Source organism: Pseudomonas sp. DCB_AW (assembly GCF_026240895.1).
GTDB lineage: Bacteria > Pseudomonadota > Gammaproteobacteria > Pseudomonadales > Pseudomonadaceae > Aquipseudomonas > Aquipseudomonas kermanshahensis.
On sequence record NZ_JAPFCE010000031.1, the window covers coordinates 1 to 56,504 of the forward strand.

General features: G+C 63.8%; 44 protein-coding genes and 1 pseudogene. 19 read left to right on the forward strand and 26 right to left on the reverse strand.

Translation table 11 applies throughout. From position 1 onward, the window contains the following. A pseudogene (locus OO306_RS17190) lies at positions 1 to 136 on the reverse strand (LLM class flavin-dependent oxidoreductase); the annotation flags it as partial. Positions 137 to 213: 77 nt separating this feature from the next. Further along, complete coding sequence (locus OO306_RS17195) at positions 214 to 1,155, reverse strand: ABC transporter substrate-binding protein (protein ID WP_265969422.1); 942 nt, start codon at positions 1,153 to 1,155, stop codon at positions 214 to 216. 306 nt (positions 1,156 to 1,461) lie between these two features. Here OO306_RS17195 and OO306_RS17200 point away from each other — a divergent pair, with 306 nt between their 5' ends. Both OO306_RS17200 and OO306_RS17205 read left to right on the forward strand, forming a co-directional pair. Beyond that, positions 1,462 to 2,070: a cysteine dioxygenase gene (locus tag OO306_RS17200; protein WP_265969423.1), complete on the forward strand. Its 609-nt coding sequence runs from the start codon at positions 1,462 to 1,464 to the stop codon at positions 2,068 to 2,070. Continuing rightward, a complete protein-coding gene (locus OO306_RS17205) occupies positions 2,067 to 3,653 on the forward strand; it encodes a rhodanese-related sulfurtransferase (RefSeq protein ID WP_265969424.1) in 1,587 nt (528 codons plus the stop codon). Before OO306_RS17200 ends, OO306_RS17205 begins: the two co-directional genes overlap by 4 nt. 15 nt (positions 3,654 to 3,668) lie before the next feature. Here the strand turns inward: OO306_RS17205 and OO306_RS17210 are convergent, their stop codons facing one another. Next, positions 3,669 to 4,352, reverse strand: a complete 684-nt coding sequence (locus OO306_RS17210; RefSeq protein ID WP_265969425.1) for a type IV pilus biogenesis/stability protein PilW — start codon at positions 4,350 to 4,352, stop codon at positions 3,669 to 3,671. 242 nt (positions 4,353 to 4,594) lie between these two features. Here OO306_RS17210 and OO306_RS17215 point away from each other — a divergent pair, with 242 nt between their 5' ends. Beyond that, on the forward strand, positions 4,595 to 5,839 hold the full coding sequence (locus OO306_RS17215) for a DUF1835 domain-containing protein (protein ID WP_265969426.1): 1,245 nt from the start codon (positions 4,595 to 4,597) through the stop codon (positions 5,837 to 5,839). Between the two features lie 33 nt (positions 5,840 to 5,872). Here the strand turns inward: OO306_RS17215 and OO306_RS17220 are convergent, their stop codons facing one another. Then, positions 5,873 to 7,000, reverse strand: a complete 1,128-nt coding sequence (locus OO306_RS17220) for an MFS transporter (RefSeq protein WP_265969448.1) — start codon at positions 6,998 to 7,000, stop codon at positions 5,873 to 5,875. A gap of 330 nt (positions 7,001 to 7,330) precedes the next feature. Between OO306_RS17220 and mexE the strand changes: the two genes are divergently transcribed. From mexE to OO306_RS17245, 5 genes are all read left to right on the forward strand, one after another. Beyond that, entirely contained in the window at positions 7,331 to 8,572 is a 1,242-nt protein-coding gene (mexE, locus tag OO306_RS17225; RefSeq protein WP_099454285.1) for a multidrug efflux RND transporter periplasmic adaptor subunit MexE, read from the forward strand. Positions 8,573 to 8,584: 12 nt separating this feature from the next. Then, on the forward strand, positions 8,585 to 11,764 hold the full coding sequence (locus OO306_RS17230) for an efflux RND transporter permease subunit (protein ID WP_027593416.1): 3,180 nt from the start codon (positions 8,585 to 8,587) through the stop codon (positions 11,762 to 11,764). Continuing rightward, positions 11,761 to 13,176, forward strand: a complete 1,416-nt coding sequence (locus OO306_RS17235) for an efflux transporter outer membrane subunit (RefSeq protein WP_027593417.1) — start codon at positions 11,761 to 11,763, stop codon at positions 13,174 to 13,176. The genes OO306_RS17230 and OO306_RS17235 overlap by 4 nt, the downstream gene beginning before the upstream one ends. Before the next feature lie 358 nt (positions 13,177 to 13,534). After that, complete coding sequence (locus OO306_RS17240) at positions 13,535 to 14,590, forward strand: tetratricopeptide repeat protein (protein ID WP_265969427.1); 1,056 nt, start codon at positions 13,535 to 13,537, stop codon at positions 14,588 to 14,590. Between the two features lie 111 nt (positions 14,591 to 14,701). After that, positions 14,702 to 16,306, forward strand: coding sequence for a response regulator (locus OO306_RS17245; RefSeq protein ID WP_265969428.1), 1,605 nt, complete (start codon positions 14,702 to 14,704; stop codon positions 16,304 to 16,306). Positions 16,307 to 16,312: 6 nt separating this feature from the next. On the opposite strand, the gene OO306_RS17250 is transcribed toward OO306_RS17245, so the two are convergent. Beyond that, positions 16,313 to 18,385: a PAS domain-containing sensor histidine kinase gene (locus tag OO306_RS17250; protein ID WP_265969429.1), complete on the reverse strand. Its 2,073-nt coding sequence runs from the start codon at positions 18,383 to 18,385 to the stop codon at positions 16,313 to 16,315. Positions 18,386 to 18,536: 151 nt separating this feature from the next. Here OO306_RS17250 and OO306_RS17255 point away from each other — a divergent pair, with 151 nt between their 5' ends. Then, positions 18,537 to 19,226, forward strand: a complete 690-nt coding sequence (locus tag OO306_RS17255) for a type 1 glutamine amidotransferase domain-containing protein (protein WP_265969430.1) — start codon at positions 18,537 to 18,539, stop codon at positions 19,224 to 19,226. Positions 19,227 to 19,358: 132 nt separating this feature from the next. Then, positions 19,359 to 20,165 carry a CSS-motif domain-containing protein gene (locus OO306_RS17260; protein ID WP_265969431.1) on the forward strand — a complete coding sequence of 269 codons (807 nt, stop codon included), beginning with the start codon at positions 19,359 to 19,361 and terminating at the stop codon, positions 20,163 to 20,165. 18 nt (positions 20,166 to 20,183) lie between these two features. Here the strand turns inward: OO306_RS17260 and hppD are convergent, their stop codons facing one another. Beyond that, positions 20,184 to 21,260, reverse strand: a complete 1,077-nt coding sequence (gene hppD / locus OO306_RS17265) for a 4-hydroxyphenylpyruvate dioxygenase (protein ID WP_027593423.1) — start codon at positions 21,258 to 21,260, stop codon at positions 20,184 to 20,186. Between the two features lie 301 nt (positions 21,261 to 21,561). Here hppD and OO306_RS17270 point away from each other — a divergent pair, with 301 nt between their 5' ends. Continuing rightward, the gene (locus OO306_RS17270; RefSeq protein ID WP_265969432.1) at positions 21,562 to 23,148 is read left to right on the forward strand and encodes an EAL domain-containing protein; all 1,587 of its coding nucleotides are present in this window, start codon (positions 21,562 to 21,564) and stop codon (positions 23,146 to 23,148) included. Positions 23,149 to 23,181: 33 nt separating this feature from the next. Beyond that, the gene (gene rarD, locus OO306_RS17275; RefSeq protein WP_027593425.1) at positions 23,182 to 24,069 is read left to right on the forward strand and encodes an EamA family transporter RarD; all 888 of its coding nucleotides are present in this window, start codon (positions 23,182 to 23,184) and stop codon (positions 24,067 to 24,069) included. Here rarD and OO306_RS17280 read toward each other — a convergent pair. Then, positions 24,032 to 25,603, reverse strand: a complete 1,572-nt coding sequence (locus OO306_RS17280) for a TerC family protein (RefSeq protein WP_027593426.1) — start codon at positions 25,601 to 25,603, stop codon at positions 24,032 to 24,034. The two genes, rarD and OO306_RS17280, sit on opposite strands and share 38 nt — an antisense overlap. A 250-nt stretch (positions 25,604 to 25,853) precedes the next feature. Between OO306_RS17280 and OO306_RS17285 the strand changes: the two genes are divergently transcribed. Continuing rightward, positions 25,854 to 26,435 carry a LysE family translocator gene (locus OO306_RS17285; RefSeq protein WP_265969433.1) on the forward strand — a complete coding sequence of 194 codons (582 nt, stop codon included), beginning with the start codon at positions 25,854 to 25,856 and terminating at the stop codon, positions 26,433 to 26,435. Positions 26,436 to 26,586: 151 nt separating this feature from the next. Here the strand turns inward: OO306_RS17285 and OO306_RS17290 are convergent, their stop codons facing one another. The 5 genes from OO306_RS17290 to OO306_RS17310 form a co-directional block, all read right to left on the reverse strand. Then, positions 26,587 to 27,363, reverse strand: coding sequence for an AraC family transcriptional regulator (locus OO306_RS17290; protein ID WP_265969434.1), 777 nt, complete (start codon positions 27,361 to 27,363; stop codon positions 26,587 to 26,589). Between the two features lie 10 nt (positions 27,364 to 27,373). Further along, the gene (locus tag OO306_RS17295) at positions 27,374 to 27,916 is read right to left on the reverse strand and encodes a helix-turn-helix domain-containing protein (RefSeq protein WP_265969435.1); all 543 of its coding nucleotides are present in this window, start codon (positions 27,914 to 27,916) and stop codon (positions 27,374 to 27,376) included. 96 nt (positions 27,917 to 28,012) lie between these two features. Next, a complete protein-coding gene (locus OO306_RS17300; RefSeq protein ID WP_265969436.1) occupies positions 28,013 to 29,464 on the reverse strand; it encodes a short-chain fatty acid transporter in 1,452 nt (483 codons plus the stop codon). Positions 29,465 to 29,604: 140 nt separating this feature from the next. Then, positions 29,605 to 30,261, reverse strand: a complete 657-nt coding sequence (locus OO306_RS17305) for a CoA transferase subunit B (protein WP_265969437.1) — start codon at positions 30,259 to 30,261, stop codon at positions 29,605 to 29,607. Between the two features lie 35 nt (positions 30,262 to 30,296). Beyond that, positions 30,297 to 30,995 carry a CoA transferase subunit A gene (locus OO306_RS17310; protein WP_265969438.1) on the reverse strand — a complete coding sequence of 233 codons (699 nt, stop codon included), beginning with the start codon at positions 30,993 to 30,995 and terminating at the stop codon, positions 30,297 to 30,299. 139 nt (positions 30,996 to 31,134) lie between these two features. Between OO306_RS17310 and OO306_RS17315 the strand changes: the two genes are divergently transcribed. Both OO306_RS17315 and OO306_RS17320 read left to right on the forward strand, forming a co-directional pair. Beyond that, complete coding sequence (locus OO306_RS17315) at positions 31,135 to 32,040, forward strand: LysR family transcriptional regulator (protein WP_027593433.1); 906 nt, start codon at positions 31,135 to 31,137, stop codon at positions 32,038 to 32,040. Beyond that, entirely contained in the window at positions 32,028 to 32,849 is an 822-nt protein-coding gene (locus OO306_RS17320; RefSeq protein ID WP_265969439.1) for an aldo/keto reductase, read from the forward strand. The genes OO306_RS17315 and OO306_RS17320 overlap by 13 nt, the downstream gene beginning before the upstream one ends. A 143-nt stretch (positions 32,850 to 32,992) precedes the next feature. Here the strand turns inward: OO306_RS17320 and OO306_RS17325 are convergent, their stop codons facing one another. Genes OO306_RS17325 through lexA form a run of 4 tightly spaced genes read right to left on the reverse strand, consistent with a single transcriptional unit; the run spans position 32,993 to position 38,732 of the window. After that, the gene (locus tag OO306_RS17325; protein WP_265969440.1) at positions 32,993 to 36,073 is read right to left on the reverse strand and encodes an error-prone DNA polymerase; all 3,081 of its coding nucleotides are present in this window, start codon (positions 36,071 to 36,073) and stop codon (positions 32,993 to 32,995) included. Beyond that, positions 36,070 to 37,488 (reverse strand): DNA polymerase Y family protein, encoded by a 1,419-nt coding sequence (locus OO306_RS17330; protein WP_265969441.1) that lies wholly within the window; start codon positions 37,486 to 37,488, stop codon positions 36,070 to 36,072. The genes OO306_RS17325 and OO306_RS17330 overlap by 4 nt, the downstream gene beginning before the upstream one ends. Positions 37,489 to 37,500: 12 nt before the next feature. Next, positions 37,501 to 38,115, reverse strand: a complete 615-nt coding sequence (gene imuA / locus OO306_RS17335; RefSeq protein WP_265969442.1) for a translesion DNA synthesis-associated protein ImuA — start codon at positions 38,113 to 38,115, stop codon at positions 37,501 to 37,503. Beyond that, positions 38,115 to 38,732 (reverse strand): transcriptional repressor LexA, encoded by a 618-nt coding sequence (lexA, locus tag OO306_RS17340; protein WP_085272942.1) that lies wholly within the window; start codon positions 38,730 to 38,732, stop codon positions 38,115 to 38,117. The genes imuA and lexA overlap by 1 nt, the downstream gene beginning before the upstream one ends. Before the next feature lie 93 nt (positions 38,733 to 38,825). On the opposite strand from lexA, the gene OO306_RS17345 reads away from it, so the two are divergent. Further along, positions 38,826 to 39,482, forward strand: a complete 657-nt coding sequence (locus OO306_RS17345) for an HAD family phosphatase (protein WP_027593439.1) — start codon at positions 38,826 to 38,828, stop codon at positions 39,480 to 39,482. Between the two features lie 293 nt (positions 39,483 to 39,775). Further along, positions 39,776 to 40,687 (forward strand): LysR substrate-binding domain-containing protein, encoded by a 912-nt coding sequence (locus OO306_RS17350; protein WP_027593440.1) that lies wholly within the window; start codon positions 39,776 to 39,778, stop codon positions 40,685 to 40,687. Between the two features lie 35 nt (positions 40,688 to 40,722). Here OO306_RS17350 and OO306_RS17355 read toward each other — a convergent pair whose 3' ends face one another. The 4 genes from OO306_RS17355 to OO306_RS17370 all read right to left on the reverse strand — a co-directional run bounded on the left by OO306_RS17355 (position 40,723) and on the right by OO306_RS17370 (position 45,006). Further along, the gene (locus OO306_RS17355; protein WP_099454304.1) at positions 40,723 to 42,066 is read right to left on the reverse strand and encodes an aromatic acid/H+ symport family MFS transporter; all 1,344 of its coding nucleotides are present in this window, start codon (positions 42,064 to 42,066) and stop codon (positions 40,723 to 40,725) included. A 68-nt stretch (positions 42,067 to 42,134) separates the two neighbouring features. Then, positions 42,135 to 42,464 carry an NIPSNAP family protein gene (locus tag OO306_RS17360; RefSeq protein WP_265969449.1) on the reverse strand — a complete coding sequence of 110 codons (330 nt, stop codon included), beginning with the start codon at positions 42,462 to 42,464 and terminating at the stop codon, positions 42,135 to 42,137. Beyond that, positions 42,464 to 44,182, reverse strand: a complete 1,719-nt coding sequence (locus OO306_RS17365) for an FAD-dependent oxidoreductase (protein ID WP_265969443.1) — start codon at positions 44,180 to 44,182, stop codon at positions 42,464 to 42,466. The genes OO306_RS17360 and OO306_RS17365 overlap by 1 nt, the downstream gene beginning before the upstream one ends. Then, on the reverse strand, positions 44,179 to 45,006 hold the full coding sequence (locus tag OO306_RS17370; RefSeq protein ID WP_238213644.1) for an SDR family NAD(P)-dependent oxidoreductase: 828 nt from the start codon (positions 45,004 to 45,006) through the stop codon (positions 44,179 to 44,181). Before OO306_RS17370 ends, OO306_RS17365 begins: the two co-directional genes overlap by 4 nt. Before the next feature lie 177 nt (positions 45,007 to 45,183). Between OO306_RS17370 and OO306_RS17375 the strand changes: the two genes are divergently transcribed. Continuing rightward, entirely contained in the window at positions 45,184 to 46,098 is a 915-nt protein-coding gene (locus OO306_RS17375; protein ID WP_265969444.1) for a helix-turn-helix domain-containing protein, read from the forward strand. Between the two features lie 61 nt (positions 46,099 to 46,159). On the opposite strand, the gene OO306_RS17380 is transcribed toward OO306_RS17375, so the two are convergent. The 5 genes from OO306_RS17380 to OO306_RS17400 all read right to left on the reverse strand — a co-directional run bounded on the left by OO306_RS17380 (position 46,160) and on the right by OO306_RS17400 (position 52,050). Continuing rightward, entirely contained in the window at positions 46,160 to 46,933 is a 774-nt protein-coding gene (locus OO306_RS17380; RefSeq protein WP_238213640.1) for an IclR family transcriptional regulator, read from the reverse strand. 70 nt (positions 46,934 to 47,003) lie between these two features. After that, positions 47,004 to 48,461: an amidase gene (locus OO306_RS17385; RefSeq protein WP_265969445.1), complete on the reverse strand. Its 1,458-nt coding sequence runs from the start codon at positions 48,459 to 48,461 to the stop codon at positions 47,004 to 47,006. Continuing rightward, positions 48,458 to 49,768, reverse strand: a complete 1,311-nt coding sequence (locus tag OO306_RS17390) for a citrate-proton symporter (protein WP_027593447.1) — start codon at positions 49,766 to 49,768, stop codon at positions 48,458 to 48,460. Before OO306_RS17390 ends, OO306_RS17385 begins: the two co-directional genes overlap by 4 nt. 80 nt (positions 49,769 to 49,848) lie before the next feature. After that, on the reverse strand, positions 49,849 to 51,024 hold the full coding sequence (locus OO306_RS17395; RefSeq protein WP_265969446.1) for a M20 aminoacylase family protein: 1,176 nt from the start codon (positions 51,022 to 51,024) through the stop codon (positions 49,849 to 49,851). A gap of 189 nt (positions 51,025 to 51,213) precedes the next feature. Beyond that, entirely contained in the window at positions 51,214 to 52,050 is an 837-nt protein-coding gene (locus tag OO306_RS17400) for an RHS repeat-associated core domain-containing protein (RefSeq protein ID WP_323055832.1), read from the reverse strand. Positions 52,051 to 52,209: 159 nt separating this feature from the next. Here OO306_RS17400 and uvrA point away from each other — a divergent pair, with 159 nt between their 5' ends. Continuing rightward, positions 52,210 to 54,726: an excinuclease ABC subunit UvrA gene (gene uvrA, locus OO306_RS17405; RefSeq protein ID WP_265969447.1), complete on the forward strand. Its 2,517-nt coding sequence runs from the start codon at positions 52,210 to 52,212 to the stop codon at positions 54,724 to 54,726. A gap of 36 nt (positions 54,727 to 54,762) precedes the next feature. Here the strand turns inward: uvrA and OO306_RS17410 are convergent, their stop codons facing one another. Then, positions 54,763 to 56,424: a fatty acid CoA ligase family protein gene (locus OO306_RS17410; RefSeq protein WP_265969451.1), complete on the reverse strand. Its 1,662-nt coding sequence runs from the start codon at positions 56,422 to 56,424 to the stop codon at positions 54,763 to 54,765. Between the last annotated feature and the right edge of the window lie 80 nt (positions 56,425 to 56,504).

Here is a 56,504-nt window from a genome sequence, read left to right on the forward strand (position 1 = left end):
GGCGGGCGATGTCTTTGTCCCAGTCGATGTTGACACTGGCAGCGGCCGGCAGCTCGGGGTCGAGCCCGAGGTTCTGGCGGCCAGGGCCGCCGCCGCCCATGGTCAGGGCGCCGAGTTTGATTTGGCGGGTGGTCAGGGGGAGCCCTCTGAAATGATGGGGGCTGTCCGGGCCTCTGCGCGGGCAAGCCCGCGAAGAGGCCGGCACAGTCAAACTCAATGGTCGTTGGCCAGCGCCGCTGCAAACGAGGTATCGAACAGACTCGCTGCCGGGTAGGCCTTGATCAGCCCAAGCCCGGCAAAAAAGTCCACCGTCTTCTGCGCATCGACAATCACCTGGGGGTTGAGTGGCGCCACGTCGGTGCGCGCGCGGGCGAACCAGGCCCGGGCAATGTCACGGTCGGCGCGGGTGCGCTTGGCCCAGGCGTCGGCATAGGCCTCGGTGTTGGCTGGATTGCTCAATGTCCAATCACGGGCCTTCTTCAAACGCTGCAGAAAATCAGTGATCTGCGCACGCTTGGCGTCGACGGCCTTGGCGTTGGCCACCACAAAGCTCTGGGCCGGAATCAAGCCTTCGGCTGTGGCCAGCACCCTGGCGCCTTGGCGCTCCTGTTGGGTGACATAAGGCTCCCAGGTCGCGATCACGTCCACCGAACCGCCATCCAGGGCGTGCGAGGCATCCAGCGCGCTGAGGTAGCGCAGCTCCAAGGCATCGCGGGGCACGCCGGCCTTGTCCAGGGCGCTGAACAGCAGTTGCTGGCTCCACGAGCCTTTCCACAGGGCCGCGCGTTTGCCGCGCAGGTCTTCAAGGCTGTGAATGTTCGAATCCTTGCGCGCCAGGATGGCGACCCCGTCGAGGTTCTGCCGGCTCACCGCAATCACCTTGATCGGTGCCCCCAAGGCACCGAGGAACAGCGGCGGCGCATCGCCCAGCAGGCCAATGTCGAGGCTGCCGACATTCAAGGCTTCAGCCACCGGGGAGCCTGCGGTGAACTGCTTCCATTCCAGGGTATAGGGCACGTCATCGAGCACGCCGGCGGCTTCCATCACCGCACGGGCATTGAAGCTTTGGTCGCCGACCACCAGGGTCTGCGCGGCGGCGGCCAGGCTCAGTGAGGTGGCCAGCACACCGGCGGCCAGTTGCTTGAGGTATCGCACGTTCGTCTCCAGGGCCAATAAAGGCGCAACTAGGTAGTCGATCCGCCCGTGCGGTCTCGCTTTGATAAATGACAGTGGTATGCGCTTTGAATCTAACCAGCGCCTTGCTTATAAGTTATCGATGTATAAAGCCTGTGGGAAATTCGTTCTAGGCATAACCTAATGCCTTCGACGGTGGCCTATTTCAAAACAGATAGGCGAGCCTGTAAATGCATATTTTGCATATTAGCTTATGATTAATTTTACTTTGGTGAATATTCAGCGAGTTTGCTAGGGTTAACCGAAACCGTCAGCCGAGCCTGAACCATGAGCCAATCCCTGCGCCTGGAGCGCCTGCGACACTTCATCGGTGCGCTTTCGGAGCTGCTCGACCGAGCCCCCGACGAAGCCACCCTCCTCGACCAAGGCCAAGGCCTGCTGCGCAGCCTGGTCGCCCATGACGACTGGTTACCCGAAGCCCTCGCCCAACCGGACCCAAGCCGCTACCAGCAATACCTGCTGCATTGCGACTCGCGCCAACGCTTCTCTGTCGTCAGCTTCGTCTGGGGGCCAGGGCAGCAGACGCCGATTCACGATCACCGGGTCTGGGGGCTGATCGGCATGCTGCGCGGCGCTGAATATTCGCAAGGTTTCGCCCGCAGCGAGCACGGTGCGTTGCTGCCGGCCGGTGCGCCGGTGCGGATCGACCCTGGCCATGTCGAAGCGGTTTCGCCGCGTATCGGCGACATTCACCAGGTCAGCAACGCCTTCGACGACCAGGTGTCGATCAGCATCCACGTCTACGGCGCCAATATCGGCGCGGTCAGCCGGGCGGTGTACCTGGCCGACGGCACTGAAAAACCCTTCATCTCCGGCTACTCCAATACCCTCCTGCCCAACATCTGGGACCTGTCCAAAGAGAATCCAGCCCCATGAGTACTGTCGCCACCCGTTCCTTCCATGACATTCGCCGGGCCTTGCTGGCCCATGAAGAGCTGGCGTTGATCGATGTTCGCGAGGAAGACCCGTTCGCCCAGGAACACCCGCTGTTTGCCGCCAACATCCCGCTGTCGAAGCTGGAGCTGGACGTCTTCGCCCGGGTACCGCGGCGTGACACCGCCATCACCCTGTATGACGACGGTGAAGGGCTGGCTACGCTGGCTGCCGCGCGCCTGTCGGCGTTGGGCTACAGCGATGTGGCACTGCTCGAGGGTGGCCTGGCTGGCTGGCGCGCGGCTGGCGGCGAGTTGTTCCGTGACGTCAACGTGCCAAGCAAGGCCTTTGGCGAACTGGTCGAAAGCGAGCGGCACACGCCGTCGCTGGCGGCCGAGCAGGTGCAGGCATTGCTCGATGCCAAGGCCGATGTGGTGGTGCTCGACGCCCGTCGTTTCGACGAGTACCAGACCATGAGCATCCCCGGCGGCATCAGTGTGCCGGGGGCCGAACTGGTATTGCGCGTGGCCGAGCTCGCGCCGAACCCCGCCACCCAGGTAATCGTCAACTGCGCGGGGCGTACCCGCAGCATCATCGGCACCCAATCACTGGTCAACGCCGGCATCCCCAACCCGGTGGCGGCACTGCGCAATGGCACCATCGGCTGGACGCTTGCCGGCCAGCAACTGGCTCACGGCCAGCAACGCAGCTTTGCCCCCGTTAGCGACACCACCCGCGCCAGCGCCGCCGACCGTGCCCGCGCCGTGGCCGACCGTGCCGCAGTTGCGCGGCTGACTCGCGAAGGCCTGGCGGCCTGGCAGGCAGAGCCCCACCGCACCACCTACCTGTTCGATGTGCGTACCCCTGAAGAGTTTGCCCAGGGCCACCTGCCGGCCAGCCGCTCGGTCCCCGGCGGGCAACTGGTGCAAGAGACCGACCATGTCGCCAGCGTGCGCGGCGCGCGTATCGTGCTGGTGGATGACGACGGTGTGCGGGCCAACATGAGTGCCTCGTGGCTGGCCCAGATGGGTTGGCAGGTCGCCGTGCTGGACGGCCTGTCGACAGCGGATTTCAGCGAGCCCGGCGATTGGCAGGCGCCATTGCCGGAACAGCCCCAGGTGAACGAGATCGACGTCGACCAGTTGCACACCTGGCTGCAAGCGCCAGGCACGGTGCTGCTGGACTTCACCACCAGCGCCAACTACGTCAAACGCCACATCCCGGGTGCCCATTGGGCGATCCGAGCGCAGTTGCCGCAGGTGCTGGAGCAACTGCCGGTTGCCGAACGCTACGTGCTCACCTGCGGCAGCAGCTTGCTGGCGCGCTTCGCGGCGGTCGACTTGCAGGCCCTGACACACACACCGGTGTATGTGCTGGAGGGCGGCACTGCGCGCTGGATTGCTGCGGGCTTACCGCTGGAAAGTGGCGAAACGCACCTGGCAGTGGCGCGCAGCGACCGCTACCGCCGGCCCTATGAAGGCACCGACAACCCGCGTGAAGCCATGCAAGGGTATCTGGACTGGGAGTTCGGCCTGATCGCCCAACTGGAACGCGACGGTACGCATGGGTTTCATGTTGTCCGTTAACGTGCGCCCCGGTCATCAGTGACGCAGTAGGTAGGCACCCGCTGGAACATGCTTTTGCAGCTTCTTGCATTTGCCCGGCGGGGGTTGGTGCCCAGGTGGGCGATCGGGGTACCAGATTCGGCATTTGCCTGGCGGCGGTCTGTGGCCCCGCGGTACCTCGAAGGCAGTTTCGTCCATGGGGTATTCAGGCATGCCCACGCGCTGCTGACCGGCAACGCCCTGGAGTTGCTGGGCAGCAGCCAGGGAGACTGATCGCGTGGGCTCCGGGCTGGCCTCTGCGGGTATTACTTGAACGGCCGACGCCTTTACAGCACCCGGCGGCGTACCCGAAATCCGGGCTTGGTTCGCCGCCTCGATCAATTGCAGATTGCGATTGCGCAAGGCCACGTTGCGTCCAACCCGCAGGTTGGAGCGCGCCGCCAACACTTCAGCCTGTTCGTATTGCCCCTGCTGCAGGCGCAGCACACCCAGGTAGTGCAGCGTGGCGGGGTTGTTCGGCTGGATTTGCAGCGCCCGCTCCAGCGTGGCGGCAGCCTGGTCCAGTTTGCCTTCTGCGTATTGTCTGGAGGCTGTTTCGATCAGCAGGGTCGAGGCCGTGTTACTGCTTGCAGGCGCCGTGCGCTCGCCGGCGGTGATGGAATCGCACGCGGTGATGCTGAACAACAGGGTTAAGGCCGACAGCATACGCTTGCTTGGCATGAGGAACGCACTCGACGGGTCCAGGTGGGCCTGGTTCGAAAGAAGACGCTATCGACCTGAACATGCCATCGAAGTTCCCATCAACCGCCAGGCCATTGCTTCACCGCCCACTAGCCGCTAGAGTCCGCCCTAGGGCGTTCGCTGCGCCTGCGGTCCGCGCGAAGGGGTGCCCAAGCCACGCTTCATCTCATTTTCATTCCAGCTCCCGGCTTGTCGGCGGACCGAGCCCCAAAGGAGTTGGCATGCCCGCCATCCATGCTTCCCGTCATCACGGCCTGCTCGATCTGGCCGACCTGCGCAAACGCGCCAAACGCTTGCTGAAAGCGCTAAACAACGGCGAGGCCGAGGACGCGCGCGCCCAACTGCGCCTACTCGGCCTGACTGGCCCGCATTACAGGCTCGCTGACACCCAGTGGCTGCTGGCCCGCGAAGCGGGTTTTGCCAGTTGGCCAAAGCTCAAGGCTCATGCTGACGCTGTCGCCTTTGCAGCGCGCCACCCAAACTTTACCGCCGATGGCGAGGCCACCATGCAGCACTGGCGCTGCGGCAATGACATCGCCCATAGCTTGCGCACAGTGGGCTTTAACGGCGCGTTTCACATGTTCGACGACCCGATGGTCATGGGGCCGGTGCCGGCACTGCCAGAAGATGAGTACTGGCCCGTGCGTGCCGCGTATACGCAACAGGCGTTCAACCTTGGCGCGCAGGACGTCGAGCAGCGCCAGGCTAGGCAGCGCGCAGCACTGGCACAGTTGAACGCTGATAGTGAAGTTGTGCTCTGGTGCGAAGGGGATGCTTACGATCAGCTATTTCTGATCCGAGTTCTGGCAAGCCTGCCCTGCCTGCCGCGGCGGCTCGAGCTGATCGAAATTACCGAGGTGCCCGGCGTCGAGCGTTTCATCGGCATCGGCCAACTCGCCCCCGACCTGCTTGCCTGGCTTTGGCCACAACGGCGGCCTTTGGGCCCAGACGCCATAGCGTTAGCGAAGCAGGCTTGGGCTGCCTATACCGCACCAGACCCACGCGCCTGGGCTGCCCTTGCGGTTCAGAAGCACCCGTCTTTACCCCAATTAAGCGCAGCACTTGCGCGCCAGTTGCAGGAGTTGCCAGGGGCAAAGGATGGCCTGAGCCTCACAGAGCGCTTGCTGTTACGCATCCTCGCGCAAAAGGGTGAGCTCCCGGCCGGCCGAGTGTTTGCACAGCTGATGATGCACGATGAACCATTGCCTTACCTGGGCGACCTGATGTTCCACGTGTTGCTGCAACCGCTGATCCATGCACCGCACCCGCTGTTGCTGGAAGGCTCAGGAGAGGGCTGGGCGCAACGGCCCTTGAGGCTGACTGCACTGGGCGAAAGCGTTCTCGACGGGCAGGCCAATTGGCTGGATCAGGCGCCTCCTCCGCGCTGGGTTGGCGGTGTACTTATCGACGCTGAGCAAGCGCCTTGGGTAGTCAGCGAGCGAGGCGAAGTCTGGCAACGCCATTAGGGAAATGCTGCTGGCGCTTGATCTCAAAGGGACTCAACCCTTAGCGCCAGCACGTACCCGCCGCATCACAATGCCCACCAGCACCACATTGACCAGTGCCAGCAGGCACAAGGTCACCAATACCCCCATTGAGCCAAAGTGCTCAAACAGATATCCACCCACCAGCGGCGTCAAGGCCTGGCCGATCAGCGAAGGCCGCGACATGCGCCCCATCAGCAGCACATACTGCGCGGGCGGCATCATTGCCAACGGCAACAGCCCGCGCACGATCGCCCGCAAGCCGTTACCGCAACCGAATACCAGCAGGCCCACGGCCGTGGCCGCCGGCACCAGCGTCACCAGCAGCAAGCCCACCAGCACCAGGCTTACCCAGGCCAGCGCCGTCCAGATTGGGTGGCGCTTGCCCGCCAGAATCTGCAGCACCCGCGAGGCCACCTGGCTGGGGCCGAGCATCGCCGCCAGGCCGATCGCCACCGGCAGCGAATGCCCAAGGCCCTGGAGCACGGCGACCAACTGCACGGCAATCGCCGTCATGATGATCGCGCCAATGGCGAACATGCCGGTCAACAGCAGGTAGAGCTGGCGATCTACCCCGACTGCAGCGCTGTTCTGCTGCGCCTTGCGCACCTCGACCTGCCCGCCTGGCGGCAATACACGCCAATACAAAGGGGCTACCACCAGTAGCAGCACAACCGCATAACACACGCAGGTCGTGCGCCAGCCCAAGTGCTCGATAGCCAAGGCCACGGTCGGCCACGACAGGGTCGAGGCAAAGCCGGCAATCAGGGTGATGCCAGTGATAGCCTTGCCAGCGCCCTCGCCATACAGGCCGCCCAGGGTCGAGAACAAGGCCTCGTACAGCCCCATGGCCATGCCCACACCGATCACCGCCCAAGCCAGCAGGAACACCAACAGGCTGTGGCTGGCAGCCATGATCAGCAGGCCCACTGCAACCACCGCACCACTGGCCGCCATTTGCGGGCGGCCGCCGTAGCGGGCGACCAGGCGGCTGGACAACGGGGCGCACAGCGCCGAGACCATCAGGCTCAGCGACAACGCGCCGTACACCCACTGGCTGGGCCAGCCAGTGTCACGGCTGATCGGGTCGGCCATCACGGCCATGAGGAAGAACGAACCGCCCCAGACCAGGATTTGCAGGATGCCCAGGCAGACGATGCCGAGGGGCCTGGGGAATTGGGGGGTGCTTTTCACTACGAGGCCTTGAGTCACATACGAGGGTGTCTGCACCGGCCCTTTCGCGGGGCAAGCCCGCTCCCACAGGAATCTCAGCGACGCTGAGAGCAGCATATGACCTGTGGGAGCGGGCTTGCCCCGCGAAAGGGCCAGCACAGGCACCCTACCATGCCCACCATCGATGAAATATCCCGACATATCATTCAGCGTGATAATAACCTTCGCCCCGTTCGATTCGTGCCTCACGCGCAAGACACTCACACTCCGCCCACTACTAATACATTGGCGGAGTTCTCCATGGAACAATCACTCAAACCCTTGCGCTTTCCACTCGCTGCCCTGGCAGTCGTAGTGCTCAGCGCTTGCGGTCGAACCCCCGACGCCGTGCAGGCGCCCGCCGCGCCCAAGGTCAGCGTGGCCAAGGTGATCGAGCAGCCGATCAACGAATGGGACGAGTTCACCGGCCGCCTCGAAGCCCCGGAAACCGTCGAAGTGCGGCCACGGGTCTCGGGCCAGATCGACCTGGTTGGTTTCACCGAGGGCGCGCAGGTCAAGAAAGGCGACCTGCTGTTCCAGATCGACCCACGCCCGTTCCAGGCAGAGGTCCGCCGCCTCGAAGCCCAACTGCAGCAAGCCAAGGCCACGGCCATCCGCAGCGCCAACGAAGCCCGCCGCGGCGAGCGCTTGCGTGACAGCAACGCGATCTCCGCCGAGCTTGCCGAGTCGCGCAGCAGCGCCGCCGCCGAAGCCCGCGCCGGGGTCGATGCCATCCAGGCCCAACTCGACCTGGCCCGCCTGAACCTGAGCTTCACCCGCGTGACCGCGCCCATCAGCGGCCGGGTCAGCCGTGCCCAGTTCACTGCCGGCAACATCGTCACCGCCGATGTCACCCCGCTTACCAGCGTGGTCTCCACCGACAAGGTCTACGCCTATTTCGACGCCGACGAGCGCGTGTACCTCAAGTACACCCAGCTGGCGCGTGAAGGCCAGCGCGGCCAGGCCACCCCGGTGTACCTCGGCCTGACCAACGAAACCGGCAACCCGCACCTGGGCCAGATGAACTTCGTCGACAACCAAGTCAACCCGCGCACCGGCACCATCCGTGGCCGCGCCGTGTTCGACAACCGCGACGGCCAGTTCACCCCCGGCCTGTATGCCCGCCTGAAGCTGGTCGGCAGCGCCCAGTACGACGCCGTGCTGATCAACGACGAAGCCGTCGGCACCGACCTTGGCAAGAAGTTCGTGCTGGTGATGGACAAGGACAACAAAGCCGCCTACCGCGCGGTAGAGCTGGGGCCGAAGCTAGAAGGCCTGCGCATCGTGCGCAGCGGCCTGGCCAAGGACGACCGCATCGTGGTCAGGGGCCTGCAGCGTGTGCGCCCAGGCTCCGCGGTAACCCCGGAAGACACCCCGATGGCCAGCGAGCAGACCCTCGCCGCCCTCGCCCAACAGCGCCAGGCCCTGGAGGCCAGCAACCCGGCGCCGAAGGTAGCGGGCGCCACTGTAAAAGTCGCCAGCGCCCAAGCGCCACGCGGTTAAGGGACCACACCGATGAACTTCTCGAAATTCTTCATCACCCGGCCGATCTTTGCGGCGGTACTGTCGCTGGTACTGCTGATCGCAGGGTCGATCTCGCTGTTCCAGTTGCCGATCAGCGAATACCCCGAGGTGGTTCCACCTACAGTGGTGGTGCGTGCCAACTTCCCGGGCGCCAACCCCAAGGTGATCGGTGAAACGGTCGCCGCGCCGCTGGAGCAGGCCATCACCGGCGTGGAGAACATGCTGTACATGTCTTCCCAGTCCACCGCCGATGGCAAGCTGACACTGACCATCACCTTCGCCCTGGGCACTGACCTGGACAACGCGCAGGTGCAGGTCCAGAACCGTGTCACCCGTACCCAGCCCAAGCTGCCGGAAGAAGTGACGCGCATTGGTATCACCGTCGACAAGGCCTCGCCCGACCTGACCATGGTCGTGCACCTGACGTCGCCGGATAACCGCTACGACATGCTCTACCTGTCCAACTACGCCATCCTCAACATCAAGGACGAGTTGGCGCGCCTGGGCGGTGTGGGTGATGTGCAGCTGTTCGGCATGGGCGACTACTCGTTGCGCGTGTGGCTCGACCCGAACAAGACCGCTTCGCGCAACCTGACTGCCAGCGACGTCGTTGCGGCCATCCGTGAGCAGAACCGCCAGGTTGCGGCCGGCCAGTTGGGCGCCCCGCCCGCCCCCGGCTCCACCAGCTTCCAGCTGTCGATCAACACCCAAGGCCGCTTGGTCAATGAGGAAGAGTTCGAGAACATCATCATCCGTGCCGGTGCCGATGGCGAAATCACCCGCCTGAAAGACATCGCCCGGGTCGAACTGGGCTCCAGCCAGTACGCCCTGCGCTCGCTGCTGAACAACCAGCCGGCGGTGGCGATCCCGATCTTCCAGCGCCCAGGCTCCAATGCCATCGACATCTCCGACGAAGTGCGGGCGAAAATGGCCGAGCTGAAGAAGGACTTCCCTGAGGGGATGGACTACAGCATCGTCTATGACCCGACCGTGTTCGTCCGTGGTTCGATCGAAGCGGTAGTGCACACGCTGTTCGAAGCGCTGATCCTGGTCGTGCTGGTCGTGATCCTGTTCCTGCAGACCTGGCGCGCCTCGATCATTCCGCTGCTGGCCGTGCCGGTGTCGCTGATCGGTACCTTTGCCGTGATGCACCTGTTCGGCTTCTCGCTCAATGCCTTGTCGCTGTTCGGGCTGGTATTGGCCATCGGTATCGTGGTGGACGACGCCATCGTCGTGGTGGAGAACGTCGAGCGCAATATCGGGCTTGGCCTGAAACCGCTGGAAGCCACGCAAAAGGCCATGAGCGAAGTGACCGGGCCGATCATCGCCACCGCATTGGTGCTGTGCGCCGTGTTCGTACCTGCGGCGTTCATTTCCGGGCTTACCGGACAGTTCTACAAGCAATTTGCCCTGACCATCGCCATCTCGACCGTGATCTCGGCATTCAACTCGCTGACCTTGTCGCCAGCCTTGGCGGCTGTGCTGCTCAAAGACCACCACGCGCCCAAGGACCGTTTCTCGCGGTTGCTGGAAAAGCTGCTGGGCAGCTGGCTGTTCGCGCCGTTCAACCGGTTCTTCGACCGTGCCAGCCACAGCTATGTAGGCGGCGTGCGCCGGGTCATCCGCTCCAGCGGCATCGCCCTGTTCGTCTACGCCGGCCTGATGGGCCTGACTTACCTGGGCTTCTCGTCCACCCCGACCGGTTTCGTACCGGCCCAGGACAAGCAGTACCTGGTCGCCTTCGCCCAGCTGCCGGACGCCGCCAGCCTCGACCGCACCGAGGCGGTGATCAAGCGCATGAGCGAAATCGCCCTGAAGCAACCGGGTGTTGCCGACTCGGTGGCCTTCCCAGGCCTGTCGATCAACGGTTTCACCAACAGCCCGAACAGCGGCATCGTGTTCACCCCGCTCAAGCCATTTGACGAGCGTAAAGACCCGAGCCAGTCGGCAGCCGCCATCGCCGCCGCGCTGAATGCCCAGTTCGCCGACATCCAAGACGCCTACATCGCGATCTTCCCGCCTCCGCCGGTTCAAGGCCTGGGCACCATCGGCGGCTTCCGCCTGCAGATCGAGGACCGCGGCAACCTGGGCTACGAAGCGCTGTACAAAGAAACCCAGAACATCATTGCCAAGAGCCACAACGTGCCGGAGCTGGCTGGCCTGTTCACCAGCTACCAGGTCAACGTGCCACAGGTCGATGCAGCCATCGACCGCGAAAAGGCCAAGACCCACGGCGTAGCGATCAATGACATCTTCGACACCCTGCAGGTCTACCTGGGCTCGCTGTACACCAACGACTTCAACCGCTTTGGCCGTACCTACCAGGTCAACGTTCAGGCAGAACAACAGTTCCGTCTCGACGCCGAGCAGATTGGCCAGTTGAAGGTGCGCAACAACCTGGGCGAGATGATCCCGCTGGCGACCTTCCTCAAGGTCAGCGACACCTCCGGGCCTGACCGCGTCATGCACTACAACGGCTTCATCACTGCCGAGATCAACGGCGCAGCGGCACCGGGCTACAGCTCTGGCCAGGCCGAGGCAGCCATTGAAAAACTGCTCAAAGAAGAGCTGCCCAACGGCATGACCTTCGAGTGGACCGACCTGACCTACCAGCAGATCCTCTCGGGCAACACCGCGCTGTTCGTCTTCCCGCTCTGCGTGCTGCTGGCCTTCCTGGTGCTGGCCGCCCAGTACGAAAGCTGGAGCCTGCCGCTGGCGGTGATCCTGATCGTGCCGATGACCCTGCTGTCGGCCATTACCGGGGTGATCATCTCGGGTGGCGACAACAACATCTTCACCCAGATCGGCTTGATCGTACTGGTGGGCCTGGCGTGCAAGAACGCGATCCTGATCGTCGAGTTCGCCAAGGATGAACAGGCCAAGGGCCTCGACCCGCTGGCTGCGGTACTGGAAGCCTGCCGCCTGCGCCTGCGGCCGATCCTGATGACCTCGATCGCCTTCATCATGGGCGTGGTACCGCTGGTGTTCTCCTCCGGTGCCGGCTCGGAAATGCGCCACGCCATGGGTGTCGCGGTGTTCTCGGGGATGATCGGCGTCACTGTATTCGGGCTGTTCCTGACGCCTGTGTTCTTCTTCCTGATCCGCCGTTTCGTCGAACGCCGCCAGGCCCGCAAAGCCGAACGCGTTCAATCGCTGGAGAGCCACGCATGAATATGCTCAAGCCCCTGACCCCGAGCCTGTTGGCCTTGGCCCTGGCGGCCTGTGCGGTGGGCCCGGATTACAAGACGCCGACCACCGAGCCTGCCCATTTCGACACTGAAATGCAGGCCAAGGCCTACGACCGCAGCCGCTTCGAAAGCATCTGGTGGAAGCAGTTCGACGACCCGGTGCTGAACCAACTGGTGCAGGCCTCGCTCGACGGCAACCGTGACCTTCGGGTGGCCTTTGCCCGGCTGAAGTCGGCCCGTGCGATCCGTGAGGACGCCTCGAACGACCAGTTGCCGGTGGTCACCAGCCGTGCCAGCAGCGAAATCGGCAAAGGCCAGGTCCCCGGCCAGACTGAGCAGCGGGTTAACAGCGAACGCTACGACCTGGGCCTGGACATGGCGTGGGAGCTTGACCTGTTCGGCCGTATCCAGCGCCAGATTGAGGCCAGCGAAGCCCAGGAAGCCGCTGCCGCAGCCGACTTGCAGCAGTTGCAGGTCAGCCTGATCGCCGAACTGGTCGACGCCTACGGCCAACTGCGTGGCGCGCAATTGCGCGAGAACATCGCCCTGGCCAACCTCAAGACCCAGCAAGAATCGCGCAGCATCACCGAAACCCTGCGCGATGCCGGGGTCGGCAACGAACTCGACGTGGTCCGGGCCGATGCGCGCCTGGCCGGCGTCGAGGCCACCGTGCCGCAGCTACAGGCCGAACAGGCGCGTGCCCGCCATCGCATCGCCACCCTGCTTGGTCAACGCCCGGATGCACTGAGCGTCGACCTGTCGCCCAAGGCCCTGCCGGCGATCGCCAAAGCGCTGCCGGTGGGCGACCCTGGCGAGTTGCTGCGGCGCCGCCCGGATATCCGCAGTGCCGAACGCCAGCTGGCGGCCGCCACGGCCAACGTCGGTGTCGCCACCGCTGACCTGTTCCCGCGGGTCAGCCTAAGTGGCTTCCTCGGCTTTACCGCCGCACGCGGCTCGCAGATCGGGTCTTCGGCAGCCAATGCCTGGGGCCTTGGCCCTAGCATCACCTGGGCGGCCTTCGACCTGGGCAGCGTACGGGCCCGCCTGCGCGGTGCCAAGGCAGACGCCGAAGGCGCCCTGGCCAACTATGAGCAGCAGGTGCTGCTGGCCCTGGAAGAGTCGGCCAATGCCTTCAGCGATTACGACAAGACGCAGCAGCGCCTGCTGTCGCTGATGCGCCAGAGTGACGCCAGCCGCAAGGCTGCGGAGCTGGCGTCGATCCGTTATCGCGAAGGCACGGTGGACTACCTGGTGTTGCTCGACGCTGAACGTGAACGCCTCAGCGCTGAAGATGCCCAGGCCCAGGGTGAGGTCGAGCTGTACCGCGGTATCGTCTCGATCTACAAAGCCTTAGGCGGTGGCTGGCAACCTGAAACGGTGGCCAGCACGCGCTGATAGGCGGTACATCTGCAGCGCCTACAAGATCGAGCGCCGCCCGCGCGGCGCATCGCGAGCAACGCTCGCTCCTACGTTTGTTTCAGGCCAATTATTCCTGGGACAAACGCACGCGACCGTCATGGTGCATGGCGCAATATTGCGTCAAACCCACAAGGCGGTCGCGCGCAAATGGCACAGGCCTCACTCGCCCGAAACAAACGTAGGAGCGAGCGTTGCTCGCGATGCGCCGCGCGGGCGGCGCTCGATCTCAAAGGCAACAAACGTCTCCCGCCTTACCCGCCCCCAAAATCCCCCCAGTTGCATTTGCCCCCTCGCTGCCCCAAGCTCTGCCCTTCCTGCCGCCACGGACCGTCCGATGCCCAGACGCAACCGCTACCTGATCGCCTTGCTGCTGCTGATTCTGGTGTCGGCCATGATCAGCTACCTGCCGCGAGACGACCAGCCGGCCCCGCCTACGCTGCCTGCGCACAGCTACGCCAAGGCCTTGCGCCAGGCCCATGAAGGCTTGCCGGGGGCAGCGCGGGTGCTGTACCAGCAGTTGCAACGTAACGACCTGGCCCCCATCCGCCGTGCGGCCCTGTATGCCGAGCTGCCCAACTACCCCTCACCACAGGCGCTGAAACTCGCGCGCCTGGACCTGGAGCATGCCGACCCGCTGGTACGCCGAGCCGCCATCGCCGGTATCCGCCGCCTGCTCCCCGCCGCGCAACGCAGCCTGGTGCTGGGCCCGTTGCTGGATGATGCGGATCAAAGTGTACGTTTCGCTGCCGTGGACGCCCTGCTGGGCCTCGACCCGGACGCCATAGGCCTGTACTTCGGCCCCTTGCAGGCCGCCCTTGAGCAGTATCAGCAGGCGCTGGAGCTGCAGCCCGAAGACGCCGACGCGCAGGTGCACTTGGCGCGCCTGTACCTGCACGAAAACGACTACACCCAGGCAGCTACGGCCTTGCAACGCGCCCTGCAGGTTGCACCAGGCAATCTGGACGCGCTGGCAACCCAAGTACGCCTGCTAGAGCGCCAGGGCCATCACGACGCCTCCCGCCAAGTGCTGGCCAAGGCTTTGCTGCTGAGCCCTGAGTCGGCCTTTCTGCAATATGAGCTCGGGCTCTGGCTCAATCGCCACGAACAGCGTGAGTACGCCCTGCTGGCCTTATCGCGTGCGGTGGAGTTGGACCCGGACAACGCCGACTACCGCTACTCGCTGGCAATGACCTTGCATGAGCTCGACCAGGTCGACGCTGCGCAAAAGCAGCTGGAAACCGTGCTCAATCGGCAACCGGCCAATCGCCGGGCCCGGCTGTTGCTGATCCAGTACTGGAAAGAGACCGGCCAACTGCAGAACGTCCAGGTGCTACTGGCCGAACTAGAGCGCCAGAACCCTGACGATCCGGTGCTGCAACAGGGCCTGTAGGCCCCTCCCCTAATTCGTTGAACCCTAAGCGGCAGCCCGTGGTCCAGTGAGTATCGAACCACCGGTGGCAGGCCAAGCCTTGGCCCTGCCCATTGTCACAGGAGCGTCGCTTTGGCCAGTTCGTTGGCGCTGGACGAACGTGCCTTGATCCTGGCACCCCCGCAACTTGCCGCGGATACCGCGCGTCTACTGGCGTCCGCTGGCATCGAGAGCCTGTGCACCCTCGACATCGCCAACCTGCACGCCTGCCTGATCGAAGGCGCAGCCTTGGTCATCATCGCTGAACAAAACTTCAGCAATGGCCCCAGCGTGCCGTTGCAGGGGTTTATCGACCAACAGCCGAGCTGGTCGGACCTGCCCATCTTGTTGATCATGGACTTAGCCGCCACTGCCACCCGGCCTTCTCAGCCGCCTGAGGGCAACCTGATGCAGTTGCTCTGCCCGCTTGATGACGGGCAAGTGCTGCAGCTGGCGCGTATCGCCCAGCGCAACCGCCGCCATCAATACCGGGCGCGCGATCAACTGTCTGCACTGCAACAGCGGATGGACGCCCGCAGCCAGGAACAGCACAGCAACGAGATTGCCCGCACACAAGTTCGCAAGATGGAAGCTGTCGGCCAATTGGCCGGTGGCATTGCCCATGATTTCAACAACCTGCTGACCAGTATCGGCGGTAGCTTCGAGCTGATCGAGCGACGCTTGAGCAAAGGCCGGAGCGACAGCCTGGAAGGCATTTTGCGCATGGGCCAGGAGGCCGTGTCACGCGCAGGAAAATTGACCCATCGGCTGCTGGCCTTTTCCAGCCGGCAATCGTTGCACAGCCAGCGGGTCGACCTGCATGCATTGCTGGAGGCGAAGCGCCTGAACGCTGGCCTGACCCACTCGGTGACCCTGCAACTGCACGTGCCCAACGACCTGTGGGCCGTGGAGGCCGATGATGGGCAACTGCGCGAAGCCCTCGACAACCTGCTGTTCAATGCCTGCGAAGCCATGCCCACCGGCGGCCTGCTGCGTATCGAGGCCAGCAACCAGCAGATTGAGGCCAAGCAGTTCGCCGACGGCGCCCTGAACAGCGGTGATTACCTGCGTCTGCGCATCATCGACAACGGCCAGGGTATGTCGCAGAGCACGTTGGAACACGCTTTCGAGCCGTTTTTCAGCACCAAACCCGTCGGCCAGGGCATCGGCCTTGGCCTTTCTATGGTGTATGGCTTCAGCAAGCAGTCGCATGGGCATGTCACCCTGCAGAGCAAGATCGGCCATGGCACCCAGGTCGACCTGTACTTGCCGCGGCACGTCGGCGAGGCAATACCCAAACGCCCGGCCCTCGCACCTGCGCCTGACAGCACGGGCCACCATGTGCTGGTAGTCGAAGACGACCCCCATGTCCGCCAATTACTGTGTCAGGCACTGAGCGAAGACGGCTTCCCCTGCCAAACCGCCGCCAACGCCAATGAAGCCCTGCAGATCCTGCGGTCGTCGCAACGGATCGACCTGTTGGTCAGCGATGTTGGCCTACCGGGCATGAATGGGCGGCAACTGGCGGAGATCGCACGTACCTTGCGGCCACGCCTGCCGGTGCTGTTCATTACCGGATACGCGGAAACGGCCATGGCTCGCGAGGGCTTCCTCGGCGCTGGCATGCACCTCATATGCAAGCCATTCGAGCTCAAGCAATTGCAGGCGCAGGTGACGCAGATTCTTGGCAAGCCCTGAACCGGTTCAACCGTCTAGCATGTGCAAGGCCTGGTTCGCCAAGTGCTCCAGCGCAAACGGCTTGAGCATCAATGCGGTGCCCGGCTGATCGAGCAACTGGGCTTCGATCGGCTGGTCGGTGTAGCCGGTGATGAACAGAATCTTCTGCGACGGCACAATCATGCGGATTGCCTTGGCCACTTGCCGCCCACTGAACCCACCCGGCAAGCCGATATCCGTGATTACCAGGTCAAAAGGCCCGTCATGGCGGAAGCGATCCAGCGCTGAATTGGCATCTTGAACGTCACAGATGGCAAACCCGCGCTCGGTGAGAAATTCGCGCATCAGTGCACGCAAGTTGAGTTCGTCATCGATCAACAACACGCGCTGGCCTTGCGCGCGATTAACGCTTGGCAGGCATACCAGTGGCTCTTCCGGAACCAGCGCCAGGCTACGCGGAAACAGCATGGAGACTTTCGTCCCTTGGCCTTGGGTCGACTCTATCCACACATAGCCACCCGACTGCCCGACAAAGCCATAGACCATCGGCAGGCCAAGCCCCGATCCCCGTCCCAGGGGCTTGGTCGTGAAGAACGGTTCAAAAGCCTTGGCGACCTCTGCGGCCGACATCCCGTGGCCGTCATCCTCAACATGCAAGGCCACATAGTCGCCTGGCGGCAGCCCGTTCTCATCCGGGAAATGCGTCGCCAAGCGTTCGTTGACCGTTCTGATCGAGACGCTGCCGCGCTCAAGGCACGCTTCACGGGCATTCGCGCACAGGTTGATCAAGGCATTTTCAAACTGGGTGACATCGACGCTGACAGCCCAGGGGGTGACGTCCAACTGCCACTGCAGGCTCATTTCCGCGCCCAGCGCCTGCTGCAGCAAGGGCTCGATCAGAGACAGCTGTCGGTTGACATTCAGTGGCCTGGCCTCCAGCGGCTGGTTGCTGGAAAACGCCAACAGCCGGTGGGTAAGGTTCATGGCCCGTTGCACAGAGTCTCGCGCCAGTTCCACATAGGTCTCGATGCGCTCCAGGCGCCCTTGCAGCAAGCGGCATTGCAACAGCTCGAGGCTGCCACCGATGCCTGACAGCAAGTTGTTCATTTCATGGGCCATGCCGCCTGCCAGTTGGCCAACCACCTCCAGGCGCTCACTGTTGCGCAACAAGGCCTCGGACTGGCGTGTGGCTTCTTCGCGGTCTGCGGTGATGTCGCGGCCGACGGCGGTCAGTAAGTTGCCATCGAATTTAGCGGACCAGCTAAACCAGCGGTAGTGGCCGTCCTGGTGGCGCAGGCGGATATCGATCTGTTCAGCCTCCTGACCCTGCACAAAGCTCGAGACCGCCACCTGCACTTCAGCGCGGTCCGCTGGGTGGATCAGCTCCAGTATCGACATGTTCGGTACCAACGCCTCACTCCAGCCCAGGATGCGATGCCAGGCGGGGTTGGCGGAGTGCAGCGTCAGCTCACGGGTAACAATCATCATGGCATCGCGGGACAATTGCCAGATCTGCTCCCGGTCGGCCATGTAGCGTTGGAGCTGTTTTTCAAAAGCCGTCGCCTGCTCGCGCCAATGATGGTGCGCCTCGGCACTGGCCTTGGTTTCGATGACCGTGTGCAGAAAACCTGCAACGCCACCCTGCTCGTCCCGAATCGGCGAGTAGCCGAAGGCACACCACAAGGGGTCGGTGACGTTGCCACGCTCGATCCGCAGCGGCGGGTCTTCGACGAAACTCGAACGGCCTTCAAGCGCCTTGTACACCCAAGGTCCCATGCCCTGCCAGGCATCGTTCCAGAGCACGTCGAACGCCTGCCCCAATGCATCCTGGCCACCGCCCCGGAGCATCCGATAGGCGTCGTTATGGACCACGCTCAGGTCCGCCCCCCACACCACCGCACACGGGAATGGCGACACTTGCATCATGTCGACGGCAATGCGCAGCGAGGCCGGCCAGCGTGGCAGCGGCCCTAGCGACGTACGGCCCCAATCGAATTGGGCAATGCGTTCGCCCATGGGATCAGCTGATGCTGGGTTGGACGCCAGCAGGGTGACCTGCGGCTCAACTTCGCGCGGGGTACCGTTTGCGACCAATCTCATGACTCCAATGGCTGATGGGTGGCGACGTTGTTCACGTTAGCACAGCATGCGCTGCATTTATGGCGTACCGGCAGGTGGCAGCTATGCTGATTAGGTTTTCCACTGAGCCATGGAATAGCGGTCCCTTTAGGTTGCCGATGGGAGTGTGGTCATGAGCAAGAAGAAGATGCTGGTAGTGCTGACCAATACGGCCAAGTACCCGACCCTCAAACGGGCAACCGGGCTGTGGTTGGGCGAGGCTGTGCATTTTGTCGAAAAGGTCCAGAACGCAGGCTACAGCGTCGATTATGTCAGCCCCCGCGGCGGCTACGTGCCGATCGACCCGCACAGCCTGCAAATGGCACCCGATCTGGACTGGGCGTGGTACGACGACAAGGACTTCATGACACGTCTGGGTGCCACACTCAGCCCGGGGCTGGTCAAGGCTGACGACTACAGCGTCATCTATTACACCGGTGGGCACGGGGTGATGTACGACTTTGCCAATAACCAGCCGCTGCAAGAGATCGCGCGCAAAATCTATGAGAATAAAGGCATTGTGGCGGCCGTTTGCCACGGCGTTGTCGGCCTTTTGAACATCAAGCTCAGTGACAACAGCCTGCTGCTGAAAGACCGTCAGGTCACCGGTTTTTCCAACATTGAGGAACAACTGGTGGAACTGGACAAGGTTGTGCCTTTTCTCACCGAAAACGAACTGGTTGCTCGGGGCGGTATTTACAGCAAGCACGATGACCCGTGGAAACCTTACGTGGTGAGCGACGATCGGCTGATTACTGGGCAAAACCCAGATTCCACTGCAACGTTGGCTGAAAAGGTACTCGCAAGACTCGAGGCAAAGTGACGGCTTACGCGTGATTACATCGTTTCTCGAAGCGCGGGCCGCACGCGGACTACATCCGACACGCAATTGATTACATAGGCTCCCAGACTACCTGCCCACCACGGGCAGCATCAGACTGGAGAACAATAGGCTATGTCGAAAATCATGCATGCCGGGCGCAGTTTGCTGGAATTGCTGCTCATCATGGCCATCGGGCTGGTGCCGGTGGTGTCCGGGTTGCTGGTCATGGTGTTTCAGCTGGAGAAAAAGCTGGAGGAAAACGCACAGATCTCCGTCCAGGAAGCGGTATTCACCATCGATAAAGTGCTGGACCGCATGCAAAGCACCGTTATCCTCGCCCAGCCTGTTGCAGGCAAGGCGTGCGCCGAAGTCCACAGCACCCTGCAGGATCAGGTAACCCGTGACCCCTTGCTACGCGCGTTGACCTTGGTGCGCGACCAGGAAGCGTATTGCAGCACCCACTCGGACTCCCTCGACCATCTTTCGGCCTTCGCCCAGTCCGGGCAACAGGTTGAACTCGCGCTCGACTCGCCAGCATTACCCACTACGCTGGTGACCCACTTTCAGGAACCGGGCAACAACCCGAGCGTGATCGTGACAGGCTATGCCACTGAACTGCGCAACGAGCTGCGGGCCTTTCAGGATGGCCTGACACTGCTTCTGGAGTTCGGCGACCAATACATCTGGAGCCATGGAGACAGCCGCGACCCGCATCGGCCTTCGCAGCCCGAGTATGCCCAAAGGGCAATCTCCGAGAAGTATGGGTATGCGGTGAGGGGCGGTTATGCCAGAGGCTATACGGCGCAAGAAATCCGCCAATCGATGTTGCAGGTCCTGCCTTCCCTGGTACTGGTAGGCATCGTGACCGGCTCGATCGTCTACTGGGGCTTGTTCAGGGCGCGTCGCAACAAGCGTGGTACCGCCGCCGAAGCGGCATGACGGCGGTACCAGCACCTATCAATCGGTGCTCAATACACCGCGGCGAACCTGGTCCCGTTCGATGGATTCGAACAGGGCCTTGAAGTTACCTTCGCCAAAGCCATCATCACCCTTGCGCTGGATGAACTCGAAGAATACCGGCCCAAGCAAGGTCTCCGAGAAGATTTGCAGCAGCAAACGCTTGTCGCCCTGTTCTGCAGCGCCGTCGAGCAGGATGCCGCGCGCTTGCAGTTGGTCGACAGGTTCACCGTGACCTGGCAGGCGCTCTTCGAGCATCTCGTAGTAGGTCTGCGGCGGCGGGGTCATGAAGCGCATGCCGATGCCCTTCAGGGCATCCCAGGTCTTGAGCAGGTCGTCGGTCAGGAAGGCCACGTGCTGAATGCCTTCGCCGTTGAACTGCATCAGGAACTCTTCGATCTGCCCGGCGCCTTTGGACGATTCTTCGTTGAGCGGGATGCGGATCATGCCATCGGGTGCGGTCATGGCACGCGAGGTCAGGCCGGTGTACTCGCCCTTGATATCGAAGTAGCGGATCTCGCGGAAGTTGAACAGCTTCTCGTAGAACCCTGCCCAGTAGGCCATGCGCCCACGGTAAACGTTATGGGTCAGGTGATCGATGATCTTCAGGCCTGCGCCCACCGGGTTGCGGTCTACGCCTTCGATGAAGTTGAAGTCGATGTCGTAGATCGAGCTGCCTTCTTCAAAGCGGTCGATCAGGTACAGCGGCGCGCCACCGATGCCCTTGATTGCGGGCAGGCGCAGCTCCATCGGGCCGGTTTCGATTTCGACAGGCTGAGCGCCAAGTTCGAGCGCGCGGGCATAGGCTTCGTGAGCATTGCGAACGCGGAACGCCATGCCACAGACCGACGGGCCGTGTTCGGCGGCAAAATACGAGGCGATGCTCTTGGGTTCGTTGTTCAGAATAAGGTTGATGCCGCCCTGACGGTACAGGTGCACGTCTTTGGAGCGGTGGGTGGCGACCTTGGTGAAACCGAGTATCTGGAAAACCGGCTCGAGCACACCTGGGGTCGGCGATGCCAGCTCGATGAACTCGAAGCCCATCAGGCCCATTGGATTTTCGAAAATATCAGCCATGTTCTTGTCCTCATCTACAGCGAAAAATTAGTGATTTCCGGGGATGTAGAACAGAACAGGCGGTGAGCACGGGATGCCACGCACGCTGCGAGCGAGGAAGCCACCAATGATCAGTTTGAACCCATGGTTTGTCATATGGACCCATTCTCGGCGGGCTTGATTCTCCCGAATGTGGAGAACCTTATTGTTGTATTCGTAACTGGATTCTACAGTGCGTAAATCGGTTTGTCGCGCTTTAGTTCGCCCGCGCCCCCGACAAACGGCTATCCTCTGCACGTTCTCTTCAACAGATTAGGCCAGTATGCCCCTCACCCGTAAACGCCGCGCCGGCTGGAGTTGGCGCACCCTGCTGCCTTGGGCGATCGGCGTGCTCCCGGTGGCCTGCGGCCTGGGGGTGATGAACTGGCAGATCGACCGTGAACTGCATGCCAACAGCCATGCTACTGCCGCTCAGGTGATTGACCATGTCGAGCGTATTCTCGACACGGCGTCCAGTACGGCACAAGCGCTGCTGCCGTTGGCAGGCGACCCGTGCGCGCAGGTGCAACTGGCCCTGCGCGGCCAGGTCACGCGTAACGCCTTTGTGCGCTCCACCAACCTGTTCCAGCACAACACGCTGTATTGCTCCTCGCTGTTCGGTGAGTTTGATGAGGCCGTCGACGCTGGCGACTACGCCAACGGCACGCTGTGGTTGATGAATGGCAACTCGGTAACGCCGGGCCACGCGCTGCTGGTGTATCGGGCCAGCGACGGCGACCGCGGCGCGATCACTACCGTCGATGGCGACCACTTGCTCACGGCACTGCGCCTGATCGGCCCGGACGAAACGCTGCAGATCCGTGTCGGTAACGATTGGATGGGCAAGGACGGTGCTGTTCACGAAGGCTCGCCGCCCACGGCAGCGACTGCCGCGGTGACGTTGAGCTCGACCCGCTACCCGTTCAGCGTGTACGGCGGCTATGGCGCCGACAAGCAAGGCCAACTGCTGCTCAGCCACTACCCCGCCTTGCTCAGCCTGCTGCTGATACTCGGTGCGGTGGCCGGGGCGGTGTGCCACTGGCAGGTCCGCCGCGCCACTTCGCCGCGTGCCGAACTGCAGCGCGCCCTGGAGGCCGACGAGTTTCTGCCGTACTTCCAGCCGGTGGTACGCAAGGGTGATTACCAGTGGGCCGGTGCCGAAGTGCTGATGCGCTGGAACCACCCCCGCGAAGGCCTGGTGCGCCCCGACCTGTTCATCCCCTACGCCGAGCATAGCGGCCAGATCGTCGCCATGACCCGCGCATTGATGCTGCACACTGCGCAGAGCCTGGCACCGTATGCCGCGCTGCTGGAGGATGGCTTCCACATTGGCATCAACATCACCGCTGACCATTGCCGCGACCTGAGCCTGCTCGACGATTGCCGGACCTTTCTTCAGCACTTCCCGCCAGGCCGTGTGGCGCTGACCCTGGAACTGACCGAGCGCAAGCTGATCGAAGCCACGCCGGTGACCCTGGACCTGTTCGAGAAGCTGCATGAAATGGGCGTGATGATTGCGTTGGACGATTTCGGCACGGGCCAGTCGAGCCTCAACTACCTGCGCCAGTTCAAGGTCGATTACCTGAAGATCGACCAAAGCTTCGTTGCCATGGTCGGGGGTGACGCACTGTCGTTGCACATCCTCGACACCATTATCGAGCTGTCGGGCAAGCTGGGCCTGGGGATCGTCGCCGAAGGCGTCGAAACCGAGACCCAGCGCGACTACCTGGCCCGGCATAACGTCGACTTCCAGCAAGGCTACCTGTTCGCCAAGCCCATGCCGGCCGAGGCGTTCCTCGAAGCGCTGGCCGCTCGCCAAGGCGTCTCGCGGTTGCCGCAGGACGCGCCCCCTGAGATCATGCGCGGCTGATCCAGCCGCCCAACTCTCCCATTCGAGGCATTCGTGTCAAAAGGCATCCTTTCATCAGTCATGGCGTCGTGCTTGTTCGCCGTGATGTACTTCTATACCTCCCTGCTCACGCCGCTCGATGGTGAGGAAATCTTTGGCTGGCGTACGCTGCTGACGCTGCCTTGCCTGACGCTGTTCATGCTGGTTTCCAAGGACTGGCAGCGTGTTGGTGAGCTGCTGGGGCGGGTACGGCGTACCCCGGTGCTGCTGCTGGGGATGGTCGGTACGTCCTGGCTGATGGGGGTGCAACTGTGGCTGTTCCTCTGGGCGCCGTTGCACGGGCGTAGCCTGGAGGTGTCGATGGGCTACTTCCTGCTGCCACTGACCATGGTCTTGACCGGGCGCCTGGTCTACGGCGAGCGCCTGTCGCACTTGCAGAAAATCGCCGTGTGCTGCGCTGCGCTGGGTGTCGGGCACGAGCTGTACCAACATGGCAGCTTCGCCTGGGAAACTCTGGTGGTGATGATCGGTTACCCGATCTACTTCGTGCTGCGCCGACGCTGCCGCACCGACCACCTGGGCGGTTTGTGGTGCGACATGTGCCTGCTGTTGCCGTGGGCCCTGTACTTCGTGATCCAAGGGCCGTTGTCACCTGCGGACCTGCAGGCGCACCCCGGCCTTTACGCCTTGATCCCGGTGCTGGGGGCGATCAGCGCCTCGGCCCTGATCGCCTACGTGTTGGCCAGCCGCCTGTTGCCGTTCAGCCTGTTCGGCTTGCTCAGCTACGTCGAGCCGGTATTGCTGGTGGGCGTGGCCCTGCTGCTGGGTGAGAGCATCGGCCCAGATCAGTGGCTGACCTACCTGCCGATCTGGGCCGCAGTGCTGGTGCTGGTGCTCGAAGGCTTCAAGCACCTGCTGCGTCAGCGTCGCCGCTCGGTATAAGCCGCACCTGGCGCACACGCCGCTCCTCAACTGCCTCCACGGTCAGCGTCCAGCCATTCCAGGCCAGGCGATCCCCGACCATCGGCAGGCGGTCCAGCAAGCTCATCACCAGGCCCGCGAGGGTCTGGTAGTCCTCGGTGGCACGCGCGCTGAAACCGGTACGCGCCTGCACCTGGCTGAGGTTGAGGGCGCCGCTGACGACAAAGCCATCCCCTTCTTCGACGATACCCGGCCCTTCTACCTCACTCGCATCCGGCAGTTCACCGGCGATCGACTCGAGGATATCGGTCATGGTCAACAGGCCGGTGAAGTCACCGAATTCGTTGACCACGAAGGCAATATGGGTCGATTGACCGCGCATCTGCTCAAGGGCGTTGAGGATGCTGAAGCTTTCCAGCAGGTTCAACGGCGCCCGGGCCATGCGCTCCAGGTCTGGCTGGCTGCCTGACAGCAGTTCCTTGAGCAGCTCCTTCTTGTGCACGAAGCCCAGTGGTTCATCAATGCGGCCGTCGCGGATCAGCGGCAGGCGCGAGTACGGCGAATTGGCCAAGGCTTCGGTAATGGCTGCGGCCGGCAGCGCCAGGTCAATCACATCGACCTCGGTGCGCGCGGTCATCACCGTGCGGATCGGCCGCTCGGCAAGGTTCAGCACACCGCTGATCATCACCCGCTCACGGCGGTCGAACAGCACCTCTTCGCCACCGCCCTCGACCAGGTCGGCGATTTCTTCCCCGACCTCGTCAGCCTCGACCCGACGGCCGCCCAGCAGGCGCAGTACCGCATGGGCCGTGCGCTCACGCAGTGGCTTGTGCTGCTGCAGGCTGCGCTTGCGGCGCGCACGGGCCAGCTGGTTGAACACTTCGATAAGGATAGAGAAGCCGATGGCCGCATACAGGTAGCCTTTCGGGATATGGAAGCCCAGGCCTTCGGCGGTCAGGCTGAAACCGATCATCATCAGGAAGCCCAGGCACAGCATGATCACCGTCGGGTGGGCGTTGACGAAGCGGGTCAGCGGCTTGCTGGCGACAATCATGATGCCGATTGAGAAGATCACCGCGATCATCATGATCGACAACTGCTCGACCATGCCCACGGCCGTGATCACAGCGTCCAGCGAGAACACCGCATCGAGCACCACGATCTGCGCGACGATCGGCCAGAACGCCGCGTGGCGTACCGCACCGCTGGCCTGGGTGACATGCCCTTCAAGCCGTTCGTGCAGCTCCATGGTGGCCTTGAACAGCAGGAACACACCGCCGAACAGCATGATCAGGTCACGGCCCGAGAAGCTCTTGCCGAATACCTCGAACAGCGGCGCGGTCAGCGTCACCATCCACGAGATACTCGCCAACAGGCCCAGGCGCATGATCAGCGCCAGGCTCAAACCGATGATCCGCGCACGGTCACGCTGATGCGGCGGCAGTTTGTCGGCCAGGATGGCGATGAACACGAGGTTGTCGATACCCAGCACCAGCTCGAGGACGATAAGCGTCAACAGGCCTAGCCAGGCCGTGGGGTCGGCTAGCCATTCCATTAGCGGGTACTCACGAGGGAAGCGTCACAAGGACAGGTGAAAGGCGGCCGAGAAGGCCAAGGACAGGGGGGTTCCGCGAAGGTGCTCATAGGTACCTGAATAGAAATTGGGTAAGAGATCCTACAATCACAGCCAGTTTTTCTGACAGTGAGAAACTATTACAAAACCTGTAACAGGGGATTTTCATTCAATACACCTGACGCCCTGCGCCTGAAGAATAGCCTCAACTTCCACCACTTGGATTACCCCCATGAGCCTGTCTTTGTCCATGGCCGCCTTTGCGCTGGCCGCCTCGATTTCTCCTGGCCCAGTCAACATTGTCGCGCTGGGCAGCGGTGCCCGGCATGGCTTGCGCGCAAGCCTGGCCCACGTGGCCGGAGCCACGCTGGGGTTCTGCCTGTTGCTGGTACTGGTTGGGCTGGGCCTGCATGAACTGCTGTTGCGCTGGCCGCTTTTGGGTTTGCTGCTGCACTGGGGAGGTGTCGCGTTTTTGCTGTACATGGCGTGGAAGCTGGCCCGCGACGATGGCCGCTTGGGCAGCGATCATGCACAGCGCGCCCCGTCTGCCTGGCAGGGCGCGGCCATGCAGTGGCTCAACCCCAAGGCATGGTTGGCGGCGGTGGCAGGTGTCGGCGCCTACACAGGGGGCGACCAGCAACTGTTGTGGTTGTTCACCTGGATCTATGGGCCGATCTGTTTCGCCTCGGTGGCCAGTTGGGCATGGGCTGGCAGTGTGATTCGCCAATGCCTGGGCAACCCGGGGCGCATGCGTTTGTTGAACCGGGGGCTGGCCTTATTGCTGGTGGGCAGCGCGGTTTACCTGGTCAGGTGATGCGGGTTCAAGCCTGTCAGTCAGGGCCAAAGGGGCCGCTGCGCGACCCATCGCCGGCAAGCCAGCTCCCACAGGTGTGAGTTCATCTCAAGAAATGCGCTACCTCTGTAGGAGCTGGCTTGCCGGCGATGGGTCGCGCAGCGGCCCTAAGTTATCGCTTGCGATAATGCCCCGGCGTCGCAGCCAAATGCCGCTTGAAGGCACGCTGCAGGTGCGCCTGGTCGGCGAAGCCCGCTGCCAGGGCTGCGTCGGCAATCGAGCTGCCCTGGCGCAGTTGCGCGCGCGCGCACTGCACACGCTGGTCAAGCAGGTAGTCGTGGGGCGTCAGCCCAAAACGCTGGCGAAACGCGCGGATCAGGTAGGCGCGGGACAAGCCGCAGGCTTGGCAGATGTCTTCAAGGTCTAGCGGGTCGGTACGGTGTGCGCGGATGAAGGCCGCAGCGGCTTCCAGCCGAGGATGATCCGGCTTGGGTGCCCCAGGCTCGCCACCCAGCACGCTCGACAGCTTCTGGAAGAACGCCGCAAGCCGCGCTTCGCGATCACCCAGGTTGTCGTCGAACAGGTCGGCAAACACCTGCAGCAAGGCGCTGTAGAGGGCCGGCGAGGTACTGACAACCTGCGCCGGCAACTGGAAGCCGAGCCTCTGCAACCACGCTACGTCAACGAACAGCATCAGGTAGGACCACGCCTCGCCCTCGATGGGGTTGCACGTGTGCACCACCCCTGGGTTCATCAACACCGTGGTGCCGGCGCTGACTTCGATCCGGCTGTCACCGCTCAGGTAGGTGCTGCGCCCACCGGTGATGGCCCCGATGGAAAAGCTCTCATGGGAATGGGCGGCATAACACACCTGGCGCCCGTCCCCGACCCGCCGAGCCTCAACAAAGGGCAATGCCGGATCGCGCCAGAACCGCGACACCTCGATCATCGCCCTGCCCTCATTCGCCGTTGTCGTGTACCACCACCAGCAACTGCGCCGGGCGCGGCCCGACCGAACGCAAGCGGTGAGGTGTCTGGGCGTTGAAATGCAAGGCGTCGCCCTGCTCCAGCAGCACCCGTTCATTCACGAAATCGACCTCAACCTGCCCCGCATGGACGAACAGAAACTCCTCGCCCTGGTGTTCCTTGAACGTCGGGTCACTGAACTCGGTGGGCGGCTGAATCAGAAACGGCAGCAGGCTGCGCTGCCCTACCTGGCTGGTCAGCGCCGCATAGCCCGGCCCTTCGCCGTCGCCCACCAGCGCCTGGCGTTCATCGTGGCGCACCAGGCTGTAACGGCTCTGCGCGGTGTGTTCTTCAGCGAACAGCTCTTCGACATTGACGTTCAGCGCCCGCGCCAGTTTCAGCGCGGCAGCGATCGACGGCGTGTTCAAGCCGCGCTCGACCTTGGACAGGTAGCTTTTGGTCATGCCGGTCTTGTCGGCCAGCACTTCCAGGGTGATACCCAGTTTCTTTCTCAGCAGTTTCAATCGGATCGACATGTGAAGCAGTTTCCCAGGCGAAGGCAGATGCAAGGCTTGCGCACACCGATGATACGTGGAGTGCGCGCGAAATGCTGGCCTTGACCGGGCAAATTCTCAAGGCATCACGGGCGGCACGTACTGCAAGGTTGTGCCCAGTGCCCACAGCAGCACCAGCACCAGGGGCGCATGCACCAGCAACTGCACGAACGAGAAGCCGATCAGGTCGCGCGCCTTGAGGCCCAGTACCCCCAACAACGGCAGCATGTAAAACGGGTTGATCAGGTTCGGCAGCGCCTCGGCGGCGTTGTAGATCTGCACTGCCCAGCCCAGGTGGTATTGCAGGTCGTTAGCCACCAGCATCACGTAGGGCGCCTCGATGATCCACTTGCCACCGCCCGAAGGGATGAAGAAGCCGAGCACAGCCGAGTACACCCCCATCAGCACCGCGTAGGTGTCGTGGGAGGCGATCTGCACGAAGAAGGTGGAGATGTGATGGGCCAGCGTCTGTTCGTCCACCCCTTTGACCTGTGTAAGGACCGCCGCAATCGAGCCATACAGCGGGAACTGGATCAGCACCCCGGTGGTGGTCGGCACCGCGCGGGCCACAGCATCGAGGAAGCTGCGCGGGCGCCAGTGCAACAAGGCACCCAGCATGATGAACAGGAAGTTGTAGGTGTTCAGCCCGGAGATGGCCGTGATGGCGGGCTTGGTGGCGAACTCCTGATACAGCCAGCCACCGGCCAGGGCCACCAGCAGCAAGGTCAGGATGGGGCTGTACTCCAGCCACTCACCGGGCCGGCTGCGCTGAGCCGGTGGCGGCGCGGTAAAGCTCGGGTCGACACCGCATTGTTGCGCGGTACGGGCACTGTTAGGGCCTGGCGCGGTGGCATAGGCCACCACCAGCGACACGATCACCAACGCCGCCAGCAGGACGCCGGACTGCCAGAGGAAGATGGTCTCGGTGAACGGAATCACCCCGGTGATCGACAGAATCGACGGTGGCAAACTGGCCGGGTTGGCCTGTAATTGCGCCGCCGAAGACGACAGGCCCAATGCCCATACCGCGCCAAGGCCCAGGTATGCCGCAGCACCGGCTGCACGGTAGTCCATGTTCAGGTCGCTGCGCCGAGCCAGGGCGCGCACCAGCAAGCCACCGAACACCAGCGACAGGCCCCAGTTGAGCAACGAGGCCAGCATCGAGATCAGCGCCACCCAGCACACGGCCGAGCGGCCGTTCTTGGGGATGCGTGCCAAACGGTCGATCAGCCGCGCGGCTGGCGGTGAGCTGGCCACTACGTAGCCGCCGATGACCACGAATGCCATCTGCATGGTGAACGGGATCAGGCTCCAGAAGCCATCACCAAAGGCCTTGGCGGTGTCGGTCGGTTTGGCACCCGTGGCCAGGGCCCCCACGCACACCAGTACGACGGCCAGGGCAGCGAATACCCAGGAATCAGGGAACCAGCGTTCGGCCCAGTTGGAGCAGCGCAGGGCAAAGCGGGCGGAGCGGCTGTCTTGGATTTCAGCGGCCACGATCAACTTCCTTTTATTGGTTTTATCGGACATTTCTACAGCAACGCAAAAAACCTGTAGGCGCAGCCTTGTGCTGCGACGAGACCAGTGGCAGCAGCGAAGAATCACTGTGTTGTCACTGGCCTCTTCGCAGCACAAGGCTGCTCCTACAGGTTGAATGACCCGCTTGCGGATTAGAAGATCATTTCTTTCACATCATCCGGCACGATCAGCTTGCCGGCGGTCTTCTCGATGATTTCTTCAACGCTCACCCCCGGTGCTGTCTGGCGCAGGATGAAGGCGCCATTGTCGATTTCCAGGTAGGCCAGGTCGGTCAGCACCTTGCGGATGCAACCGGCACCGGTCAGCGGCAGGCTGCAGCGCGGCAGCAGCTTGGACTCGCCGTCCTTCGACGCGTGGGTCATGGTCACGATGATGTTGTCGGCACCGGCCACCAGGTCCATGGCGCCGCCCATGCCCTTGACCAACTTGCCGGGGATCATCCACGACGCGATGTTGCCTTGCACATCCACTTCGAAGGCGCCGAGCACGGTGAGGTCGACGTGGCCACCGCGGATCATGGCGAACGATTGCGCCGAATCGAAGATCGACGCGCCACGGCGGGCGGTGACGGTCTGCTTGCCGGCGTTGATCATGTCGGCATCGATCGTGCTCTCGGTAGGGAATTCGCCCATGCCGAGCAGGCCGTTTTCCGACTGCAACATCACATCCATGTCAGCGGGTACGTAGTTGGCCACCAAGGTCGGGATGCCGATGCCGAGGTTGACGTAGTAGCCGTCCTTCAGTTCACGGGCGACGCGTTGCGCCATCTGTTCGCGGGTCAGTGCCATGGTCAGGATCTCTTTGTTGTTCTGAAGGATGGCGCTCAGGCCTTGACGGTGCGCTTTTCGATACGCTTTTCGAAGGTGCCGACAATCACGCGGTCAACGAAAATACCCGGGGTGTGGATCTCGCTGGGCAGCAGCACGCCTGGTTCGACGATCTCTTCCACTTCGACCACGGTGATCTTGCCGGCCGTGGCCGCCAGCGGGTTGAAGTTTTGCGCGGTGTTGCGGTACACCACGTTGCCGTAGTGGTCGGCCTTCCAGCCCTTGACGATGGCGAAGTCGCCGGTGATGGACTCTTCGAGAATGTAGTGGCGGCCCTTGAATTCACGCACCTCTTTGCCCTCGGCGACCGGGGTGCCGTAGCCAGTGGCGGTGTAGAACGCCGGGATGCCAGCGCCACCGGCGCGCATTTTTTCGGCCAGGGTGCCTTGTGGGGTCAGTTCGACTTCCAGCTCACCACTGAGCAGTTGGCGTTCGAATTCGGCGTTTTCGCCGACATAGGAGGCGATCATCTTGCGGATCTGCCGGTCTTGCAGCAATACGCCGAGGCCGAAACCGTCGACACCGCAGTTGTTCGACACCACGGTCAGGCCCTTGACGCCACGGCGCTTGATCTCGTTGATAAGGTTTTCCGGGATGCCACACAGGCCAAAACCACCGGCCAATACCGTCATGTTGTCGGTCAGGCCGTCGAGGGCCTCTTCATACGTTGCTACGCGCTTGTCCAGTCCGGCCATGTTGATCCGCCTTTTGTAGTTGTTGAACCGACGAGGCTGTCGGTGAGCGTGTGCCCCATCTTCACCTTAGTCGACTGATTTGTTAATTTTGTTTTCATCATCGATTGATAACTTTTTCAAAACAACGATCAGGGCCGTCATGAACGTCAAGCAACTCCGCGCCTTCGTCGCCGTGGCCAAGTACCAGAGCTTCGCCCAGGCCGGTGAACACCTGCATGTATCGCAACCGGCGTTGAGCCTGACCATCAAGGCGCTTGAGGAAAACCTCGGCGGCGCCCTGCTCAGCCGGACCACCCGCAGTGTCAGCCTGACTGCCGAAGGTGAGGTGCTGCTGCCGCTGGCCCGGCGCCTGCTGGCCGACTGGGACGACACCGAAGAAATGCTGCGCCAGCGTTTCACCCTGCAACTGGGGCGGGTTTCGGTGGCGGCCATACCGGCCTTCGCCGGTAACCTGCTGCCGCACGCGCTCAAGGTGTTTCGCCAGCGCTACCCGAAAGTCAACGTCACCGTGCATGACGTGATCAACGAGCAGGTACAGGAACTGGTGCGCCACCGTCGCGTCGAATTGGGCATCGGCTTCGAACCGGACAACACCGATGGCCTGGACTTCTACCCCCTGTACATGGACCGTTTCGTCGCCGTGGTGCCCGCCGACTCGCCACTGGCCGGGCTGCCCCAGGTCAGTTGGACGCAACTGCTGGCCGAAGACTTCATCGCCTTGCAACGCCCGTCGGCGGTCCGCCTGTTGATGGAACAGAACGTCGCGGCCAGCCATGGCAAGCTGGCGGTGGCATTCGAGAGCCATCAACTGTCGACCGTTGGCCGCATGGTTGCCAGCGGCCTGGGCGTCAGCGCGGTGCCGGCGCTGTGCATCAATCAGATGCAGGAGCTCGGTGCCCGCTGCGTGCCGCTGGTCGAGCCCGCCGTGGAGCGGCGCATGGGGGTCATCGCGCTCAGTGAGCACAAACTGTCCACCGCAGCGCAAGCGCTGCTCGAGGTACTGCTTTCCCATACCCAGATCCCGGAGGTGACATGCGATACGTGAAACTGGCAGGTTCGAAGGTGCCGGCCATTGGCCAGGGCACGTGGTACATGGGTGAAGACCCTGGCCGCCGGGCCGCCGAAGTGGCAGCCCTGCAACAAGGTATCGAGCTGGGCCTGAGCCTGATCGATACGGCTGAAATGTATGCCGAGGGCGGCGCGGAGCAGGTGGTTGGCCACGCCATCGCCGGGCGCCGCGACCAGGTGTTTCTGGTCAGCAAGGTCTACCCGCACAATGCCAGCCAGCGCGGCATGCCTGCCGCCTGCGAGCGTAGCCTCAAACGCCTGGGCACTGACTGCATCGACCTGTACCTGCTGCACTGGCGTGGCCAGCATCCCTTGGAGGAAACCGTCGAAGCGTTCGAGCGTTTGCGCGAACAAGGCAAGATCAAACGCTGGGGGGTGTCCAATTTCGATGTCGATGACTTGCGCGAACTGCACAACCCCGATTGCGCCACTAACCAAGTGCTGTACAACCCGGTGCAACGCGGCATCGAATTCGACCTGCTGCCGTGGAGCCAGAAGCGCGCCTTGCCGACCATGGCGTATTGCCCATTGGCCCAGGCCGGGCAGTTGTTGCAGCACCCCGTGCTGGCCGAAATTGCCGAGCGCCACGGTGCGACACCGGCCCAGGTCAGCCTGGCCTGGGTGACCCGTGATGAGGGGGTGATTGCCATTCCCAAGGCGGTAAACCCAGAGCATGTGCGACTGAATGCGGCGGCCGGCTTGCTGACCCTGAGCAGCGAAGACCTGCGAGCGATTGACCGGGCATTCCCAGCACCGACCCGCAAGCAACGCTTGGCGATGGTCTGAAGCCCTTGCCCGACCCTTGTAGGAGCAGCCTTGCGCTGCGAAGAGGCCGGTGACAACACAGCGAATCTTCTCTGGTATCGCCGGCCTCTTCGCAGCGCAAGGCTGCTCCTACAACAGTTAACGCAACAGGCAACGCTGGCAGGCTAATGAAAATCGCGGCTGCGCACATCCAGCCCCTGCAGCAAGGGGCTGATATCCTCCAGCCGTTTTGCAATCAGGTGACGCACCCCGTTCTCCTGCTCCAGCCGCCCGCTCACCTTGAGCAATTGCGACCCCACCAACGCCCGCCTCTGCCGCTCGGCCAAGTCACGCCAGACCACCACGTTGACCATGCCGTACTCATCCTCCAGCGTCACGAACGTCACCCCACTGGCCGTCTGTGGGCGTTGCCTGCCTACCACCAGCCCGGCCACGGCAATGTTGTCGCCATGCTCGACAGCTGACAGCTCGTGCGAACTGCGGCAACCCAACGCTCGCAAACGAGGGCGCAGCAGCCGCAACGGGTGGGGCCCAAGCGTGGTGCCCAGGGTCTGGTAGTCGGCAACCAGGTCCTCGCCGACAGTCGGTGCAGGCAGCGCTACCACGGCCTCGGGCAACGCTTCGACCTCGGCGAACAAGGGCAACTGTGGCTGCACCGCCGCCACCTGCCAACGCGCCTGATGACGGTCACGTGCCAAAGCCCTCAGGGCCCCGGCGTCAGCCAGGCGGGCACGGGCGCGGTGGTCGAGCCCTGCACGCAGGCACAAGTCTTCAACATCGCGCCAAGGCCGTTGCGCCCTCGCCTGCTCCAGACGCCGGGCGTCAGCTTCGGCAAAACCACGGACCTGCCGCAGCCCCAAGCGTATGGCCAGCGCCTGTTCACCCACCGGTTCAAGCGTGCAATCCCATTCGCTGTGAAACACATCCACCGGCCGCACCTCGACGCCTTGGCGACGGGCGTCCTGCAGCAGCTGGTCGGGGCTGTAAAAGCCCATCGGCCAACTGTTGACCAGCGCGCAGGTGAAAATGGCCGGCTCATGGCATTTGAGCCAACTGCTCGCGTAACACAGCAAGGCGAAACTGGCCGCGTGGGACTCGGGGAAGCCATAGCTGCCAAACCCCTTGATCTGCTCGAAGATGCGCTCGGCAAACGACAGTTCGTAACCATTGCGCAACATGCCTTGAATCAGCCGTTCGCGGTGCGGCTCCAGCCCGCCGTGGCGCTTCCAGGCCGCCATGCTGCGGCGTAGCTGGTCGGCCTCGCCCGGGCTGTAGTCGGCAGCCACCATCGCCAGCTCCATCACCTGTTCCTGAAACAACGGCACACCCAGCGTGCGCTCGAACACTTCCTGCAATTTAGGCGAGGGGTATGTCACGGGCTCCTGCTTCAGGCGCCGGCGCAAATACGGGTGGACCATATCACCCTGAATCGGCCCGGGGCGCACGATGGCCACCTCGATGACCAGATCGTAGAACGTGACGGGCTTGAGCCGCGGCAACATGGCCATCTGCGCCCGAGACTCGATCTGGAACACGCCCATGGTTTCGGCTCGGCTGATCATCGCATAGGTGGCTGGGTCCTCCCCCGGGATGCTTGCCAGCGTCAATTGCCGGCCCCGGTGGCGCTGCAGCAGGTCGAAGCAACGGCGCAAGGCACTGAGCATGCCCAGCGCCAGCACATCGACCTTGAGCAAACCGACCATGTCCAGGTCGTCCTTGTCCCACTGGATCACGGTGCGGTCTTGCATGGCGGCGTTTTCCACTGGCACCAGTTGATCCAGCGGCTGCTGCGAGATGACGAACCCCCCAGGGTGTTGCGACAGGTGCCGGGGAAAACCGATCAGCTCACCGGCCAGAACCAGCACCCGCCGCAGCGACGGGCTGCTGGCCTCGAAACCGGCCTCGGCCAGGCGTTGCGCATCGGGGATGCGATCACTCCAGCGGCCACAGCACTTGGCCAGCGCATCCACCTGGTCGGCCGGCAGCCCCAGTACCCGCGCCACATCACGCACCGCACCGGCAGCATGGTAGGTGTTGACCACGGCGGTGAGTGCGGCCCGGTGCCGGCCATAGCGCCGGAACACATACTGGATCACCTCTTCGCGGCGGTCGTGCTCGAAGTCCACGTCGATGTCCGGCGGCTCATTGCGTTCGCGTGACAGAAAGCGCTCGAACAGCAAACGGTGCTCCATGGGGTCCAGTTCAGTAATCCCCAGCACGAAACACACCACCGAGTTGGCGGCCGAGCCACGGCCCTGGCAGAGGATATGCTGGCTGCGGGCAAAGGCGACGATATCGTGCACGGTCAAAAAATAGCTTTCGTAGGCCAGTTCCTCGATCAGCGCCAGCTCCTTTGCCAGCACCTCGCGCACCTTGTCGCTCGGCCCACCCGGCCAGCGCATCGGCAAGCCGCGCTCGCACAGCTCGCGCAGCCAGCTCGCCGGGGTGTGGCTGTCTGGCACCAATTCACGCGGGTACTGGTACTTCAGCTCGCTCAAGTCGAAACGGCAGCGCTCGGCGATGACCAGGGTCTCGGCCAGTAGGTCGGCCGGGTACAGTTCCTGCAACTGCTCAGGGCTGCGCAGGTGACGCTCGCCATTGGCGTACAGGTAGCGACCCGCTTCGGCAACCTGGCAATGCTGGCGGATGGCGGTCATGCAATCCTGCAGGGCACGGCGACCGCGTGCATGCATGTGCACGTCACCGCAGGCCACTGCGCGGATACCGACCTTGCTCGCCAGCTGGCGCAGTTTGCCAAGCCGCACCTCGTCATCACTGCCACGGTGCAGGTGCACGGCCAGCCACAGCCGCTCGGCGAACAGCGTGCGCAAACCCTCACCGGGTTCAGGGTCGTCGGCATCCTCGGCAACCCACAGCGCCAGCAAGCCTTGATGATGCTCGCGCAGGTCCTCGCTGAACAGTTGATAGGCGCCCTTTTCCGCCCGCCGTCGCGCACGGGTAATCAGCGCGCACAGGCTCTGGTAGCCGGTGAGGTTTTCCGCCAGCAGCACCAGTTTCGGGCCATCCTGCAGGCGGACTTCGCTGCCGATAATCAGCCGCAGCTGGTGCGCCTTGGCGGCCTGCCAGGCGCGGACGATACCGGCCAAGGTGCACTCATCGGTGATCGCCAGTGCGTCATAACCCTGCTCGCGCGCACGCTTGAACAACTCATCGGCACTCGACGCACCCCGCTGGAAGCTGAAGTTCGACAGGCAGTGCAATTCGGCATACCCGAACCGGCTCATGCAAACCAGCCTTGCAACCACAAAGGGCCTGGCTGGCTGAGGTCGCGGTAGGCCCAGCCGCGCAGGCCGTCGCGGGTTTCGATGCGGTAGTAGTCACGGCGCACGTCGCCCCCGTCCCACCAGCCCGACTCGATGCGCTCGGCATGCCCCAGCACACGGTGGCCGGCTGCCTCCAGCGCCACGGGCGCCGGCAAAAGCCAGCCGGGGCGGCTACCCGGCAACACCGGCAGGCTGCCTTGTGCGCCCTGCTCCGCAGCTTGCCAGGCACATTCGGGGCGGTGATCGGCCTCGGCGCTCAGCCCCTTGACGGCCTCGTCGCCCAACCGTGCCCGCAAGCGTTCACGCAACTGCTCCCAGGGCTGCGCCTGCTGGGCGCGGGGGTCGAACAGCGCCTGGTGCTGGGGCACGAAGGGTGGCAGGTCATCGGCGACCAAGCGCAAGTTGCGTACCGGGGCGGGGATTTGCAGCGGCTCCAGGCGCCCTTTTGCCAGTTCGAAGAGCATGGCAGGGTCACGTTCGGCCGCCAGCAGGCCAACCTTGAGCAACGTGTCCGGCCCTTCGGCATGCTCCAGGTGCAGGCAAAAACGCTGCACGCCACAATCGCGCCCAGCCAGGAACGCGCCGAGGTCGTTGAGCATTCTGCGCAGCGGGAACAGCAACGCCTGGTGCGACTCCACGTCGAAGTTCAGCTCCAGGCGCGACTCGAAGCGGTCCGGCGGCTGGTAGAAGCCCAGCCCCAGGGTGCGCAGGCCGAGCAGTTGGTCCAGGTGCAACTGGACCTGCGCAGAAAAGCGCTTGGCCAGGGCGTCGCGCGGCAAGGCCAGCACCTGGCCCAACTGGCGCAACCCCATGCGGGCAAAGGCCTCGGCGGCCTCCAGCGGCAAGCCGACACGGTCGATGGGCATCTGTGCCAGTACGGCGCGGGTGGCGTCGGCACAGGTTACCGCCAGGCCATCGTGGCCGTTGGCGAGCATGCGAGCCGCCACCGGGTTGCTGGCCAGCACGATGCGCTGCCGCAAGCCCAACGCGCTGAGCTCCTGGCGCAGGCGTGCCTCGAACAACGGCCAGGGGCCAAACAGCTGCAGGCTGGAGCCGACCTCCAACAACAAAGCCCTTGGGTAATGCAGGCTCACCTGGGCGCTGAAGCGATAGGCCCAGGCTGCCAGCAGCTGTTGCAACTGCTCGATGCGTTTGTCATCGGCCTCTACGCAGGTGAAGCCATCGGCCAAGGCACGCGCCGTGGTCAGGGTTTGCCCGGCACGCAGGCCGAGGGCTGCGGCAGCGGGGTTGACCGCCTGTAGCACACGGCGCTGCGTCGGGCCGCCAATCACTACCAGGGGCGTTTCAGGGTCGTCACGCTGGCGCAGAACAGTGTCCAGCGCCAGCTGTGGCAGCAGAATGCAGGCCCAGAGCATGATGCATCAGCCTCAGCCGGGCAGCGCGATGGGCAGCGCTGGCGGCATGCCGCCCCGGCTCTTGAGCACACGCCACTGTGCCGGCCGAGAGTCGATGGCAATACGCAGAGCGGCCGGCGACGGGTTGTGTGCCGCCTGCTGTGGGCGACAGGCGAACGCCAGCGCCTGGCCGGTCTCGGCGGCCACCTGCAGGCGCCGCAGTGCCCGGTCATCGGCGCGCTCCGGCCAGCACAACACGGCGGCGCAACTGCCTGAGCGCAGGCATTGCTCAGCCGCCCACAGTGCGTCGGCAGGCGTGGCGCTAACCTGGGCCAGCCAGCGTAGATCCACACCCGCTGCCTGCCAGGCCGGGGCATAGGGAATGAACGGCGGCGCTACCAGCACCACGCGGCCACCTTCTGCAGTCAGGCGCGCCAGTGAGGGCCACAGCAGTTGCAGCTCACCGCACCCTGGGCTGGCCAGCAACAGTTCGCTGAGCGCCGCGGCCGGCCAGCCGCCCTCGGGCAGGCATTGGTCGAGCGCGGCATGCCCGGTCGGCTGCAACCCCAGGGGCCGGGCCTGAACCTGCCGCCCGCGCCAGACCTGACGCTGGTCGAGCAGCCTGTCGAGATCGACCACCGCGCCCATCAGTCGCGCCTCAGCAGGCCGCAGAACACGCCTTCAATGAAGAATTCCTGCTCAGGGCCCACATCGATCGGCGCATAGGCCGGGTTGCGCGGCAACAGCCGGTAACCGCCAGGCTGACGCTGCAAGCGCTTGATGGTCACCTCGCCGTCCAGGCGGGCGACCACGACCTGCCCGTCACGGGCCTCGCCCTGTTGCCGAATGCCGACCAGGTCACCGTCGAAGATGCCGTCATCGACCATCGAGTCGCCGCGCACTTTCAACAGGTAATCGGGTGTGCGCCGGAACAGGCTGGGGTCGAGCAGCAACTGCTCGTGGATGTCGAGGTCCGGGCCGATCGGGGCACCTGCCGCGACCTGGCCCAGCACCGGCACTTCGAGGATTTCCGGGCGGCGCAGCGGTTGAGCCAGGCGAATCCCTCGCGCCTGGTTCGGCGTGACGTCGATATGGCCGGCCTGGCACAGGGCGGTGATGTGTTTGCGCGCGACGCTGCGCGAGGCGAAGCCGAAGCGCGTGGCGATGTCGGCAAGGCTCGGTGGCTGGCCGTGGTCAGCAATGCGCTCACGAATAAATTCGAGAATGGCGCGGCGTTTGGGGGTCAGATTGTCCATGGAGTACATTTGTACTCTTTTCGCAACACACTGAACAGCCCCCTTCGTCGTCCGCTTTGGTTATGATCGTCGGGCTTGTGATTTTTCATACCTGGATACCTGATGCTGACTGCCCTGCTGTTCGACCTCGACGGAACCCTCACCGACACCGATACCCTGCACCTGCAGGCTTTCCGCCAGTTGCTGCGCGAGCATGACGGCCGTGAACTGAGCCAGGCCCAGTTCGATGCACAGGTCAGTGGCCGGGCCAACGGCGAACTGTTCGCCGAGTTGTTTGCCGATGCCAGCCCGCAGCAATGCCTGGCCCTGGCGGATCGCAAAGAGGCGTTGTTCCGCTCGCTGGCGCCGTCGCTCGCGCCCATGCCCGGCCTGTTGCGCTTGCTGGAGCACGGCCAGGCCTGTGGCCTGGGGATGTGCGTGGTGACCAACGCCCCCCGGCTCAATGCCGAGCACATGTTGCAGGCCATGGGGCTGGAGGCCCGCTTCGAGCATGTGTTGGTGGCCGAGGAGCTTGAGCGAGCCAAGCCGGACCCGCTGCCCTACCTCACCGGGCTACAGCGGCTCGGGGCCGAGGCCGGGCAGGCCCTGGCCTTCGAGGACTCGTTGCCCGGGGTCAAGGCTGCCAGTGGTGCGGGGATATTTACGGTTGGGGTTGCGACTACACAGACTGCCGAACGCCTGATGGACGCGGGGGCTGGGCTGGTGATCGAGGACTTTGATGATGCTCGGTTGTGGGCGTTGATTGAATCGATGGGGTGAGGTGTGCTGGATGCGCTGGTGCATGCCTTGAGGTTTATGGCGCCTGTGAGATCGAGCGCCGCCCGCGCGGCGCTTCGCAGCACAAGGCTGCTCCTACATCTGTTTCGGGCCAGTGAGGCCTGTGATATTTGCGCACGACCGCCTCAGGAATAATTGGCCCGAAAAATTGTAGGAGCAGCCTTGTGCTGCGAAGCGCCGCGCGGGCGGCGCTCGATCTCACAAACGCCACAACACTCAACCCCTACACCTCAACGCTCTAACCTTCAACCGCAGCCCAACCTCTCAGGCCGCCCATGCTCATCGACGAAGAACTGACCCTCAAAAAGCTGGAAACCTTCCTCGCCTTCATGCGCAGTGGCAACCTCGGCCGCGCCGCCGCCGAGCTATCCACCAGTGCTGTCAGCGTGCACCGCGCCATCCACTCGCTGGAAAGCGCCTTGCGTTGCCCCCTGTTCAAGCACGAAGGCCGGCAACTGATCCCGCTGGAAAGCGCCTACGTGCTGGAGAAAAAAGCCCGCCAGCTGATCCAGGACGCCGAGCAGATGGTCCGCCAGACCCGTGAGGCTGCGGGGTTCTATGCCGAACGTTTCCGCTTGGGCGCCCTGTACTCACTAACGGTAAAGACCGTGCCAAAGCTGGTCATGGGCCTGAAACTGCGCCGCAGCGCGCTCAATATCGACCTGACCCTGGGCTCGAACGTCGACCTGCTGCAACGCCTGAAAAACCACGAACTGGAGGCCATCCTGGTGTCGCTGGACGAAAGCGTCAGCGACCCCGCCTGCGAGCAATTGCCGCTGTTCTCCGACGACATCTTCCTTGCCGTCCCCACCGACTCGCCCTTTGCCGAACACGCCGAGGTGGACCTGGCCGACCTCGCCGACTCCACCTTCATCACCCTGACCCAAGGCTTTGCCACCCACCGTGATGGTGCGCGGGTATTCGAGCAGGCAGGGTTCGAGCCGAAGGTGGCCATGCAGGTGAACGATATCTTCACCCTGCTGAGCATGGTCAGCTCCGGCGTTGGCTTTGCCCTGCTGCCAGGGCGAATCGCTGCGGTCTACGAGAACCGGGTGAAGTTGATTGCCCTGCAACCACGCTATCGCCTGCAACAGCACATTGGCGTGGTGTTTTTGAAGGCGCGGGAACGAGAGCCGAACCTGCTGGCGTTACTGGCTGAATGCAGAATGTACAGCCGCGAAAACTGAACGAAGGCCTGCAGGTGTTTATGTTCCAGCGACATTTACACCGCTTGCCGGGCGGCGCGCCGGCCTGAACCGGCATGGCGCCCTTGCAACAACACCGCCAGCGCAGCCAATACCGCCGGGATCAGCAACGACGCGAACACCTGTGCAAAGCTCCAGCCCATGGCCAGCATCTGGGCGCCGGCAAACGCACTGAGAATCGCGCCGAAGCGGCCGATGCCGCTCATCCAGCTGGCACCGGTCGCCCGCGCTTCGGTGGGGTAGAACGCCGCCGCCAAAGCATTCATGCCCACACTCGCGCCATTGAGGCCAAAGCCCACGGCCCAGGCAATCGCGCACAGCCAGGCAAAATCCCCAGCCACCTGGCCAATGGCGAAGATCACCGCACCACTGAACAAGAAGGTCAGCATCAGTACCCGTTGCGGGTTGCAGCGGTCCATGGCCCAGCCCACCGAGATCGCCCCCAGCGGCCCGCCGATCTGGAAACAGGCGGTGACGATGGCCGCTTCGGCTACCGAGAAGCCGCCCCCCTCCTTGACCAAGGTGGGCAACCAGCCGCTGAACAGGTAAACCAGAAACAGCGCCAGCACGTAGCCAGCCCAAAGCATCAAGGTGCCAAAGCGGTAGCGCGGCGAGAGAATGGTCGCAATCGCCCCACCACTGCTGGGCGCGCTGGCCGGTACGATGAAGGTGCTGTCGGCGTTGACACGCTCCGGTGCCAGGCGGCTGACGATGGCGTGGATGCGACGCTTGTCAGCACCCTTGCTGACCAGGAAGGTGACCGACTCGGGCAACCGCCAGCACAGCAACGGCACTGTCAGCAGCGGCAGCACGCCGCCCAGCACCAGCACGCTGCGCCAGCCCAGGTTGGGGATCATCCAGGCACTGACAAAGCCGCCTGCCGCCGCACCCAGTGAGAAACCACAGAAGGCCAGGGTGATCAGCAGCGAGCGGCTGCGCGCCGGCGCGTATTCACTGACCAGGGTGCTGGCATTGGGCATGGCAGCGCCCAGGCCTAGGCCGGTCAGAAAACGCAGGGCAACAAGGGTCTCGAGGTCGGGCGAGAATGCCGAGGCCAAGGTCCACACACCAAACAGCAGGACACTGCCCAGCAAGACCGCCTTGCGCCCATAGCGGTCGGCCAAGGGGCCGGCGATCAATGCCCCGAGCGCCAGGCCGATCAGGGCCGCGCTCAACACCGGGCCCAGGCTTTGTGCGCCCAGGCCCCAATCGCTTTTCAGTTGCGGTGCGATGAAACCGATGAGGGCGACGTCCAGCCCATCCAGGGCGATGATCAGAAAGCCCAGGAAGACTACCCATTTCTGGTAGCGGCCGATGGGTTGCTGGTCGATCAGTTGGCGCACATCAATGGCGTTGTTCATGGGGTATCACCTGTTGTTGTTTTTATGAAGGTGCATCGGCAGTGGGCCGCCATGCGGCCCAGGCAGCATTACCGGTGAACGAGGCTGGGCAGCCGCACAGGCCGGATGATCCGGGTCTCTTGGGCCACGACCAGATCGCGGGTGGCCTGCAGGTAGGCTGCGAAGTCCGGGTCAGCGTCCCGCGCGGCGCTGCGTTTTTCGAAGTCATCGAGGCTGTCATAGCCCCACAAGTGCACCACCTGGTTGAGCGGGCCGATGCTGCTGGTGTAGAACGCCAGCGGCGCACCGAGATGGCGCAGCAGAATCGGCATCGCCAGCCGGTCGAAGGCTTCGAGAAAGGCCGCCATGCCACGTGGGCGGATGGTGTAGACCCTGTGATCGACGACAGGCTTGTCCATCATGCAACCTCCCGCGCTTTGCCCGCTGTCGCCAGGCCTTGTTCGACGCCCGCCAGGTGGCGCCCGGTGATGTAGCCAAAGGTCATGATTGGCCCCAGGGTGATGCCCGCACCGGGGTAATTGCCGCCCATGATGCTGGCGCGGTCGTTGCCGACGGCGTACAGGCCGTCGATGGCCTGCTGATCGGCACCCAGCACTTCGCCGACCACGCTGGTGCGGATGCCGTCGAAGGTGCCCAGATCACCCATGATCACCTTCACGGCAAAGTAAGGCCCCTCGGCCACTGGCGCCACGCACGGGTTGGGCGTGTGCTGCGGGTCGGCCAGGTAGCGATTGAAACGCGTGGTACCTCGCCCAAACTGGCGGTCCTCACCCTGAACGGCGCCCAGGTTGTACTCACGTACGGCCTGCTCCAGCCCGGCGGCATCGATCCCGGCCTTGCGCGCCAGCTCGGTGAGGCTGCTGCCCTTGAGCAAGTAGCCGTTACGCAACAGTGGCCCCAGCGGCATCGGCGAGGGCTTGGCGAAACCCAGCCCGTACTTGGCCAGGGTGCGTCGGTCACAGACCAGCCACATGGCGGTTTCCGGTTGCTCTGCACACGCCTCGATCAAGGCCGCACCCACGTCGTGGTAGGAATTGGATTCGTTGGTAAAGCGCCTGCCCGAGCGCAGCACGCCGATCACACCGGGCTTGTAACGGTCGAGCAAATGGGGGAACGCGACAAATCGCCCTGCCCCCATCGGCACCTTGGACACCGGCATCCACGCCGCCGCCGCTTGCAGGCGGATATCGACCTTGGCGCCCATCGTTTCAGCCATGCGCGCACCATCACCCGTGTTGCCTGCTGGCACCGGCGAAAAGTGCTCGCCACCCCGACGCACATGCGGGTAGGCCTGCTTCAACCGTTGCACGTCATGGGAAAACCCACCACAGGCCAGCACCACGCCGCGCCGCGCCTCGATGCGCAGTTCGCTGTCGCCTTGTTTCGCCAACACGCCAGTGACCCGATTGCCTTCACACAACAGGTGCCTGGCCGGGGTCCCGGTCAAAATCGGAATGCCCAGGTCCAGCGCAGACTTCACCAGCCGCGCCGCCAGGGCATTGCCGCTGGTCACCTGGGTGCCGCGCCGGTACAGCGCCAACTCCTTGAGGTGGGTCAGCAAGCGCTTGGCCACATACACGAACGACGTCAGCGAGCGGGTGGCATTGAAGAAGTGCTTGAGGTCGGCATTCGACGAATTGAACATCATGCCGATGAAGGTGATGGTCTTGAGCGGTGGCCGCAGGCGTGCCATGTCGGGCCCAAGGCCGCGAATGTCGTAGGGCGCTGCCAGTATCGAGCGCCCGACATCGACGCCACCTTCCACGTGTGGGTGATAGTCGGGGTACAGCGTGGGGACGAATTTGACGGCGGTCTCGCGCTCGAAGAACTCGACCATGTCTGGCCCGTGACGCAGAAACGCCTTGACCGCCACTTCGTCGAAACAGTCGCCGGTTTCGTTGCGCAGGTAGGTCAGCGCCGCCTCAGCGCTGTCGTTCATCCCATGCCGGTTGCCCGGCACCCACAGCACCCCACCGGAGAACGCCGTGGTGCCGCCGAAGCAGTCGTCCTTTTCGATGACGACCACATCCAGGCCGTGTTTTTTCGCCGTGATCGCCGTCGCCAGGCCGCCGGCCCCCGCCCCCACCACCAGTACATCGCAGGTGCGTGTGTTCATGCGCGTACGCCCTCGAAACCGGGGCGCGGGATCAACGCCATGGGCATGCTCTCCAGCCCACCATCGACCGTCAACTCGGCGCCGTTGATGTAGTCGGCACGCGGGCTGGCAAGAAACAGCACCGCCTCGGCGATGTCCTGCGGCTCGCCGATGCGCTGGTTGGCGGTCATGGCGCTGCGCTGGCGTTCGATGTGCGGGTCCGCGTAAAACGCTGCCGACAGCGGCGTGCGGATCAACCCCGGGCACACCGCGTTGCTGCGTACCCCGCGCGGCCCCCATTCCACGGCAATCTGCCGGGACAGCATGCTGACCCCGGCCTTGGCCGCGCTGTAGGCACCACTGTTGGGTTGAGGGTAATGGGCCGCGATCGACGCTACATGCACGATGCGCCCCTGGCCTCGGGCAAGCATCAAGCTGCCGAAGGCCTGCGAACACAGCAGGTAGCCGCTGAGGTTGACCGCCAACACCTGGTTCCATTGCTCCAGGGTCAGCACGTCGAGCGAACCCGGGCGCAGCACACTGGCGTTGTTGATCAGTACATCGCAGCGGCCGTGCAGCGCCTGCACCTGTGCGGCGGCCTGGCTTACGCTATCGGGGTCGGCGATGTCGCACCCCAGCGCGCTGACCTCGCCGACACTGTGCTCGCCCAAGCTGGCCGCCAGCTCACGGCACTTGCCCAGGTCGCGGTCCAGCAACACCACATGGGCTTGCTGTTCGACCAACGCGGCAGCCAGTGCCGCGCCAATGCCGCCGGCCGCGCCGGTCACTACACAAACGGCTGAATCCAGGCCCAGCCAGTGAGCGCTAATCTTGTTGTTATGCATGCTGCTCTCCAGAGTGTCGCTTCATCTGGCGAACAGCCTAGGGCTGACAGGCACCCGGGCAGAATGGACAAAACCTGCAACCAGCCCCACATTCCCGACAATTTGCTGCACCGCCCCTGAACCTGTTCAGCGGCTGTGGCACAGTAGCCGGGTACCGATCAAAACAATTACAACACCATGAACAAGATCCCCAATTACGCCCTGTACGGTGAGACTGCTCAGCCGGTGTGGCACGAGTCGCTGCATGTGGAGTCGATCTCCAAACGCTCCGGTGCCCACAACTGGGAGATCGCCGCGCACCGTCACGAGGGCCTGCTGCAGTTGCTGTACCTGCAACGCGGCGGCGGTGAAGTGCTGTTCGACAGTGACCGCATTCAGGCCCAGGCGCCCTGCGTGGTGTACGTGCCGGCGCAGGTGGTGCATGGCTTCCACTGGGCCGGTGCGGTCGAGGGCCAGGTGATCACGGCGGCGCAGCACCCGCTGGAAAGCATCACCCAGGTACTGGCGCCGAACCTGCTGGCAACGCTCCGCAAACCCCAGGTGATCGCCCTGCCCCGCTGGGAAGCCGACGAAGACCCTCTGCTGCCGTTGTGCCGCGCCCTGCACGAGGAATACCACAACCGCGCTCGCGAGCATGTGGCCAGCAGCATGTCGCTGTTGCTGGCGCTGCTGATCCAGGTGCTGCGCCACGAACCACAGGCCAGTGGTGACGGGCGTCGCCTACCGTCCAGGCGCAGCCAGCAACTGACCGGGTTTCGCGAACTGGTGGACATGCACTTTCGCGAGCATTGGTCGTTGGGGGCTTATGCCGCTGAACTCGGGCTGACGTTGGCCACGCTGGGGCGGCTGTGCCAGGAACACCTAGGCATGACCCCGATGAATGTCATCAATGCCCGGTTGGTGCTGGAGGCCAAACGGGCGCTGGGGCATTCAAGCCTCAGCGTGAAAGAGATTGCACATGACCTGGGGTTTGTCGATGTGGGGTATTTCAGCCGGTTTTTTCGCAAGCACTCGGGGGTGAGCCCGAGCGGGTTTCGCGAGGCTGCGGTGGCCCCTTCGCGGGCAAGCCCGCTCCCACAGGCTCCCTGCTAATTCAGCGAGTCTCCACCCTGTGGGAGCGGGCTTGCCCGCGAAGACGCCAGTACAGGTTTCTTCAAGCCTCTAGCGCATGCTGCACCTGGCCCACTGTCGCCGCCAATCGGTCCAGGTGCAGGCTCAACACCCGCTCCACCGGCGCCTGGTCCACCGGCCAATGCAGGGCGATGCTGCCCGCCAGTTGCCCCTCGACCCGCACCGGCAAGGCGATCGCCCGGATCAGAAATGGCAACCGCACCGGGTATTCCCAATGCCCCTCGGTACGCTGGCCAAAGCCCTTGTGCGCATCCTCCTCGATATCGCGCAACAGGCTGTCATCACCCAACCGTTGGTGGCTGGCCAAGCGCTGCACTTCGTCGCCGTCCAGCTCCCCCAGGCACGCGCGCCCCATCGCCGAATGGAACAGGCTGGCATGGTGGCCGACGATCTGGCAGTTGTTCGGGTAGCGCTTGCGCAACACCTGAGGGATGGCGCTTTCCATCACCTCCAGCCGCTCGCCATCGAAGCACGACAGGTCTGCCACCAGCCCGGTGCGTTCACTCAGCTCAAGCAGCCAAGGCGCCGCCTGCTCCACCAGGCGCCGCTTGAAGCGCAGTTGGCGGTCGCCGAACAGGCGCCGGGCACACAGGCGATAGCGCCGGTCGCTCAAGCCCCGGTAAACCCAACCCTGCTCCTGCAAGGTGGCGAGCATGCGCGAGACCGTGGCCTTGGGCAGCGCCGTCAGGTAATGCAGTTCTTCAAGCCCCAATGCCTGGTGTTCGCCCAGCAAGTCGACGATGGCCAGCGCCCGCTCCACCGAGCGTACGCCGCCACTGTCTGTCATGTTGCCCATGTGTCTGACCTCCCTGTCACTTGGCGGGTTGGTCATCATGCACAGCAAGAACCGCGCCTGCCCAGGGCCTTTACGCAAGTTGCAAGCACGGCGGCGGCCGCCGTTCGACCCAGCGGGTCAGTTGCTCATGGGCATGGGCCAGTTGCAACACCGCGTGGTCCGCCTGGGCTGGGCCAATGATTTGCAGGCCCATCGGCAACCCCATGGCACTGAAGCCCACCGGTACACTGATGCTCGGCAGCCCTGCCAGGGTCGGCCCGATTACCACCTCCATCCAGCGGTGATACGTGTCCATCGTTCGCCCTGCGACTGCCTTCGGCCACGCCTGCTGTGCATCGAAAGGGAACACTTGGGCCGAAGGCAACAGCAGGAAATCGTAACGTTCGAACAACCTGCCGAGGGCCTGGTACCACGCACTGCGGTCTATCGAAGCCTGGTACACCTGCGCCGCGCTCAGGTGCAAACCGCCCTCGACTTCCCACTGCGCCTCAGGCTTGAGCAGGGCACGTTTGCCGGGGTCGGCATAGGCCGCGCCGAGGGTGCCGTGCACCAGGAAGTGGCGGTGGGTCAGCCAGCATTGCCAGAGGCGCGCCAAGTCAAAGGCCGGCTGGCAGGCCTCGACCTGGCAGCCCAGCTCGGCAAAATCCGCCAGGGCCGACTCGCACAAGCTCAGCACCCCGTCTTCCATCGGCAGGTAGCCGTCATAATCGCCCAGCCAGCCCAGCCGCGCGCCCTTGAAGTCGCGCTGCAACCCTTCAGCGAAATCAACCTTGCCGCCACTCAGCGACAACGGCACCCGTGCATCGAAGCCTGCCTGGGTCGTCAACAACCGCGCGACATCGACCACGCTGCGCCCCATCGGCCCTTCAGTGGCCAGTTGCTGCAGGAACACCTCCGGCGCCGGCCCATGCGGCACCCGCCCCTGGGACGGGCGCAGGCCGAACACATTGTTGAACGCCGCCGGGTTGCGCAGCGAGCCCATCATGTCGCTGCCATCGGCCACCGGCAGCAATCGCAGGGCCAAGGCCGCCGCGGCCCCGCCACTGCTGCCACCGGCCACCCGGCTTGGGTCGTAGGCATTGAGTGTGGTGCCAAACAGGGTGTTGTAGCTTTGCGAGCCCAGGCCGAACTCCGGCACGTTGCTCTTGCCGACGATGATCGCCCCACTGGCCCTGACCCGCGCCACGCTGACCGCATCGTACTCGGGCACCTGCTCGGCGAACAGCGGCGAGCCCAGGGTGGTGCGCAGCCCGGCCGTGGCAGCCAGGTCTTTGATTGCCTGTGGCATGCCATGCATCCAGCCCCTTGACTGCCCCCGCGCCAGCTCACCGTCGCGCTCATCGGCTTCGGCCAGCAGCGCCTCGGCCGAACGCAGCGACACCAGCGCATTGACCTGCGGGTTGAAACGCTCGATATGGGCGAGGTACGCCAGCATCACCTCACGGCACGATACTTGGCGGGCATGAATCGCGCGGGACAACGCCTCGGCATCCAGCGCTACAATTGGGTCGATGGCTAGCGGCTTCACGGTTTCACTCCAAGGTTGAACGCGACAGCTTTACCCGCACGCGGCGCTTCTTTCAGGCAGTAGGTGCCCAACAGCGTCAGCAGGCAAGCGAACAGTACATAGAACGACGGCGCCACCGGCGTGTTCAGGGCTTTGCTCAGCCAGGTAACGATCAGCGGCGCAAAGCCGCCGAACACCATCACCGCCACGTTGTAGGCCACCGATACCCCGGTCGAACGCACCTCGACCGGGAACTGCTCGGCCAGGGCAGTCGGCGCCGGGCCAAAGAACCCGCCGATGGCGGTGCACAGCAGCAGCTGCATCACCAGCAGGCGCTCGATCGATGGCGCCGCCGCCACCCACACGTACAGCGGATAGACCATCACGAAGAAGGCCAGGGTGAAGGCCATCAGTACCGGGCGCCGGCCCAGCCGGTCAGACAAGGCCCCCGCCAGCGGGATGACCACGGTCATCAGCCCCACCGCAAGCATCTGCACCAGCAATACCTGGTCCAGCGGCAACCCGAGGTTCTTGTGGGCGAAGGTCGGCATGTTCACCAGCACCACGTAGAACGATACCGTGGCGCCACACGCCAGGCCCATCGACACCAGCAGGCTGCGGCGGTGTTCACGCAGTACCTGCCACAGGCCCGGCGCCTGGCCCTTGGCCTGTTTACGCGCCTCGAGGAACTCTTCGGGTTCTTCCATGTGCTTGCGAATCCACAGCCCCACCGGGCCAATCAGCAGGCCAAGCACGAACGGGATTCGCCAGCCCCAGCTGTCCAGCGCCTCAGGCGTGCACAGGTGCGTCACCAACGCCACCATCGCCGCCCCCGAGAACACCGCCAGGCACTGCCCCACCAGTTGCCAGGAGCCATACAGGCCTTTGCGATGGGCGGGTGCGCTTTCTACCAGAAACGCCGTTGCGCTGGCGTATTCGCCCCCTGTAGCGAAGCCCTGGAGCATGCGCGCCACCACGATCAGCAACGGTGCGCCCATGCCGATGGCGAGGTAGTTGGGCGCAAAGGCGATCATGGCGATGGACACGGTCATCAGGCGGATGATCATCTGCATGGCCGCCTTGCGGCCTTTGCGGTCGGCGTACATGCCCAGCAGCACGCCGCCCACCGGGCGCATGAAAAAGCCCACGCCGAAGGTGGCCAGGGCCATCAGCAGCGAGGCGTATTCGTCGTCGGAGGGGAAGAACTGCCGGGCGATGATGCTCGCCAGGAAGCCGTACACGATAAAGTCATACCACTCCAGCGCATTGCCGATGACGGCAGCGACCACCTGCCGGGTACGCGACACGCCTGTGCTCGAAGTCTGCATAGGGAACACTCCATTCATCTGTTGGGTGATGACCCAGGCACAGCCGCGCCCAGGTTCCAGCGGCAGTCGTCAAAGAAAGGTCAGGCGGGTTCGAGCCAGCGCTCGGCAAGCGCGCCCCAATAGGCGGCGCCGGTCAGCAGGATGTCGTCGTTGAAGTCATAGGCCGGGTTGTGCACCATCGGCCGCGACAGGCCATTGCCGATGAACAGGTAGGCGCCTGGGCAACGTTGCAGCATCCAGGCGAAGTCCTCGCTGCCCATCAATTTGCGGGTGTTGCCGTCCACCGCCTCGGCACCGAGCAGTTCCTCGCCCACTTGTTGGGCGAAGGCATTCTCTGCGGCATGGTTGACCAGTACCGGGTACGCCGGCCGGTGTTCGATGCTGGCGCTGCAGCCAAAACTCTCGGCTTGGCTAACGATGATCGCGCGTACCCGCGCCAGGGTCTGCGCCCGCACTTCGGCATTCAACGCCCGCAGGCTGAGGCGCAGCACTGCCTGCTGCGGAATCACGTTGGCCGCCTCGCCCGCCTGCAGTGCCCCCACAGTAACCACCGCGGCTTCCTGGGCATCGATATTGCGCGCCACCACCGTCTGCAACGCCATCACCACACTGGCCGCTGCCACCAGCGGGTCGACGGTCAGGTGCGGCATCGAGCCATGCCCGCCGACGCCTTCAAGGGTTACGCTGAGCAAATCCTGCGAGGCCATCATCGGCCCCTCGCGAAAGCCCAGGTGCCCTGCCGGCAGCCCCGGCATGTTGTGCATGCCGAACAGGGCATCACAGGGGAAGCGCTCCAGCAAGCCGTCGGCGAGCATCGCCTCGGCGCCGCCCTGGCCCTCTTCGGCTGGTTGGAAGATCAGCGTCAGCGTGCCATCGAACTGCCGGGTCGCCGCCAGGTAACGCGCAGCGCCCAGCAGCATGGTGGTGTGGCCGTCATGGCCGCAGGCGTGCATGCAGCCTTGGTGCCGGCTGCTGTAGGCCGCGCCGGTGGCCTCATGGATCGGCAGCGCGTCCATGTCGGCGCGCAGCCCCAGCTTACGTGGGCTGCTGCCGTTGCGCAGCACCCCCACCACGCCGGTCTTGCCGATACCGGTGTGAACCTCGTAGCCCCAGGCTTGCAGCAGCCGGGCCACCAGCGCTGAGGTGCGGTTTTCTTCAAAACCCAGTTCCGGGTGTGCATGGATGTCGTGACGGATGGCGTGCAGGTCGCTGGCCACGTCGTTGAGCCAGGCCAGGATGTGTTGATGTCGGGACATGCGGAATCTCCTTGCGCGGGTATGTTCCCGTTCTTGTTGTTCGCGTTGAGATCACGACGGGGAAGGCAGGTCGTGTTGGCTGACAGATAAACGCGAGTGATGGGGGGAGCACAATCGAATGTGGTTCCACAGGGTGGAACTGGGCATGAGGGATTGCATGCGGGCCGCCAGGGGTACGGGGTGAGATCTTCAGCGCCTAGGAGATCGAGCGCCGCCCCTCACTGTTTTGATTTGTACCAACAGGACCTTCTCTGGCATGGGGCTAAGGATTGCCGACTCTTGACCACGCATGCGATTCCAGCCAGCAGCTTCTTTCAGCGACTCCCAGAACAGCTCAGGCAATGGGAGCCTGTTCGCCGTGGCCTCTTGAATCGTCGACGTTAAGTCGGTGTACAACTGTCTCAACTTGCCCACACCTGCCACGGATGCAGCCCCTATGCCGACTAGCGTGGATGCCTCACTCGCTATCGAACCCATTGGAAATGCATAGGCCATCGCAACGCCAGGGACTTTTGTCAACGTACTCACCAACCCTCCATTGAATATCAATGCATTGTTAGTGCGGCTCGATGCATCGTACTCCGGTGGCACAGGCCTCCCTTGGGCCTTGGCAACCGATCTTCTGACGATAGTTTTCGAGGCTTTATTCAACGCAGACAACATACCCACAGTTCCCCATACCAAGCCTGTCCCCTGGCCGAGTATGCGCGTAGCGGAATGGCCGTCACGGTCCACATTGTTGATAGGATCCCCCAAGCAGTACGCATAGGCATTGAGCCCACCTCGGCCGAAAGGGCTAAAAGCATCCGGGCTGTAAAAGCGCATCAGCCCTGTACCATAGGCACGCTTGCCGTTGCCAATCAGATAACCCTTTGGCAGTAGCGCATTCGGTTCTCCAACAAACGCTAAGCGTGGGCCGCCCCTGCCCACGTGATAACCATAGGGCACATAAGCCCGCAATGGGGGGGCCCTGAACATCTGGAGCGAGGGTTGCTTATCATTGGGTAATAGTGACGTTGTTTGCATGTTTCGAGCCTGCTCAACCTGTGTTTAGAGGGCCAGGCTATTCATATGAATTGGCGTACATAACTCGCAGAACTACTGAAGGGAATCATTTCCCGGGCACTGTCTTTGCTGTTACTGGTACCTTTGGCGCACCGTTCAGCCACAGCCTAGGACTGCGTCATGCCTCCAAGCCAAACCACCCCAAACGGTTTCGTCCGCGTCCGTGGCGCCCGCGAGCACAACCTCAAGAACATCGATGTCGATATCCCCCGCGACGCGCTGGTGGTGTTCACCGGCGTATCGGGCTCTGGCAAGTCTTCGCTGGCCTTCTCCACCCTGTATGCCGAAGCCCAGCGCCGCTACTTCGAATCCGTCGCGCCCTATGCCCGGCGCCTGATCGACCAGGTTGGCGTGCCCGATGTGGACGCCATCGAAGGCCTGCCGCCAGCGGTGGCGCTGCAACAGCAACGCGGCACGCCCAACGCGCGGTCCTCAGTGGGCAGCGTCACCACACTGTCCAGCTCGATCCGCATGCTTTACTCGCGCGCCGGCCATTACCCGGCCGGGCACGCGATGCTGTATGCCGAAGACTTCTCGCCCAACACCCCCCAGGGCGCCTGCCCCGAATGCCACGGCCTGGGCCGCGTCTATGAAGTGACCGAGGCAACCCTGGTCCCGCACCCTTCACTGACCATCCGCGAGCGCGCGGTGGCGGCCTGGCCCATGGCCTGGCAGGGCCAGAACCTGCGCGACATCCTGGTAACCCTGGGCTATGACGTCGATATTCCCTGGCGCGACTTGCCACAAGCGCAGCGCGACTGGATCCTGTTCACCGAAGAAACCCCCACCGCCCCGGTGTACGCCGGCCTGACCCCGGCGCAAACCCGCGCCGCCCTCAAGCGCAAGCAGGAACCCAGCTACCAGGGCACGTTCAGCGGCGCCCGGCGCTACGTACTGCACACCTTCATGCACTCGCAAAGCGCGCAGATGCGCAAGCGCGTGTCACAGTTCATGCGCCCAAGCCCCTGCCCGCTGTGCGCGGGCAAACGCCTCAAGCGCGAAGCGCTGAGCGTGACCTTCGCAGGCCTGGACATCGCCGAGCTGTCGCACCTCTCGTTGCAGGCGCTGGCCGAGGTGTTCCGCACGGTGGCGGCGCCGGCCTACCTGGAACAGCCCCAGGACGACCTGACCCTGGAAAAACGCCTGGCCGCCCAGCGTATCGCCCATGAGTTGCTGGAGCGCATCGACACCCTGCTCGACCTCGGGCTGGGCTACCTGGCCCTGGAGCGCAGTACCCCGAGCCTGTCCTCAGGCGAGCTGCAGCGGCTGCGCCTGGCCACCCAGCTCAACTCGCAACTGTTCGGCGTGATCTATGTGCTCGACGAGCCATCGGCCGGCTTGCATCCTGCCGACAGCGAGGCCTTGTTCGTGGCCTTGCAGCGCCTGAAACAGGCCGGCAACTCGGTCTATGTGGTGGAGCACGACCTCGACACCATGCGCCGCGCCGACTGGTTGGTGGATGTTGGCCCTGCCGCCGGCGAACACGGCGGCACCATCCTTTACAGCGGCCCGCCCGAGGGGCTCGCCCGGGTCGAGCAATCGTGCACACGCGCCTACCTGTTCGGCGAGCACGCCCAGGCCGTTCGCACACCACGCCAGGCGCAGGATTGGCTAGCGCTGGAAGGCATCACCCGTAACAACCTCGACAACCTCAGCGCTCAGTTCCCGTTGGGGTGTTTCACCGCCGTGACGGGTATTTCCGGTTCAGGCAAATCCAGCCTGGTCAGCCAGGCGCTGCTGGAGCTGGTCGGCGCGCACCTGGGCCATGCCGAACAGCCTGCCGAGCGCGAAGAACAGAGCCTGGAGGACGACCCCGAACAAACCAGCAGCGGCCGGGTAAAGGCAGGGCTGGGCAGCATCAAGCGCCTGGTGCAGGTCGATCAGAAACCCATCGGCCGTACCCCCCGCTCCAACCTGGCCACCTACACCGGCCTGTTCGACGCCGTGCGCAAACTGTTTGCTGCCACCGACCACGCCAAGGCGCAAGGCTTCGATGCCGGGCGTTTCTCCTTCAACGTCGCCAAGGGCCGTTGTGCAACCTGCGAGGGCGAAGGGTTTGTCAGCGTCGAGCTGTTGTTCATGCCCAGTGTCTACGCGCCCTGCCCGACCTGCCACGGTGCCCGCTACAACCCCGAGACACTGGCGGTGACCTGGCAAGGGATGAACATCGCCCAGGTGCTGCAACTGACAGTTGAACACGCCCTGGCGGTGTTCGCCGAACAGCCGTCAGTACGGCGCAGCCTGCAAGTGCTGCAGGATATCGGCCTGGGTTACCTGCGCCTGGGCCAACCGGCTACTGAGCTGTCTGGCGGTGAAGCGCAACGCATCAAGCTGGCCACCGAGTTGCAGCGCACGGCGCGCGGGGCGACGTTGTATGTACTGGATGAACCCACCAACGGGCTGCATCCCCAGGATATCGACCGGTTGCTGGTACAACTCAACCGTCTGGTGGATGCTGGGCATAGCGTGGTAGTGGTCGAACATGACATGCGCGTGGTGGCGCAAAGCGACTGGGTGATCGATATCGGGCCGGGGGCTGGGGATGCGGGGGGCAAGGTCGTGGCCAGTGGCACACCGCAGGCCGTCGCCGGGTGCGTTGAAAGCCGTACCGCCAGCTTCCTGGCCAAGGCGTTGTAGCAGTGCTGGGCACCGGCCTCGCCGGTGCCCATGCCATTAGCCCGCCGACAGTTCCGCAATGCTGATCTCGCGCATGCGAAACTTCTGCACCTTGCCGGTCACCGTCATCGGGAACTCATCGACGAAGCGGAAATAGCGCGGCACCTTGAAGTGCGCAATCCGCGCCCGCGCCCAGTCACGCAGCTCGTCTTCAGTGGCTGCATGCCCCGGGTGCAAGCGCACCCAGGCGACGATCTCCTCGCCATACTTGCTGCAGGGCACACCAATCACCTGCACATCGGCCACCGCTGGATGGGTGAAGTAGAACTCTTCCAGCTCACGTGGGTAGATGTTCTCGCCGCCCCGAATGATCATGTCCTTGCTGCGCCCGACGATGCGCACATAGCCCTGCTCGTCCATTACCGCCAGGTCACCGGTGTGCATCCAGCCCTCGGCATCGATGCTCTCGGCCGTGGCCTTGGGGTTGTTCCAGTACCCCAGCATTACGCTGTAGCCGCGGGTGCACAGTTCGCCGATTTCACCACGCGGCACTGTGCGGCCATCGGCATCGATGACTTTGTTCTCCAACCGTGGCTGGGTGCGGCCGACGCTGGTCACGCGGCGTTCCAGGTCGTCATTGGCACCGGTCTGCAAGGACACCGGGCTGGTTTCAGTCATGCCATACGCAATCTGCACCTCGGCCATGTGCATCTCGTCGATGACCCGTCGCATCACTTCGATCGGGCAGGTCGCGCCGGCCATGATGCCGGTGCGCAGGCTCGACAGGTCGAAGGCACTGCGTTGCGGGTGGTCCAGTTCGGCGATGAACATGGTGGGCACGCCGTACAGCGCGGTGGCCTTTTCCTCGGCCACTGCGCGCAACGTGGCGAGTGGTTCGAAGGCGTCGTTGGGGTAAATCAACGTGCTGCCGTGAGTCATGCAACCCAGGTTGGCCATGACCATGCCGAAACAGTGGTACAGCGGCACCGGCACCACCAGCCGATCGTGCTCGGTCAGGCCCAGGCTTTCGCCCACCATGTAGCCGTTGTTGAGGATGTTGCTGTGGCTCAGCGTGGCACCCTTAGGGAAGCCGGTGGTGCCGGAGGTGTACTGGATGTTGATCGGGTCGTCACAGTGCAGTTGCCCCTGGCGGGTGGCCAAGGCTTCGGCGCTGATGGCGTCGGCGCGGGCCTGCAGGGCATGCCAGGCGAGAAAGCCCGGCGGCGGTGAAGCGGCCAGGCTCACGACCCCGCGCAATTCGGGGAACCGCTCACAGGCCAGCGCGCCCGGGTGGCCCTCAGCAAGGCCCGGGATCAGGCCCAGCAGCATGGCATGGTAGTCGGAGGTTTTGAAGGCATCGGCGCAGATCACCCAGCGGCAACCCGCCTGGCCCAGGGCGTAGTCCAGCTCGCTTGCGCGGTAGGCTGGGTTGATGTTGACCAGGATCGCACCGACTTTGGCGCTGGCGAACTGGGTGATGCACCACTCGGCACAGTTGGGCGCCCAGATGCCCAGGCGGTCGCCGGCTTGCACGCCCAATGCCATGAGGGCGCGCGCGTGCTGGTCGACCGCCTCGGCCAGTTGCCGCCAGGTGTAGCGCAAGGCCTGGTGGCGGACCACCAGGGCTTCGCGGTCGGGAAAGCGGGCCACGGTGGTGTCGAAGGCGTCGCCGCGATCAACGAGAGAGGGAAAAGCGCCCCAATGCCCAGGCCCAGGCATACCGTCGCCACGGCCGCCAACGCTACCGGCGCGACCATCAGGCACGCCAACCCTGCTATCAACAACAAAATGACCAACAC

Bases quoted from the DNA above. Each gene is read 5' to 3' on its own strand.
- OO306_RS17345 (WP_027593439.1), top strand. From the start codon at position 38,826: ATGCTGACTGCCCTGCTGTTCGACCTCGACGGAACCCTCACCGACACC.
- OO306_RS17360 (WP_265969449.1), bottom strand. From the start codon at position 42,464: ATGGACAAGCCTGTCGTCGATCACAGGGTCTACACCATCCGCCCACGT.
- OO306_RS17280 (WP_027593426.1), bottom strand. From the start codon at position 25,603: ATGGAATGGCTAGCCGACCCCACGGCCTGGCTAGGCCTGTTGACGCTT.
- OO306_RS17205 (WP_265969424.1), top strand. From the start codon at position 2,067: ATGAGTACTGTCGCCACCCGTTCCTTCCATGACATTCGCCGGGCCTTG.
- OO306_RS17230 (WP_027593416.1), top strand. From the start codon at position 8,585: ATGAACTTCTCGAAATTCTTCATCACCCGGCCGATCTTTGCGGCGGTA.
- OO306_RS17295 (WP_265969435.1), bottom strand. From the start codon at position 27,916: ATGTCGATCCGATTGAAACTGCTGAGAAAGAAACTGGGTATCACCCTG.
- OO306_RS17285 (WP_265969433.1), top strand. From the start codon at position 25,854: ATGAGCCTGTCTTTGTCCATGGCCGCCTTTGCGCTGGCCGCCTCGATT.
- OO306_RS17255 (WP_265969430.1), top strand. From the start codon at position 18,537: ATGAGCAAGAAGAAGATGCTGGTAGTGCTGACCAATACGGCCAAGTAC.
- OO306_RS17320 (WP_265969439.1), top strand. From the start codon at position 32,028: ATGCGATACGTGAAACTGGCAGGTTCGAAGGTGCCGGCCATTGGCCAG.
- uvrA (WP_265969447.1), top strand. From the start codon at position 52,210: ATGCCTCCAAGCCAAACCACCCCAAACGGTTTCGTCCGCGTCCGTGGC.
- OO306_RS17210 (WP_265969425.1), bottom strand. From the start codon at position 4,352: ATGCCAAGCAAGCGTATGCTGTCGGCCTTAACCCTGTTGTTCAGCATC.
- hppD (WP_027593423.1), bottom strand. From the start codon at position 21,260: ATGGCTGATATTTTCGAAAATCCAATGGGCCTGATGGGCTTCGAGTTC.
- OO306_RS17370 (WP_238213644.1), bottom strand. From the start codon at position 45,006: ATGCATAACAACAAGATTAGCGCTCACTGGCTGGGCCTGGATTCAGCC.
- OO306_RS17270 (WP_265969432.1), top strand. From the start codon at position 21,562: ATGCCCCTCACCCGTAAACGCCGCGCCGGCTGGAGTTGGCGCACCCTG.
- OO306_RS17330 (WP_265969441.1), bottom strand. From the start codon at position 37,488: ATGCTCTGGGCCTGCATTCTGCTGCCACAGCTGGCGCTGGACACTGTT.
- OO306_RS17215 (WP_265969426.1), top strand. From the start codon at position 4,595: ATGCCCGCCATCCATGCTTCCCGTCATCACGGCCTGCTCGATCTGGCC.
- OO306_RS17260 (WP_265969431.1), top strand. From the start codon at position 19,359: ATGTCGAAAATCATGCATGCCGGGCGCAGTTTGCTGGAATTGCTGCTC.
- OO306_RS17200 (WP_265969423.1), top strand. From the start codon at position 1,462: ATGAGCCAATCCCTGCGCCTGGAGCGCCTGCGACACTTCATCGGTGCG.
- OO306_RS17395 (WP_265969446.1), bottom strand. From the start codon at position 51,024: ATGTCCCGACATCAACACATCCTGGCCTGGCTCAACGACGTGGCCAGC.
- OO306_RS17250 (WP_265969429.1), bottom strand. From the start codon at position 18,385: ATGAGATTGGTCGCAAACGGTACCCCGCGCGAAGTTGAGCCGCAGGTC.
- OO306_RS17235 (WP_027593417.1), top strand. From the start codon at position 11,761: ATGAATATGCTCAAGCCCCTGACCCCGAGCCTGTTGGCCTTGGCCCTG.
- OO306_RS17310 (WP_265969438.1), bottom strand. From the start codon at position 30,995: ATGGCCGGACTGGACAAGCGCGTAGCAACGTATGAAGAGGCCCTCGAC.
- OO306_RS17350 (WP_027593440.1), top strand. From the start codon at position 39,776: ATGCTCATCGACGAAGAACTGACCCTCAAAAAGCTGGAAACCTTCCTC.
- OO306_RS17290 (WP_265969434.1), bottom strand. From the start codon at position 27,363: ATGATCGAGGTGTCGCGGTTCTGGCGCGATCCGGCATTGCCCTTTGTT.
- OO306_RS17390 (WP_027593447.1), bottom strand. From the start codon at position 49,768: ATGCAGACTTCGAGCACAGGCGTGTCGCGTACCCGGCAGGTGGTCGCT.
- OO306_RS17365 (WP_265969443.1), bottom strand. From the start codon at position 44,182: ATGAACACACGCACCTGCGATGTACTGGTGGTGGGGGCGGGGGCCGGC.
- OO306_RS17410 (WP_265969451.1), bottom strand. From the start codon at position 56,424: ATGCCTGGGCCTGGGCATTGGGGCGCTTTTCCCTCTCTCGTTGATCGC.
- OO306_RS17355 (WP_099454304.1), bottom strand. From the start codon at position 42,066: ATGAACAACGCCATTGATGTGCGCCAACTGATCGACCAGCAACCCATC.
- OO306_RS17240 (WP_265969427.1), top strand. From the start codon at position 13,535: ATGCCCAGACGCAACCGCTACCTGATCGCCTTGCTGCTGCTGATTCTG.
- OO306_RS17300 (WP_265969436.1), bottom strand. From the start codon at position 29,464: ATGTCCGATAAAACCAATAAAAGGAAGTTGATCGTGGCCGCTGAAATC.
- OO306_RS17400 (WP_323055832.1), bottom strand. From the start codon at position 52,050: ATGCAAACAACGTCACTATTACCCAATGATAAGCAACCCTCGCTCCAG.
- OO306_RS17380 (WP_238213640.1), bottom strand. From the start codon at position 46,933: ATGGGCAACATGACAGACAGTGGCGGCGTACGCTCGGTGGAGCGGGCG.
- OO306_RS17315 (WP_027593433.1), top strand. From the start codon at position 31,135: ATGAACGTCAAGCAACTCCGCGCCTTCGTCGCCGTGGCCAAGTACCAG.
- mexE (WP_099454285.1), top strand. From the start codon at position 7,331: ATGGAACAATCACTCAAACCCTTGCGCTTTCCACTCGCTGCCCTGGCA.
- lexA (WP_085272942.1), bottom strand. From the start codon at position 38,732: ATGTACTCCATGGACAATCTGACCCCCAAACGCCGCGCCATTCTCGAA.
- OO306_RS17305 (WP_265969437.1), bottom strand. From the start codon at position 30,261: ATGGCACTGACCCGCGAACAGATGGCGCAACGCGTCGCCCGTGAACTG.
- OO306_RS17325 (WP_265969440.1), bottom strand. From the start codon at position 36,073: ATGAGCCGGTTCGGGTATGCCGAATTGCACTGCCTGTCGAACTTCAGC.
- OO306_RS17375 (WP_265969444.1), top strand. From the start codon at position 45,184: ATGAACAAGATCCCCAATTACGCCCTGTACGGTGAGACTGCTCAGCCG.
- imuA (WP_265969442.1), bottom strand. From the start codon at position 38,115: ATGGGCGCGGTGGTCGATCTCGACAGGCTGCTCGACCAGCGTCAGGTC.